The sequence below is a fragment of the Rhodococcus sp. WY5 genome (assembly GCF_018588185.1).
In the GTDB taxonomy this organism is placed as follows: domain Bacteria; phylum Actinomycetota; class Actinomycetes; order Mycobacteriales; family Mycobacteriaceae; genus Rhodococcus_F; species Rhodococcus_F qingshengii.
In genome coordinates this window covers 57,672-114,598 of record NZ_JAAMPR010000004.1, presented here as the reverse complement: position 1 = coordinate 114,598, position 56,927 = coordinate 57,672, and the positions used below count along the sequence as shown (strand labels likewise).

Annotated in this window: 55 protein-coding genes and 4 pseudogenes (2 of these 59 cut by a window edge); 29 read left to right on the top strand and 30 right to left on the bottom strand. The window is 61.1% G+C overall.

The features are described 5' to 3' along the window. Positions 1-451, top strand: partial view of a GtrA family protein gene (locus G4D79_RS32315; RefSeq protein ID WP_214514835.1) — the 3' portion only. The gene continues 101 nt to the left of window position 1, outside the view; 451 of the gene's 552 nt are visible here — the last part of the coding sequence; its start codon lies beyond the left edge, outside the window; it ends in the stop codon at positions 449-451. Between the two features lie 156 nt (positions 452-607). On the opposite strand, the gene G4D79_RS32310 is transcribed toward G4D79_RS32315, so the two are convergent. After that, entirely contained in the window at positions 608-1,891 is a 1,284-nt protein-coding gene (locus G4D79_RS32310) for an IS256 family transposase (RefSeq protein WP_075832375.1), read from the bottom strand. A 202-nt stretch (positions 1,892-2,093) separates the two neighbouring features. Further along, the gene (locus G4D79_RS32305) at positions 2,094-2,726 is read right to left on the bottom strand and encodes a TetR family transcriptional regulator C-terminal domain-containing protein (RefSeq protein WP_308252625.1); all 633 of its coding nucleotides are present in this window, start codon (positions 2,724-2,726) and stop codon (positions 2,094-2,096) included. A 200-nt stretch (positions 2,727-2,926) separates the two neighbouring features. Here G4D79_RS32305 and G4D79_RS32300 point away from each other — a divergent pair, with 200 nt between their 5' ends. Together G4D79_RS32300 and ligD are read left to right on the top strand one after the other, a co-directional pair. Continuing rightward, on the top strand, positions 2,927-4,348 hold the full coding sequence (locus G4D79_RS32300) for an MFS transporter (protein ID WP_214514833.1): 1,422 nt from the start codon (positions 2,927-2,929) through the stop codon (positions 4,346-4,348). 299 nt (positions 4,349-4,647) lie between these two features. Beyond that, a complete protein-coding gene (gene ligD, locus G4D79_RS32295; protein WP_214514888.1) occupies positions 4,648-5,553 on the top strand; it encodes a non-homologous end-joining DNA ligase in 906 nt (301 codons plus the stop codon). A 645-nt stretch (positions 5,554-6,198) separates the two neighbouring features. On the opposite strand, the gene G4D79_RS32290 is transcribed toward ligD, so the two are convergent. Further along, positions 6,199-6,426, bottom strand: coding sequence for a hypothetical protein (locus G4D79_RS32290; RefSeq protein WP_037131601.1), 228 nt, complete (start codon positions 6,424-6,426; stop codon positions 6,199-6,201). Between the two features lie 65 nt (positions 6,427-6,491). On the opposite strand from G4D79_RS32290, the gene G4D79_RS32285 reads away from it, so the two are divergent. The 3 genes from G4D79_RS32285 to G4D79_RS32275 all read left to right on the top strand — a co-directional run bounded on the left by G4D79_RS32285 (position 6,492) and on the right by G4D79_RS32275 (position 8,369). Continuing rightward, complete coding sequence (locus G4D79_RS32285; protein ID WP_003944653.1) at positions 6,492-7,214, top strand: SOS response-associated peptidase; 723 nt, start codon at positions 6,492-6,494, stop codon at positions 7,212-7,214. A gap of 94 nt (positions 7,215-7,308) precedes the next feature. After that, positions 7,309-8,112 carry a hypothetical protein gene (locus tag G4D79_RS32280; protein ID WP_003944658.1) on the top strand — a complete coding sequence of 268 codons (804 nt, stop codon included), beginning with the start codon at positions 7,309-7,311 and terminating at the stop codon, positions 8,110-8,112. Next, positions 8,109-8,369: a hypothetical protein gene (locus tag G4D79_RS32275; protein ID WP_003944643.1), complete on the top strand. Its 261-nt coding sequence runs from the start codon at positions 8,109-8,111 to the stop codon at positions 8,367-8,369. The genes G4D79_RS32280 and G4D79_RS32275 overlap by 4 nt, the downstream gene beginning before the upstream one ends. Positions 8,370-8,450: 81 nt before the next feature. Here G4D79_RS32275 and G4D79_RS32270 read toward each other — a convergent pair whose 3' ends face one another. From G4D79_RS32270 to G4D79_RS32260, 3 genes are read right to left on the bottom strand one after another with little or no spacing between them, the layout of a single operon-like run. Continuing rightward, positions 8,451-9,491 (bottom strand): NAD(P)/FAD-dependent oxidoreductase, encoded by a 1,041-nt coding sequence (locus G4D79_RS32270; RefSeq protein WP_003944645.1) that lies wholly within the window; start codon positions 9,489-9,491, stop codon positions 8,451-8,453. Between the two features lie 16 nt (positions 9,492-9,507). Then, entirely contained in the window at positions 9,508-10,743 is a 1,236-nt protein-coding gene (locus tag G4D79_RS32265; RefSeq protein ID WP_011331649.1) for an MFS transporter, read from the bottom strand. 10 nt (positions 10,744-10,753) lie between these two features. Then, positions 10,754-12,106 carry an NAD(P)-binding domain-containing protein gene (locus G4D79_RS32260; protein ID WP_003944612.1) on the bottom strand — a complete coding sequence of 451 codons (1,353 nt, stop codon included), beginning with the start codon at positions 12,104-12,106 and terminating at the stop codon, positions 10,754-10,756. 99 nt (positions 12,107-12,205) lie between these two features. Between G4D79_RS32260 and G4D79_RS32255 the strand changes: the two genes are divergently transcribed. Further along, positions 12,206-13,087 (top strand): metalloregulator ArsR/SmtB family transcription factor, encoded by an 882-nt coding sequence (locus tag G4D79_RS32255; RefSeq protein ID WP_037131630.1) that lies wholly within the window; start codon positions 12,206-12,208, stop codon positions 13,085-13,087. A gap of 443 nt (positions 13,088-13,530) precedes the next feature. On the opposite strand, the gene G4D79_RS32250 is transcribed toward G4D79_RS32255, so the two are convergent. The 6 genes from G4D79_RS32250 to G4D79_RS32225 all read right to left on the bottom strand — a co-directional run bounded on the left by G4D79_RS32250 (position 13,531) and on the right by G4D79_RS32225 (position 18,762). After that, complete coding sequence (locus G4D79_RS32250) at positions 13,531-14,247, bottom strand: TIGR02206 family membrane protein (protein ID WP_003944610.1); 717 nt, start codon at positions 14,245-14,247, stop codon at positions 13,531-13,533. Positions 14,248-14,336: 89 nt separating this feature from the next. Then, complete coding sequence (locus G4D79_RS32245; protein WP_011331647.1) at positions 14,337-14,756, bottom strand: ubiquinol-cytochrome c reductase iron-sulfur subunit; 420 nt, start codon at positions 14,754-14,756, stop codon at positions 14,337-14,339. Further along, a complete protein-coding gene (locus G4D79_RS32240; protein ID WP_011331646.1) occupies positions 14,753-16,015 on the bottom strand; it encodes a ZIP family metal transporter in 1,263 nt (420 codons plus the stop codon). Before G4D79_RS32240 ends, G4D79_RS32245 begins: the two co-directional genes overlap by 4 nt. Continuing rightward, a complete protein-coding gene (locus tag G4D79_RS32235) occupies positions 16,012-17,073 on the bottom strand; it encodes a multicopper oxidase domain-containing protein (protein WP_011331645.1) in 1,062 nt (353 codons plus the stop codon). Before G4D79_RS32235 ends, G4D79_RS32240 begins: the two co-directional genes overlap by 4 nt. A gap of 244 nt (positions 17,074-17,317) precedes the next feature. Next, on the bottom strand, positions 17,318-17,845 hold the full coding sequence (gene lspA / locus G4D79_RS32230; RefSeq protein ID WP_011331644.1) for a signal peptidase II: 528 nt from the start codon (positions 17,843-17,845) through the stop codon (positions 17,318-17,320). Beyond that, positions 17,842-18,762: a cation diffusion facilitator family transporter gene (locus G4D79_RS32225; RefSeq protein WP_003944635.1), complete on the bottom strand. Its 921-nt coding sequence runs from the start codon at positions 18,760-18,762 to the stop codon at positions 17,842-17,844. Before G4D79_RS32225 ends, lspA begins: the two co-directional genes overlap by 4 nt. 179 nt (positions 18,763-18,941) lie before the next feature. Here G4D79_RS32225 and G4D79_RS32220 point away from each other — a divergent pair, with 179 nt between their 5' ends. The 6 genes from G4D79_RS32220 (at position 18,942) to G4D79_RS32195 (ending at position 25,674) form a co-directional block, all read left to right on the top strand. Next, positions 18,942-20,873 carry a bifunctional copper resistance protein CopD/cytochrome c oxidase assembly protein gene (locus G4D79_RS32220; protein ID WP_047270589.1) on the top strand — a complete coding sequence of 644 codons (1,932 nt, stop codon included), beginning with the start codon at positions 18,942-18,944 and terminating at the stop codon, positions 20,871-20,873. A 139-nt stretch (positions 20,874-21,012) separates the two neighbouring features. Continuing rightward, positions 21,013-21,891: a M23 family metallopeptidase gene (locus G4D79_RS32215; protein ID WP_230691701.1), complete on the top strand. Its 879-nt coding sequence runs from the start codon at positions 21,013-21,015 to the stop codon at positions 21,889-21,891. A gap of 32 nt (positions 21,892-21,923) precedes the next feature. Beyond that, positions 21,924-22,283: a BlaI/MecI/CopY family transcriptional regulator gene (locus tag G4D79_RS32210; protein WP_003944627.1), complete on the top strand. Its 360-nt coding sequence runs from the start codon at positions 21,924-21,926 to the stop codon at positions 22,281-22,283. Continuing rightward, complete coding sequence (locus G4D79_RS32205; protein ID WP_047270591.1) at positions 22,284-23,234, top strand: M56 family metallopeptidase; 951 nt, start codon at positions 22,284-22,286, stop codon at positions 23,232-23,234. A 117-nt stretch (positions 23,235-23,351) separates the two neighbouring features. Continuing rightward, on the top strand, positions 23,352-25,109 hold the full coding sequence (gene ctaD, locus G4D79_RS32200) for a cytochrome c oxidase subunit I (RefSeq protein WP_047270592.1): 1,758 nt from the start codon (positions 23,352-23,354) through the stop codon (positions 25,107-25,109). A 28-nt stretch (positions 25,110-25,137) separates the two neighbouring features. After that, complete coding sequence (locus G4D79_RS32195) at positions 25,138-25,674, top strand: hypothetical protein (RefSeq protein ID WP_223304456.1); 537 nt, start codon at positions 25,138-25,140, stop codon at positions 25,672-25,674. A gap of 131 nt (positions 25,675-25,805) precedes the next feature. On the opposite strand, the gene G4D79_RS32190 is transcribed toward G4D79_RS32195, so the two are convergent. The 3 genes from G4D79_RS32190 to G4D79_RS32180 form a co-directional block, all read right to left on the bottom strand. Further along, positions 25,806-25,997: an antitoxin gene (locus G4D79_RS32190; protein WP_047270593.1), complete on the bottom strand. Its 192-nt coding sequence runs from the start codon at positions 25,995-25,997 to the stop codon at positions 25,806-25,808. A gap of 148 nt (positions 25,998-26,145) precedes the next feature. Next, complete coding sequence (locus tag G4D79_RS32185) at positions 26,146-26,796, bottom strand: vitamin K epoxide reductase family protein (protein WP_052959927.1); 651 nt, start codon at positions 26,794-26,796, stop codon at positions 26,146-26,148. Continuing rightward, positions 26,793-27,449: a DsbA family protein gene (locus tag G4D79_RS32180; protein WP_047270652.1), complete on the bottom strand. Its 657-nt coding sequence runs from the start codon at positions 27,447-27,449 to the stop codon at positions 26,793-26,795. Before G4D79_RS32180 ends, G4D79_RS32185 begins: the two co-directional genes overlap by 4 nt. A 183-nt stretch (positions 27,450-27,632) precedes the next feature. Between G4D79_RS32180 and G4D79_RS32175 the strand changes: the two genes are divergently transcribed. Both G4D79_RS32175 and G4D79_RS32170 read left to right on the top strand, forming a co-directional pair. Next, entirely contained in the window at positions 27,633-28,175 is a 543-nt protein-coding gene (locus G4D79_RS32175; protein WP_223304457.1) for a copper resistance CopC family protein, read from the top strand. Positions 28,176-28,217: 42 nt separating this feature from the next. Continuing rightward, positions 28,218-29,153: a cytochrome c oxidase assembly protein gene (locus tag G4D79_RS32170; RefSeq protein ID WP_054827426.1), complete on the top strand. Its 936-nt coding sequence runs from the start codon at positions 28,218-28,220 to the stop codon at positions 29,151-29,153. Positions 29,154-29,212: 59 nt separating this feature from the next. Here G4D79_RS32170 and G4D79_RS32165 read toward each other — a convergent pair whose 3' ends face one another. The 7 genes from G4D79_RS32165 to G4D79_RS32135 are packed head-to-tail and all read right to left on the bottom strand — an operon-like array spanning position 29,213 to position 36,124. After that, positions 29,213-29,956, bottom strand: a complete 744-nt coding sequence (locus G4D79_RS32165) for a DUF305 domain-containing protein (RefSeq protein ID WP_047270597.1) — start codon at positions 29,954-29,956, stop codon at positions 29,213-29,215. Further along, the gene (locus tag G4D79_RS32160) at positions 29,949-30,749 is read right to left on the bottom strand and encodes a DUF3105 domain-containing protein (protein ID WP_047270598.1); all 801 of its coding nucleotides are present in this window, start codon (positions 30,747-30,749) and stop codon (positions 29,949-29,951) included. The genes G4D79_RS32165 and G4D79_RS32160 overlap by 8 nt, the downstream gene beginning before the upstream one ends. Before the next feature lie 60 nt (positions 30,750-30,809). Next, the gene (gene lnt, locus G4D79_RS32155; protein WP_054827437.1) at positions 30,810-32,411 is read right to left on the bottom strand and encodes an apolipoprotein N-acyltransferase; all 1,602 of its coding nucleotides are present in this window, start codon (positions 32,409-32,411) and stop codon (positions 30,810-30,812) included. Beyond that, positions 32,408-34,039 (bottom strand): cytochrome c biogenesis protein ResB, encoded by a 1,632-nt coding sequence (locus tag G4D79_RS32150; RefSeq protein WP_214514832.1) that lies wholly within the window; start codon positions 34,037-34,039, stop codon positions 32,408-32,410. The genes lnt and G4D79_RS32150 overlap by 4 nt, the downstream gene beginning before the upstream one ends. Continuing rightward, positions 34,036-34,845 carry a cytochrome c biogenesis CcdA family protein gene (locus G4D79_RS32145; RefSeq protein WP_058228108.1) on the bottom strand — a complete coding sequence of 270 codons (810 nt, stop codon included), beginning with the start codon at positions 34,843-34,845 and terminating at the stop codon, positions 34,036-34,038. Before G4D79_RS32145 ends, G4D79_RS32150 begins: the two co-directional genes overlap by 4 nt. Then, a complete protein-coding gene (locus G4D79_RS32140; protein WP_214514831.1) occupies positions 34,842-35,456 on the bottom strand; it encodes a TlpA disulfide reductase family protein in 615 nt (204 codons plus the stop codon). The genes G4D79_RS32145 and G4D79_RS32140 overlap by 4 nt, the downstream gene beginning before the upstream one ends. Positions 35,457-35,482: 26 nt before the next feature. Continuing rightward, the gene (locus tag G4D79_RS32135) at positions 35,483-36,124 is read right to left on the bottom strand and encodes a TlpA disulfide reductase family protein (protein ID WP_047270605.1); all 642 of its coding nucleotides are present in this window, start codon (positions 36,122-36,124) and stop codon (positions 35,483-35,485) included. Positions 36,125-36,354: 230 nt separating this feature from the next. Here G4D79_RS32135 and G4D79_RS32130 point away from each other — a divergent pair, with 230 nt between their 5' ends. After that, a complete protein-coding gene (locus tag G4D79_RS32130) occupies positions 36,355-36,618 on the top strand; it encodes a DUF4229 domain-containing protein (RefSeq protein ID WP_080961187.1) in 264 nt (87 codons plus the stop codon). A 136-nt stretch (positions 36,619-36,754) separates the two neighbouring features. Here the strand turns inward: G4D79_RS32130 and G4D79_RS32125 are convergent, their stop codons facing one another. From G4D79_RS32125 to G4D79_RS35355, 3 genes are all read right to left on the bottom strand, one after another. Next, complete coding sequence (locus G4D79_RS32125) at positions 36,755-37,063, bottom strand: hypothetical protein (protein ID WP_047270607.1); 309 nt, start codon at positions 37,061-37,063, stop codon at positions 36,755-36,757. Then, a complete protein-coding gene (locus G4D79_RS35360; RefSeq protein ID WP_256670292.1) occupies positions 37,060-37,278 on the bottom strand; it encodes a MerR family DNA-binding protein in 219 nt (72 codons plus the stop codon). The genes G4D79_RS32125 and G4D79_RS35360 overlap by 4 nt, the downstream gene beginning before the upstream one ends. 61 nt (positions 37,279-37,339) lie before the next feature. Beyond that, complete coding sequence (locus G4D79_RS35355; protein ID WP_223304459.1) at positions 37,340-37,471, bottom strand: MerR family DNA-binding transcriptional regulator; 132 nt, start codon at positions 37,469-37,471, stop codon at positions 37,340-37,342. 201 nt (positions 37,472-37,672) lie between these two features. On the opposite strand from G4D79_RS35355, the pseudogene G4D79_RS32115 reads away from it, so the two are divergent. After that, positions 37,673-37,936 (top strand): annotated as a pseudogene (locus G4D79_RS32115) (cytochrome b); the annotation flags it as partial. 63 nt (positions 37,937-37,999) lie between these two features. On the opposite strand, the gene G4D79_RS32110 reads toward G4D79_RS32115, so the two are convergent. Further along, the gene (locus G4D79_RS32110) at positions 38,000-39,622 is read right to left on the bottom strand and encodes an Nramp family divalent metal transporter (RefSeq protein ID WP_047270656.1); all 1,623 of its coding nucleotides are present in this window, start codon (positions 39,620-39,622) and stop codon (positions 38,000-38,002) included. A gap of 43 nt (positions 39,623-39,665) precedes the next feature. Further along, positions 39,666-41,009 (bottom strand): magnesium transporter MgtE N-terminal domain-containing protein, encoded by a 1,344-nt coding sequence (locus G4D79_RS32105; protein WP_047270613.1) that lies wholly within the window; start codon positions 41,007-41,009, stop codon positions 39,666-39,668. 931 nt (positions 41,010-41,940) lie between these two features. Between G4D79_RS32105 and ccsB the strand changes: the two genes are divergently transcribed. The 5 genes from ccsB (at position 41,941) to phoU (ending at position 46,375) form a co-directional block, all read left to right on the top strand. Next, positions 41,941-42,927 (top strand): c-type cytochrome biogenesis protein CcsB, encoded by a 987-nt coding sequence (ccsB, locus tag G4D79_RS32100; RefSeq protein ID WP_047270614.1) that lies wholly within the window; start codon positions 41,941-41,943, stop codon positions 42,925-42,927. Between the two features lie 270 nt (positions 42,928-43,197). Beyond that, a complete protein-coding gene (locus G4D79_RS35495; RefSeq protein WP_052959928.1) occupies positions 43,198-43,467 on the top strand; it encodes a WhiB family transcriptional regulator in 270 nt (89 codons plus the stop codon). After that, positions 43,464-43,793, top strand: a complete 330-nt coding sequence (locus tag G4D79_RS32090; protein WP_054827429.1) for a hypothetical protein — start codon at positions 43,464-43,466, stop codon at positions 43,791-43,793. Before G4D79_RS35495 ends, G4D79_RS32090 begins: the two co-directional genes overlap by 4 nt. Before the next feature lie 1,506 nt (positions 43,794-45,299). Next, positions 45,300-45,476: an ANTAR domain-containing protein gene (locus tag G4D79_RS34855; protein ID WP_232354283.1), complete on the top strand. Its 177-nt coding sequence runs from the start codon at positions 45,300-45,302 to the stop codon at positions 45,474-45,476. 233 nt (positions 45,477-45,709) lie between these two features. Further along, positions 45,710-46,375 (top strand): phosphate signaling complex protein PhoU, encoded by a 666-nt coding sequence (phoU, locus tag G4D79_RS32080; protein ID WP_047270619.1) that lies wholly within the window; start codon positions 45,710-45,712, stop codon positions 46,373-46,375. A gap of 272 nt (positions 46,376-46,647) precedes the next feature. On the opposite strand, the gene G4D79_RS32075 is transcribed toward phoU, so the two are convergent. Continuing rightward, complete coding sequence (locus G4D79_RS32075) at positions 46,648-46,815, bottom strand: hypothetical protein (protein WP_155419211.1); 168 nt, start codon at positions 46,813-46,815, stop codon at positions 46,648-46,650. 195 nt (positions 46,816-47,010) lie between these two features. After that, positions 47,011-49,026 carry a heavy metal translocating P-type ATPase gene (locus G4D79_RS32070; RefSeq protein WP_047270622.1) on the bottom strand — a complete coding sequence of 672 codons (2,016 nt, stop codon included), beginning with the start codon at positions 49,024-49,026 and terminating at the stop codon, positions 47,011-47,013. Between the two features lie 101 nt (positions 49,027-49,127). Here G4D79_RS32070 and G4D79_RS32065 point away from each other — a divergent pair, with 101 nt between their 5' ends. From G4D79_RS32065 to ccsA, 7 genes and pseudogenes are all read left to right on the top strand, one after another. Continuing rightward, on the top strand, positions 49,128-49,490 hold the full coding sequence (locus tag G4D79_RS32065; protein WP_047270658.1) for a helix-turn-helix transcriptional regulator: 363 nt from the start codon (positions 49,128-49,130) through the stop codon (positions 49,488-49,490). 250 nt (positions 49,491-49,740) lie between these two features. Next, complete coding sequence (locus G4D79_RS32060; protein WP_052959930.1) at positions 49,741-50,592, top strand: hypothetical protein; 852 nt, start codon at positions 49,741-49,743, stop codon at positions 50,590-50,592. A 255-nt stretch (positions 50,593-50,847) separates the two neighbouring features. Further along, the gene (locus tag G4D79_RS32055) at positions 50,848-52,470 is read left to right on the top strand and encodes an NlpC/P60 family protein (protein WP_081377629.1); all 1,623 of its coding nucleotides are present in this window, start codon (positions 50,848-50,850) and stop codon (positions 52,468-52,470) included. Positions 52,471-52,602: 132 nt separating this feature from the next. Continuing rightward, positions 52,603-53,291 (top strand): annotated as a pseudogene (locus tag G4D79_RS32050) (cbb3-type cytochrome c oxidase subunit I); the annotation flags it as partial. Positions 53,292-53,496: 205 nt separating this feature from the next. Further along, positions 53,497-54,673 (top strand): annotated as a pseudogene (locus tag G4D79_RS32045) (IS3 family transposase). Positions 54,674-54,987: 314 nt separating this feature from the next. Beyond that, positions 54,988-55,464, top strand: coding sequence for a hypothetical protein (locus G4D79_RS32040; protein ID WP_047270626.1), 477 nt, complete (start codon positions 54,988-54,990; stop codon positions 55,462-55,464). 115 nt (positions 55,465-55,579) lie between these two features. Then, positions 55,580-55,756 (top strand): annotated as a pseudogene (gene ccsA, locus G4D79_RS32035) (cytochrome c biogenesis protein CcsA); the annotation flags it as partial. A gap of 755 nt (positions 55,757-56,511) precedes the next feature. Here the strand turns inward: ccsA and G4D79_RS32030 are convergent. Continuing rightward, positions 56,512-56,927: the 3' portion of a DUF305 domain-containing protein gene (locus tag G4D79_RS32030; RefSeq protein WP_047270628.1), read on the bottom strand. Its footprint extends 271 nt past the window's final position; 416 of the gene's 687 nt are visible here — the last part of the coding sequence; the start codon falls outside the window, past its right edge — the gene reads right to left on this strand; the stop codon is at positions 56,512-56,514.

Here is a 56,927-nt window from a genome sequence, read left to right as displayed (position 1 = left end):
CCTGATCGCAACAGCGGCCACCATGGCCACGACGACACTGTTTTCGATCCTGAAATGGACGGCGCTCACAGACAATCCGGTCACGGCGCACATGCTCGCCGCACTGATCTCCGCCGTGTGCGCATACATCCTGTGCCTGGCATGGTCGTTCGCCGACATTGATCACGCGAGCGGAGGACGCTGGGCAGCAACCTTTTTCGCCCTCATGGCAGTCTCCATCATTCTCGGTGCCATTCCCCTCTGGATTGCCCGATACCACCTGGAATTGAGGGAACCCCACGTGCATGCCCTCACTGAAACCGCGAGCGATTTCGTCGCGAGCACCGTGGTAGGTGCCTTTCTCTCGACGTGGTTCCTCTGGCACGCGTGGCAGCGAGTTCGCTCGACTTCGGTCGCGGACTTCGACGCCGCTGCCGTCCCGGCGACGGAGAGCCTCGACCCACCGGCCTGATCAACCTTTCGCCACCTCACCGGAAACCACTCCAGGTGTGAACTCATGAAAGTGACGGCATGACCATCACACCCGATGCATCGACCCACCTCCACGCACTCAGCGAATGGATCAACGGGGTCTGTCCAGAAAACGGTGTAATTGATTGGTTTCTAACTACTTTCGTCCGGCAGACAGCCGTCCGTCGAACGTTATCTCGAAGGCATTCAGTGCTGCCTTCCATCGGTTGGACCAGCGCCTGCGGGCGGTGCCTTTGGGATCGAGGCTCATGATGGCCAGATACACGCATTTCAAGGCCGCGGCCTCGGTCGGAAAGTGTCCACGGGCCTTGACAGCCCTGCGGATTCGAGCGTTGACACTCTCGATGGCGTTGGTCGTGTAAATGACCTGCCGGATGGCGTTGTCGAATTGTAGGAACGGCACGAACTCAGCCCAGGCGTTAGTCCAGAGCCTGATGATCGCGGGATAGCGTTTCTCCCATTTGTCACTGAACTCTGCGAATCGGTCGAGCGCGGCCTGCTCCGACGGAGCCGTGTAGACGGGTTTGAGGTCCTTGGCGATCTCGGACCAGTCCTTGCGGGAGGCATAGGCGTAGGTGTTACGGAGAAGATGGACCACACAAGTCTGCACGATGGTCTGTGGCCACACTTGCTCGATCGAGTCGGGTAGATGCTTGAGACCATCGCACACGACGATCAGAACATCCTGCACACCACGGTTTTTCAGCTCGGACAACACCCGAAGCCAGTACTTCGCTCCCTCCCCGTCGCCGTGCTCACCGACCCACAATCCGAGGATGTCGCGGGTGCCGTCGACAGTCACCCCCATCGCGACGTAGATCGGCCGGTTAGCGACGTTGCCCTCGCGGATCTTGACGTGGATGCAGTCGATGAACAACACCGGGTACACAGGATCCAACGGCCGGTTCTGCCACTCGGCCATGCCTTCCATCACCCGCTCGGTGATCGTCGAGATCGTCTGCTTGGACACATCAGCTCCGTACACCTCGGCCAGGTGTGCAGCGATCTCACCGGTCGTCAAACCCTTGGCCGACAATGAGATCACCATGTCCTCCACGCCTGAGAGCCGACGCTGCCGCTTGGCCACGATCTTCGGCTCGAAGGAGGAATCCCGGTCACGGGGCACCTCGAGTTCGACCGGGCCGGCCTCGGTCAACACGTTCTTGGCTCGTCTGCCGTTGCGGGAGTTGCCGCTGCCCCTCCCTGCCGGGTCGCTCTTGCCGTATCCGAGGTGGTCGTCCATCTCGCCTTCGAGCGCGGACTCCACGACTAGCTTGGTCAGCTTCGACAGCAATCCACCATCTCCGGTCAACTGCAGCCCTTCGGCTCGCGCCTGCTCGACCAGCTCTTTGAGCCGCGCATCGCTGATACCCGGCTGAGCCGAGTTCGTCTCTGTCTCACGTTCAATCACGTCAGTCATAGTGGCGTATCTCCTTTCAGAGTTACACCGTTGTTCTTACAGTCCCGATCAACGATCACCCCACCGCCACGTTCGTGGTTTTGTTCGTCCTTGCCGTACTGCTGGTAGTCCTCGCAGTATGGGCAATCTTTCGCTGAATCACCTCAGCTGGCCCCGCAGCCCAGGGGTTCGTCGAGCATGGATGCCGGCACTGCAGTTGTAATCAGGTGGCAGGCTCGGTGATCGTTGCTGGTGGAACCGCGAAGAGGCGATCGAGGTGGTAGGTGATTACTTCGGTGGCTCGTTCTATGGAGCGCTGACCGACCAGAATGCTCGTGCCCAGCCCGTTGACCAGTGTCACCAGGCGTGCAGCCTCAATTGCCGGGTCACAGTCGGTCGCAAGGTCGTCGGCATCCGCAGCGCGTTGCAGTGCTTCGGTGAGCTGTCGTTCGATCCGGTCGATGCCGCTGATGGAGGGATGTCGTGCAACCTGTGTGTTGGTCATCGCCAGGACGGCGTAGGACATCCACAGGAGATGAAACATGCTGCTGGGTTCGTCGGTCGGCAACGCTTCGACCGCGAATGTGTCGATGATCGATCGTGGTGTCGGAGGACTCGGAAGATCGGCCAGTCGTTGTGCCCATCGCTCCTGGCTACTTTGTTCTAGATGTTGGAGAGCGCCGACCAGCAGCTCCTCTTTGCTGGTGAAGTAGTACTGCACCAACCGCAGCGACACCCCGGCTTCGGCGGCGACGGATCTCATTGTTACCGCATGCAGACCGTCTCGATTGGCGACACGAACAAGCGCCTCGGCAATTTCTGCACGGCGCCGGGTGGGGTCGGGTCTGCGTGGCACCGTGAAATCTCCCTGCATGTGTCGAACCGATCCTGGTACAGCCGTAGATGATACGTCCGTACCGCTTGTCTTGTGCTCGGAAACTGTGGCTCCGCGAGGGCTCCCTGTGCCGGAGGTAGAGTCGAAACTCGACATCTGGCAAAGCTCACCTTGGTACGTTTGTATAAGATACAGATGTACCAAGTTTTGGGGAGTGGCCTATGCCTCGAAGTCCGATGAACACCCCGCTCGTCGAGGAAAACCGACATCGCTCCGCGAGCATCGCACTCGCAGTGGTGTGTGCCGCGCAGTTCATGGTTGTTCTTGATATCTCGGTAGTGAATGTTGCTCTGCCGTCCATCCGCGAGAGTCTTGGATTCGACGCTGGCGGACTGGCATGGGTAGTGAATGCTTACGCATTGACCTTTGCGGGCTTCCTGCTGCTCGGTGGCCGTCTGGCGGATCTTCTCGGACGCCGACGGGTCTTTGTGATCGGACTGGCAGTGTTTTCCGGAGCAAGCCTCGCCGGAGGTCTCGTAGACTCGGCGTCTCTTCTCGTCGTGGCCAGGGCGGTTCAAGGCTTGGGCGCTGCGATCCTCGCTCCAGCGACGCTGACTATTTTGACCGCCACTTTCCCCGAAGGCCCTCGTCGCACTCGTGCACTGGCCACTTGGACGGCGGTGGGCATCGCAGGCGGTACAGCAGGAAATGTGGTGGGAGGTGTCCTCACCGAATATCTGACATGGCGGTCGACGCTGCTGATCAATGTGCCGATCGGGATGGCTGCAGTGCTGCTGACTGTTCGCTGTATTGCCGCCGATCGTCCCTCTGGGCCGCGTCCACAACTGGATTTCGCTGGAGCAGTCTTGGCGACAGGAGGTCTCGGATCCTTGGCTTACGGTGTCGCCCAGGCCGCAGATGATGGTTGGTCGGCAAACTCGACCATCTCTGGCATTGCGATCGGCGTATCGCTCCTGATCGCCTTCGTCGTCGTCGAAAAATGGGTGACATCGTCACCTCTGATACCGCTGCATATCTTTCGGAACAGGGCAGTCTCCATCGGCAATGTGATCATGCTGCTGGCTGGAGCATGCCTGAACCCGATGTGGTACTTCCTGACGCTGTCCATGCAGAACGTTCTCGGCTACAGCCCCGTCCAAACGGGTCTGGCCTTTCTGCCTCATACCATTGTCGCGATAGCTATCGGGGTGGGGCTGACTCCCTGGATGATGGGCAGAATTGACGGACGCGTTCTCATCGCAGCCGGATCGCTTGTGGCTGCTGCAGGATTCTGGGTACAAGCCCAACTCGATACCGACAGCGGTTACGTGCAGGGAATCCTTCTGCCCGCCATCATCTTCAGCGTCGGGAGTGGAGTACTGAACACTCCCATCACTGCTGCTGTCACCTCAGGGATCCCCGCCGCAGACGCGGGTGCTGCCTCAGGGCTGATGAATACCACCAAACAGGTCGGTGGCGCTCTCGGGCTTTCCGTCCTGGTCACTTATGCAGCTACGAGCAGTCTCGACAAGGACGACCTTCTGGCCGCGTACAACGGTGCGTTCTACGCCATTGCGGCAATCATGATCGTGACGGCACTCTGTGCGCTGGCCTTACCGGCGCACAGGGACCACACAGAATGAAACCTCTACCCCGCCAAAGATATACAGCTGAGGTCGAGAACTGATCGCGTGCTGTCTGGTTTTGTGAGATATGACGTGCTGGCCTTGGGAGGCACCGTCACCAGTCTCGGCAAATTTGTTATCTGCCTCTCCTCCTGGCATCCGCCCAAGTCGCTGAGCGACCAGGGCCGAACTCTCACCGCTACGACTGCGGTGAAACCCCGCGAAAACTCCGCCCATTGGGCGCCCTCGACAGATGAGCCGAGCAGATATAGAAAAAATTCCCCAGTTCGACCAGGCGTCGCCACGCACTAGTTCAGATAAGGGCCTTCGAATCGAAATGGGATGGCCAAAGAGCAATAGCAACAACAGGTTCCGTGCATCCGATGCTCTGGTCGCGCAACGGTAAAAACATCAGCGCATCATTTCCCGAGATCGTCGATGCACTCCGCTCGGTGCTCGAACACCGAGAAACCGTCCTCGACGGGGAAATCGTCGCCCTCGGACTGGACGGTGTGCCGTCCTTCTCCCTGTTGCAACGCCGGATGCACGTGCTCAGACCCACCGCACAGCTCCGCAACGAGGCCGTGACCTCGTATTACGTGTTCGACGTCCTCGACATCGACGGCACATCAACCAGCGATCTGCCCTATCTCGAGCGCCGCGAGGCGCTCGCCAATCTCAGTCTCGAACACCCGCGCATCAAAGTCCCACCGCACTGGCTCAACGTCGACGGACCGACCATGCTCGAGGTGGCGCGCAAACACCATCTGGAAGGTATCGTGGCCAAGAACATTTCCTCGATCTATCAGTCCGGCAAGCGATCTCGCGACTGGATCAAAACGCCTCTGAGGGCTAATTGTGAGGCCGTAGTGTGCGGCTTCCTCCCCGGCTCGGGAGGTGCGGCAGGAGGAGTCGGATCGTTGATCCTCGGCGCTCACGACGATTCAGGGGTCCTCAGATATATCGGAAACGTTGGTACGGGTCTGACCGATCGACAGCGGCGCGAACTACGAGACAAGCTCGTCGAACTCCATCAGTCGATCAGCCCGTTCACTATCGAGCCGCCGCGAGCGGTCACCCGCAATGCATCCTGGTCGAGGCCGATCCTTGTCTGCGACGTGGAATACCGCGAGTACACCGGTGGCAGCCTTCGGCACCCATCCTTTCGAGGGCTGCGCAACGACAAGACCGCCGATGAGGTCAACGTACCGGGTCGTCACTGAGTCACTGCAACAGTGCAAATCAGAAAGATTCGCTGATGGACAATTTGGTGGTTGTATTGGAGCCCGTTTCCGCAGCCTAAGTAAACGACGGGATCATCTACGAGCCAGGATGTACCAAACCAGAATGGCCAGGAGGGATGCCAGCGAGCAATACGCGAGGAAGCCTCCCATATCAATCCAGGTGCGTTCACCGAAGGGTCCTGGGCTTTATCAGCGAAACCTGGACTTCACGACTGCTGCGTCGGGCGAGGTGGATCCACCACACAGCAACATTGCCCACGCTCCATCCCAGCAGTAGCCACCGAAGCGCCCTGTTGGCTTTGTCGACTGAAGTTCGGTCCTCACTGCGTTGGCGCATGATTTAGTCTCCATCGTCGGCCGGAATACAGCACCTTTCGAATACTGCACATCCGCCAGTCGACCTCCCCGGCCGCCACTGATCGCCACCGGATATGACGAAGCCGCCGGCCCCGAAAAGGGTGTCCAGCGGCTTCACAGGGTCGGTGCCCGTCTTGCGCCTCTCGGCAAGTGGCCGCTCGAAGCGGCATTTCTGGGGTGGTACCCGGGGCAAAGAACCGAACACCGACAGCCTCTACAACGAGACGATGCGCGAACTTATTCCGCGCTGCTGACCAGCAAAGAAGGTCATTTTCGGGTGATGATCGAGCGCAGTACGAAACGGAAGACAACCGCGGTGCCGGCTCCGACCACAACGCCGGCCACCACTTCGGCAAGGAGAACCCCGACCGTGACACCGAGGACTGTGGCGGACGCGACCGCCAACGCGACATCGGCAGGTGCCGGCCGGGGACCGTTGATCGCACAACCCCTTTCCCTGCTTGTGATGTATTTGCTGAGATCATCACACGCCATGCGAGCGTGGAAGTAGGACCCACGCTGTTCAATGGGATAGGAACCGACTACGAGGAGGTCAGGCCATGTGCGGGCGCTACGCCAACCGAAGCTCAGGTAAGGAATTGCAGTCGTTTTTCGACACGATGCAGACTGTCGGCGACGAACTGCCCCCGTCGTACAACGTCGCACCCACTCAGCCCGTCCGCGTGATCCTCGAACGAACCCCACGCGAGGAACCCGGCGCCGAGCCCCAGCGCCAGCTCAGGACGGTCAAATGGGGCTTGCTCCCTGCTTGGTCAAAAGACCGGAAGATGGCGTCCAAGCTGATCAACGCCCGCAGTGAAAGCGTCACGGAGAAGCCCTCATTCAGAAGTAGTGCTTCCAAAAGGCGTGCCATCATCCCGGCCACGGGATACTACGAGTGGATGAAAAGTGAAGCAGGGTCGAAGGTTCCCTATTTTCTTCACGGCGAGGACGACATTCTCGCGATGGCCGGGCTCTACGAGTTGTGGCCCGATCCTGAACTGCCCGAAGATGATCCGAACAAGTGGGTATGGACCTGCACAGTCTTGACTCGGCCAGCCTCAGATTCCTTGGGACACATACACGACAGGTCCCCGCTGATTCTGCCTGAATCGTTCTGGGAACACTGGCTCGATCCGAATCTCACCGACAAAGGTGAAGTCCAGGCCATGATCAACTCCGTTCCGGAGTCGCACCTCGAACCGTACGAAGTCTCGACCGCGGTGAACTCTCCGAGGAATAACGATCCGAGTTTGCTGGAGCCGATCGCTGGACCGGCGTAAAACCCAACCGCTCCCGACTCTGTTTTTATCGAACCTGTGTTCGAGTATCCTGGTGGGCGGGAAGTGCGTGCGGATCCAGGAAAGCGGGGCGACGATGAACCAAAAGCCCCACTCGTCAGCAACAACAGTGCTGACCAAGGCGGAAAAGCTCGAACAGCTACGCCGCAAGATGGCCTCGATCCCTGCCCGCGCGGACGGCACCGAACCAGCTACTCCGTCGGTGATGCTCAAACCCGTAGGCGAGCGTGAGCCAACTCCGATCGTGGCCACCGCGCAATCGACTCTCCGGATGCTTCCCGTTCCGGAGCCGATCGGTGATCTGCTCCCACGCGGGGGGTTGGCACGAGGGACCGTCGTCAGTGTCGACGGCGCAGCCTCGGTCCTGATCGGCCTACTCGCCACCGTCACCGCTGCCGGTGGGCACGTGGCGGTGATCGGAATGCCCGGTCTCGGACTTCTCGCCTTCCACGAGCAAGGGGGCGACTTGGCGAAGGTCGCGCTCGTGCCGCAGCCCAAGGATGCTGGAATCGACTGCGCCGCAATTCTGTTGGAGGGTTTCGACGTGGTTGTCCTGGGCCTCTCTGGTGGCGCTGTAACGCCCTCTCGCGGAAGGGCTGTGGCCGCGCGTGCGAGGAGTAAGGGATCGCTGTTGATTGTCACTGAAGGGCAATGGGACGGTCCGGATCTGCGGATCTCGTCGCGGGTGGCCGGATACACAGGACTCACGGCGGGGAGAGGGCGTGTGACAGGGGTTCGGCTCGACGTCGCGGCCGTCGGCAAAGGATTTCAACAACGCACCGGCAGCCTGGAGATCCGGGACGAGAGCGGACAGCTCCGCTGGGCGACCGTCGACGACACCGCCCTCGCATCGACACCGCCATTGAGGGCTGCACAGTGATCAACACTGACCACTGGACCGAACGCTGGCCCGATCACCCCGTGATCAGGACATTCGACGAGCCGAGGGCAGTGAAAGTCGACATCGGCCGCGCGCTCCCGCTCGGGCGTGGGGGAGCATCACGCGCCGATCACGTGAGCATGCGGGTGAAAACGTCCGCGCTGTACATGTCCGGATACCTGGACGGAATTTTGAGGTACTGGGCGGGAAAATGCACGATGGCCAATGGTTGGCTTGTAGACAGACTTTGCGGTTGACCATTGACCACATCTGCAAATGTGGGTGGGTGAAGCTTTGAGGAGACGAGACTTTCGGTAGACGATGCCATCACGTCGGTTTCAGACTCCGAGAGTCCGGACGACATGGTGTGCATCGCGGCCCACCCCACGTAGGGACGCGGACGAGAGGCTTCGTTGCCATTCCAGTCCCACGTACCCGAGCCCGGGGTGGGTGGTGGACAGACCTTTCTTGTGGCGGGGACGGCCGGTGTCGGTGAGTGCCCCTAGTTCTGTGAGGTAGTCCAGGTTGGGGGTGTATCCGGTGGCGAGGATGACCGCGTCGACGGTTGTTGTGGTGCCGCCGGGCCAGAAGGCTTGGTTTCCTTCGAGTTTGGTGAACATGGCGCGGCGTTGCGGTGCGTCGGCGGTGAGCGCGGCGCGGTAGCGGCCGGTGTCGAACACCGGCGACGTCGGTGGCCGCGAGAGGAGATGCCCGATCGGGAGGGTGTCGATTCCGGTGTACTTGAACCAGAAATGCATGTCGCGACGTAGAGGGCGTTGCGGCGCGAATGTCACGGGTTTTCGGCTGGCCAGGATCACATCGGCTGTTTCGGCGAGCTCGGCAGCGATCTGTACTGCCGAGTTCCCGGCTCCGACGACGATGACGTTCTGCCCCGTGTAGGTGGTGGGTTCGCGGTAGTCGGCGGCGTGCACAACAGTCCCGGTGAAGGCATCGAGCCCCTTCAGTGCGGGAATGTGGGGAGTGCCGAATCCTCCTGTGGCGGCAATGATTCGAGGGGCAGTGAAGATGGATCCGCTGTCGGTCCGGACGGTGAACTGGCCCTCGCTGGTGGTGACCGTGTCGGCTCGCTCGTTGACGTGGAAATCCACATCGAGAGTCTTCGCGTAACGCCGGAGATAGTCGACGACTTCGTCGCGGCCGGGATAGCGGTCACCGTCGCCGCCGAACGGTAAACCGGGGAGGGAGCTGTACTTTGCTGGTGAAAACAAAGTGAGGCTGTCGTAGTACTGCGGCCAGGATCCGACAGGTTCGCTACCAGCTTCGACGATTGCGGTGTCGAGCCGCTGGCGGCGCAGATGATGCGCTGCGGCCAAGCCGGACTGACCGCCCCCGACGACGATCGCGTCGTAGTGCGTCATGAGAGTTCTCTTTCGGTCAGGAAGTGATCGGAATCGTTGTGATGGTGCGGAGGGCGGGGATGGTTGCTGCGCTGATCACCGCGCCGACCAGGGCGATCGCTCCAAGGACGAGGTAGGCGTGGGCGTAAGTACCGGTCCAGGTGGAAAGCACGGCGCCGGCCCACGGCGCCAAGGCCATGACGATGACGATCGGCGCGGACATCAGCCCGTTGAGGCGCCCGTAGTGTTCACCGCCCCAGCGGTCGGTGATGGCGGTGGCCTGTATCAACGTGAAGATGCCGCGGACCAGTCCGGCGCCGACGGCGATGCCGATCAACGCCGCCGCCGAGCTCGCCAGACCTAACCACGCGGTGCTCAGGGCGGCAACGACGATGACCGATACCGTGCGTACGCGGACACTGGTTTTCGCTGCGAGCGGTAGGTAGAAGATGCGGCCGATGACCTGACCGGCGCCGCCCAATCCGAGAGTGAGTGCGGCGAGGCTGGGACTGAAACCGCGTTCGATCAGCAGCGGTACGAGGTTGAAGACGCCGGCGGATGCGGCGAAGGCAGCTGCAGCGAGGGCGACGAGCAGAGCAAGAAATGGGATGCTGCGGGAGGTGCGGTGATAGTCGCCGGGCTGCGCATGGGGTAGCCGGTCGGGGTTGGGCCATCCGCCACGCAAACCCCAGATATGTCCGGGGATGGTGATCACAGCCAGTATGACCGCGAGGATCAGGTAGGTTGTGCGCCAATCGAATCGATCGGCCAGAGCGACAGACAGCGGCGCGAAGACGGTACTGGCCAGACCCGCGGCGAGGGTGAGAATCATCAGTGCTTTGACGTAGTTGTCGCCGTACCAGCGAGTCAGTGCGGCGAATGCCGGTGGATACAGCACCGCGCCCATCGCGATTCCGGCGAACACCCAACCCGCGAAAAACAGTGGGAGGGTGTGAGCTGTCGCGATGACCACCAGTGCGGGTACAGCGAGTACAGATCCTGTGGTCATGACCCAGCGGGGCCCGTGGCGATCGAGGATCCGTCCCACCGGTATGCCGACGGCGGCGGCGGCGAGTTGGCTGACCGAGAACGCCGCCACGATCACAGCGCTCGACCATCCGGTATCGCGGGAAATGGCTACCGACAGAACGGGAAACGCGTAGTACAGAATCCCCCAGCTGGTGATTTCGGTCAGACACAGCGCCACCAGGACCCGCCGCAGCCCCGACGGATCGAGGCTGACGGGGCGAGGCGGATCTTCGATGGTCGTCATCGGCTGTGCCCTATCCGCAGGAGTTGGAACTGCCGGAGGGACTGGACAGCGAGATCAGCTCCGGAGCAGGTGCGGCGCAGCAGCCACCCTCGGATTCCGCGGTATCGGGTTCGTCGAAAACACCAGCGCCGCCGCAGACTCCGGTTTCCGGGAGGATCAACTCCACCCGGGCGGCGGCCTCGTGATCGCCGGCGAGTTCGGCGGCGATGCTGCGTACCTGCTCGTACCCGGTCATCGCCAGGAACGTCGGCGCGCGGCCGTAGCTCTTCATCCCCGCCAGGTACATACCCGGTTCGGGATGGCGAAGTTCTTTCGCGCCGTGCGGATAGACCGTGCCGCAGGAGTGGACGTTCGGGTCGATCAGAGGCGCCAACTGTGTCGGGGCCTGCAGCACGGGGTCGAGGCCGAGTCGGATTTCCGACAGCCACGACAAGTCGGGGCGGAATCCGGTCAAGGTGACGACGTTGTCGACGTTCTCGATCCGGGTGCCGGCATCGGAGACCAGTGCGAGCTGACCATTGTCGGCGGATTCGACGGCGGCGGTGCGGAAACCGGTGACCACGGTGAGAAGTCCGTCGTCGACAGCCTTCTTCGCGCGGAGTCCGAGTGCGCCGCGAGCGGGCAGCTCGTCCGACTCACCGCCGCCGAACGCGGAACCGATAGCCCCGCGGCGAACAGCCCACGTGATGCGCGTACCGGGGGCTTGCTTTTCGAGTCCGGCTAGCGCGACGATGGCAGTCAGTGCGGAATGGCCGCTGCCTGCGATGACGGTGTGTTTCCCGGCGAACTGGGCACGGATCGCCTCGTCGTCGAGGTCGGGCACACGGTAGGTGATCGCGGCAGCGGCAGCCCTCTCGCCGAGGGCGGGCAGTCCTTCCCCGCCGAGCGGGTTCGGGGTGCCCCAGGTGCCGGAAGCATCGACGACGGCCTGGGCGAAGACGCGGTCCTCGCTGCCGTCGGCGCGGCGCAGGTGGATGGAGAGAGGTTCGGTATCGCGGCCGGCGTCGACGACCAGGTCGCGGCCACGTCGGGCGACGCCGATCACCTCGGTGTCGAACTGCACCGCATCACCGAGGGCGGCGGCGAGGGGTTCGAGGTAGAGCTGACGCCACTGCTGTCCGGTCGGGTACGCATCTACGTCGGGAGCGCTCCACCCGTTCTGCTCGAGCAGACACTGCGCGGCGGGATCGACGAGTTCGGACCAGCGGGAGAAGAGCCGGACGTGATTCCATTCGGCGATCGCCGTACCGGCGACGGCGCCTCGCTCAAGCACCAGCGGCGTGAGTCCTCGTTCGCGCAGTTGCGCGGCGGCGGCGAGGCCGATCGGTCCAGCTCCGATCACGACAACGGGTAGTTCGGTCATCACAAATTCCTTTCATCGACAATGATCGATCTTTAATTCGAACTGTATCGATATCAGTCGATGAATGCAACCATCGACGAAGGTCGATATAGTGTGTGCATGACATCGCTGCAGACCCCGACGGTGCGCGTCGGCGATTCGGACCCAGGTGCGGTCGACTCGAATGTGCTCGAGCAAGCTGACGCCGACACCTACGCGCAGTGGTTCGCGTGCCTGGCCGAACCGATGCGGGTGCGGCTGCTGCACCGCGTCGCGAGCGCTGCTGGCGGCATCACGATCGGGGCTCTCGCCGAGGCGTTGGGGATCGGGCAGCCCACGGTCTCCCACCATGTACGTAAGCTCGCCGATGTGGGATTCGTCAGCCTGCGCAAAGAGGGGACCAGCACCGTTGTCGCGATGAATCCGACGTGCTGCGTCGCGTTGCCGCAGGCCGCCGACATCGTGATGGGAGTTCTCGCGCCGCGGCCGTGCTGCCCGAGCGATCTTCCTGACGATGTCGCCGTCCGGGTCATGTCCGATGACGACTGGGACGCCGTTCTGCGGATCTACGGCGAAGGGATCGCCACGCGCAACGCCACTTTCACCACCGAAGTCCCCAGCCGGGAGTATCTCGATGCGCAGTGGCTGCCGAATCATCGCTGGGTCGCCACCATCGACGATGTCGTCGTCGGCTGGGCTGCCCTGAGTTCGACCTCCGGGCGGGACTGCTACCGCGGAGTCGCCGAAAATTCCGTCTATGTCGCCGACGGGATGCGCGGGCGAGGTGTCGGAAAAGCGTTGCTACGCAAGCAAGTCATGGCAGCGGACGCGGATGGGCTCTGGACCCTGCAGACGTCGATCTTCCCTGAAAATCGCGCCTCCGTCTCCCTGCATCACTCGGCAGGGTTCCGCACCATCGGGATCCGCGAGAAGATCGCCCAACTCGACGGGATCTGGCGCGACACAGTCCTGCTCGAACGCCGAACGGCAGCGGATTCCTGATTTTCTGAACCGCCAATCGAAGCATTTTTCGGCAATCGATCCGCCATATGTGATCAGCAACTCGAAGCAACCCCTTAGCTCGAGTGCAGAGTGAATCTGCTGAGACGTGATTCCCGCTGTAACTGGCAAATTATTCGTGGGCTGGTGTCACGTCCTCCTGCAGTGAGTTCTTGAGGGCTCGGGATCAGCGGCTTCACAGCAGAGCGGTCACCGTCGGGGATGTACGTGCAGACGAACTGGAGCGGGTGAAACTGAAAGTCTTCGCGAGTCGCCGATCGGAGTGTGCAACGCCGCCTGCATCTACATGCCGGTTGAGTATCACATCTGCTGCTCTCGCTTGCCTGTCACTCGGCTGCCCGGTAGCTCGATTGGGCAGGACTGTGCAGATTGTTGCTGAAAAGCGGTCGGTCCATGCCAGGGGTGCGGAGGTCGAGCGAGGACGGCTAGACCACGGGTTGCGCGGCGTCCTTGTCGAGAATTCCGTCTCTCTCCCACGGCCACGTCATCAGAGCCCAGATGATGAATACGATTGTCATCCCAGAAAACAGATACACCGGCCACGGACCCATCAGGTCCAGCAGCGATGCGGTGGAAGGTTTGGCGTTGAGAAAGCCGTAATTGGTATCGGCGATGCGATTGAAGATGAAAGTGACTATCGCCCATGTCAGCGTGACCAGTACCGCGAAGCGGTAGCTGCGCCATGTAGGTCGCATTCTCCGGCCCCACGTGAGATAGATCGCGGCCCAGACGACAAACAGGTGAATCGCCCAGAAGGCAAGAAACTCGTAACCGGGGAAGTCGGGCCCGGCCAGAGCCGGTGAAATCAACGCCTGCGTACTCAATACAAGCCCCCAGTAGTAGGTGAGGGCGAACGGCCAATGTCGGTGCGACCACAATGCGTAGATCGCGGACACTGTCGCGAGATCGGTGAGTTGTAAGGGTACGGATCCTCCTAGCGTGGGTGAGGACAGCGAGTAGAGCACCGCCGAGCCGTATATCACCGCCAGTATTCCGCCGAGGGCGCGGCTGAGGTGGCGAGCTTGCGCTTCGGTCTGTCTACGTCCCGCCCAGATCAGAAACACCGAACCCGCGACAAACAGAGCGATGGCTGCCCAATGCGATGGGCCGTACGCCGAGAACTCGGGTTGTGCAGAATACACATCTCTCACTTCCTCAGCGCCGCCGAACGCACTGTTCCATAACAACCTTCGCAGATAGCTGTCCCAGTTCGGAAGTGCCGTTCTCCGGCTTAGTTGACGATGATCGTGTCCGCGGTGCGAGAAAGGGCGTAGCTGTGCAGTGGCTTCTGAGCAGGTCGTTGCACGACCGAGCCATCGACGATGGAGTATCGGCTGCCATGACATGGGCAGTTGATCGTTCCATCGCTGACCTCGGAGACTACGCATCCCTGGTGGGTACATACCGCAGAGAAGGCTTGGAACACGCCTTCCTGCGGCTGGGTGATCACGACTTGCTCGTCCGCCAGAATGACTCCGCCGCCGACAGGAACCGCTGATATCGGAACCTCGGCACTGCCCAGGGTTACGCCGGGTGCATTGCTGTTGTTCTGGGTGCTACATCCGGCAACGGCGAGACAAGTTGTCGCGCAGGCTGTGAGGAGGACCGTTCTGCGCCCGACCTTGATGTCGGATGGATCGATCGTGCTCATGCGGGGACCACCAAACCAGTGAGAAACATCAGGAGTATTCCGACACCGACGCCGACGAGAACCATCGGATCCAGATCCGAGCGGCCTTGTGTGCGCAAGGACGGTGCAATTTGGATGACGACCTGGATGATTGCGCCGACCCCGACTCCGAGCAGCAACGCAGATACTTCACGGTTGTCGACGCCCGCCCCGATAACAGCACCGAGAATTGCCGGCGCACCCGCGATCAATCCCAACCCCAACAAGGTCAACAGGGGGGTACGTCGCCGAGCCAACGGTGCGATGATCGCGAGTCCCTCTGTTGTGTTGTGCAGGGTGAATCCGATAACGAGGAACGCGCCGAGCGCAAGCTCACCTACCGCATACGCGGATCCGATCGCGAGGCCTTCTCCGAGATTGTGCAATCCGATGCCGATGGAAATCATCAGTGCCAGTCTGAGTTCGGATGCACCTGTCGTACCGGCTGGGCGTCTTCCGCGTAGGTAGCGGTCGATGCACGTGAGCGTCAGGAAGGCGATCGCCGCGCCGAGAACGACGAGAGTGCCGCCGCCGAAGGCTCCGCTCGAGGCTGCTGCCAGCTTGAACCCCTCGCTCGTGCCGTCGAAGATCAAAAAGGCGAGCAGACCGACCGTGACGGCCAGCACGAATCTGACTGCCCTGACGCCGGCGCCCCGCATCACAGGTAGCAAGAGCATCCCGAGCAGGACCGGGATGACTCCGACGTATGTGCCCAATAGAGCCATCAAGCCGAAGAACGCCACTCCCGGGACGGGAGTTGCTACGGCAGCGGGAATTTCGTGTTCGATGACCAACCCTGTGGAGGTGAGCATCGAGACGAGGTACGGCTGTCCGGTGATCCACGGGTAGTCGAGGGTGATCGTCTGGGACTCGAGTCTGCCGATGGGATCTGCAGCGCCTACCAAATCGACGAATGTGTCGTTCACGGCAACTTGCGCGACGGTCACCGCGTCGGGGCCGGTGTTGCGTAGCGTCAACGTGATTCGGCCTGGTTCGAGGGCCGTTCGTTCGACGGAGATGTTCTCGATCGGTGGGCCGGTGCGTTCGGGGAGGCTTTGTCCGGCGAGCATTGCCAGCGCAGTCAGGGCGATGACGATGATCGCGAGTACTGCGGCGCCTCGGAGCCAAAGGCCGGTGCGAGATGCGCCTGTTTGATCGGACTCTGTATGCGCGGAACCCGCAGTGTCAAAGGAATTCTCATGAGTGCTCGTAGGAGAGGGAGGATCTGGGGTGCCGGTCATTCGGTCACCTCGAAGAATCCCATCCAGCCCAGATCGGCGAATTCGGTCTTGTGGGCGTGGAACATGTACTTGCCCAGGTAGGGAAAGCGCAGTTCGCATATTCCGCGCTGACCTTGGGCCTGGATGATCGTGTCCGTGAATTCGCTGGACTCGAGCCGAGTCCCGGTCGGGTAGTAGTCGAAGAAGTTCCCGTGCACGTGGAAGCTGTTGATCGGATCGTATTCGAGGACGTTGACCAGGTAGATGCGAACCAGCTCGCCTCGTTTCACCTGTACCGGTTCGTGCATGTGATGGAACGGGATGCCGTTGACCGCGTAGAGCTGGTTTCCTTGCCCGTCGAATGTGGTGTTGTAGCCGTGCATCACCATCACCATTTCGTCAGCCGCCGGGCGCCCCTGAGCTGGATCGACGATGAATGTGCCGTACATGCCGCGGGCAATGTGCTCTGCAAGTGGATTGACGTGGCAGTGATAGAGATGCAATCCGAAAGGGGTTGCATCGAATTCGTAAGTGAATGATTCGCCCGGCTCGATGATGCCCCGACCTACCCCGGGAATTCCGTCCATGTCAGCGGGATGGATTCCGTGAAAGTGCATCGTGTGAGGGTGCGCGGAACCGTTGACGAACCGCACCCGGAGCCGGTCTCCCTCACTGCATCTCAAGGCGGGACCTGGAATGCGGGAGTTGAAGGTCCACGCGGGAAAATAGACTCCGGGTGCTACCTCGATCTCCTCGTCGGCTGCGAAGATCTCCCACTCGCGTAGCGTTCGACCGTCAGGCAATTCGGAAGTCGTCCCGTAGTCGAAGTCACGCAGCATTGCCGTGGGATGAAACCCGTTGGCAGTGTGGTTCACCTGCTGACCGGCCCGAAAGGTCGCACCGCTCGTGCCGCCGTGACGGACTCCGCCGTCTCCGTCAGGTGCGGCGGTACCCGGGTTGGTGTTTCCGGGATGCTCGGTAGGCGATGCGCCCGCAACTCTTCCTGCGTTCATCATGAGTCCGGCTGATCCGGCGAGCGCCCCACCGATCAACAATTGTCGCCGCGACGGTGCGCTCATGGCCACCCGACCGAAGCATCGACATTCCTGGCAGTCAAAAGAGTCACACCTCAAAGTTTGTCATGCCGAACTTTATTTTCATAGCCCCCAAACTATCCGAACGCATTCGACCGAAAACAGGCGGACCGCGGAAATTTTCGACGAGTGGGGCGTCGTGGTTTCGCCACCTCGAACCGCAGAAGTTCGCAGAGATGGACTGCTTCCCTGTCGACAGCGCTCCGGCTCCCTCCTCGCTCGAATCAGGTCACACGGATTGCGGACGCTGAATCTCACGTTCGGACCCGCGCGCGGATTCGAACAGCAGCGACACGGCGACCAGGATGAATCCACAGGTGAGGTAGGTATCGGCAAGATTGAAGGTGGGCCACCAGCCGGTGTGGAAGTAGTCGGTGACCTTCCCGTCGAGGGCTCGGTCGACCACGTTGGAGGCAGCTCCGGCGACAATCAGAGCGAAACCGATCACGGCCACCCCGCGACTTTGCGGGACACTCCGCCAGGCGTATACGGCGATTCCCATGGTGGCGAGGCCGGTAAAGGCGATGATGACGGCACTCGGCAGCTGATTGCCCAGGCTGAAGGCGACACCACTGTTGTAAGCCAGCCTCAAACTGACGACGCCCAGATCCATCTCGTTGGCCCCGGACAGGTGCTTCCGCGCAACGGGCTCAATCGTCAGGGCGACGACGACCGAAACGAGCACCGTCGTAGCGAAGAGAATTCGTTTCTTGCGATGGGGGGATTTGTCGTTCGTGGTCACCTCGTTGGTACTCACCACGGAAGCTCCTGGCAACGCCCGTCACCCGCGGCGGGTTCTACCTGCAGGGTCGCGTGAACGAGATTGAACTGGGTGGCCAACAGATCCTGGGCAGCAGCGAGAACCTTGGTCGGATCGGACTCCTCGTCGATCGTCAGATGCGCCGACGCAACTTCCATGCCCGATGTGAGCGTCCAGATGTGAAGGTCGTGGGCGTCCTTGACCCCGGGGATCCCCTGCAAGGCTTGCGTCACCTCGGTGATGCTCACGCCGGCGGGGGCGTGCTGGAGCAGGATCCGCAGGGCATGGCGGCCGAGATTGTAGGCACGCGGTAGGACGAACAAGCCGATCGCAACACCGATCACCGGATCCGCGTACCGCCATCCGAAGATCAGTGTGACCAATCCGCTGATCAGGACTCCAACGGACCCGAGCATGTCAGCCATGACCTCGAGATAGGCGCCCCGGACGTTGATGCTTTCCTTCGCCCCGCTGCGAAGGAGCAAGAATGCCGCGATGTTCATCACGAGGCCGACGACAGCGACAATGCTCACCGGGAGTCCAGGGACCTCAGGCGGATCGGAAAGTCGACCGAGAGCTTCGTAGAGAACCCATCCGGCGACACCGAACAGGAGTAGGGCATTGAACAAGGCAGCGAACACCTCCGCCCGGTACATACCGAACGTGCGATCCGGGCGCGATCGCGCTCTTTGCGCAAGCAAGATAGCGGTCAATGCCATGAGGATGCCGAACACATCGGTGAAGACGTGTGCGGAGTCGGAGAGCAGGGCGAGCGATGACGTGGACAACCCCACGATGACTTGCGTGACGAACGTGACCAGACCGAGCCCGACGGCTATCCATAATTTGCGGACATGTTTACCCGATGCACTCGCAGCTTGTTCCGCAACGCCGTGCCCATGGCCGTGACCCATCTCGATATGCCCTTCTCGCCTATGACTGGAGCGTCGTATTCTCATATGCGCATATTTGCCAACGAGAGAGTTTCAGTAAACCCTGGCTGAAGCACCCATGCAACTATCCGTCATAGTATTTTGGTCCGGAGCGCCGATCGCGCGGGCGAGATCCACAATGCTGAGAGGTCCACCCGCAAATGATCGAAACCGAACCGTCCGGCGCCGATACCCTCGTCGTCGGACGACCCATACGGAAAGTATTGGGATGGGGTGTCATAGCTGCAATCACTGCGGCGGCATTGGCGCGCGCATCAACTTCCGAGGCGCTGCGATTGCTCGGACTTCCAGATCCGGGGCCCTTGACGATTTACGGACTCCCGGCGGTGATGGCGTTCGGCGAGGTTGCCGCCGTGATGACCGTAGGCAGTCTACTTTTGGCTGCCGTTCTCGTTCCGCCTCAAGCCTCAGGTGTACTCGATGTCGACGGATATCTGGCGCTACGAACCGCAAGCGTCGCCGCCGCTATCTGGGCGGTATGCGCGGCGCTGCTCGTTCCACTCACCCTCTCGGACAGTTCAGGCCAACCTCTCTCCGTCGTGTTCGCCGATCCAGGGCTGTTCGCTCGCGCGATTTCGGACATCGATGTCACAACTGCATGGGCATGGACCGCAGGGCTCGCACTCGTGCTCGCGATTGCGTGTCGTCTGACCCTGCGATATTCGTGGACACCGTTACTTCTCGCATTCGCTTTGTTCAGCCTGCTCCCCAGGGCATTGTCGGGTCACTCCTCTTCGGGTGGATCCCACGACATCGCCACGAACAGTTTGGTTCTGCATATCCTCGCGGCGTCGATTTGGATGGGAGGAATAGCGGCTCTCGTGTTGCATGCCCGCAGAAAGGGGAGCTATCTCGACTTCGCCGCGCGCCGCTTCTCGGCCGTGGCACTCATGGCGTTCGTCGTCATAGCGATCAGCGGTGTGGTCAACGCTGCCGTGCGGGTGCCGCTCACCGCGGTGTGGAGTAGCACCTACGGTGTCTTGATTCTTGCCAAAGTCGCCGCCTTGGTCCTCACCGGACTGGCAGGTTGGCGCCAACGGAAAATCGCGATCGCCGAACTGACGAAGGATCCTAGCGACGGTCGCACCTTCATTCGTCTGGCAGTGGTGGAGTCGGTGGTTCTCGCAGTAACCGTCGGTATCGCCGTCGCCCTGGGCCGCACGCCGCCCCCGGCGCCCACGGAGCGACAGGATCCGAGCAGAGTCGAGGAGGTGCTCGGGTATGCGCTCGATGGCGTACCGACTGCGGGCCGCTTGCTCGTCGACTGGCGATTCGATCTCATTTTCGGAACTCTCGCCGTGGTGTTGGCTGCGTGCTACGTCGTCGGCGTTTTTCGCCTCCGACAGCAGGGCGTGCAGTGGTCGACGTTCCGATCGGTCAGCTGGGCTCTGGGGTGCCTGGTGTTGCTTGTCGCAACATCATCGGGAGTGGGTAGGTATGCACCTGCAGTGATGAGTATGCATATGGCGGCAACGTCCGCCGTGGCGGTCCTTGCTCCACTCTGTCTGGTCCTGGGCGCCCCGTTCACGCTGTTCAGGCTCTCCGTTCGGCGATCGTCCGGAGATGCGCCGGGGCTGAGGGAATGGGCGCAAAGCGTGTACAGAGGCTCCTGGTTCCGATTCATGTCCCAGCCCTATGTGATTGCTGTGATTTTCGCCGGAGCCCTGCCTCTCCTTTACCTGGGAGGGATGTACAGCGCTGTCGCCGGCTCGCACGTCCCCCACCTGGTGATCAACGGAATCCTGCTGATCTGCGGTTTCATGTTCTTCTGGGTCATGGTCGGCGTCGATCCCTTGCCGAGACGAGCGAGCGCCGCGATCAGGACGGCCCTGCTCCTTGCGGCGTTCTTGGCCTACGGGGGCCTCGCAGCAGCACTGATCACCACTGACGCGGTGATTGCCGATCAGTACTTCACATCGTTGCAGCGCGGCTGGCTCGACGACCTCGCACGAGATCAACGGTTCGGTGCCGGACTGATACTCGCGATCGGAGCAATACCCCTGGCAATCGCGACAGGGCTTCTCCTCAACGCGTGCTGCTCGCCGAGATGTCATCGCGCGGCAGATGAGTAGGAGAAGGTGCATTTGCAGCGGGGCGTCTCGTCGAGATTCTGAATTTTGTCAACGCTCGCCCAAAAACTATGCGAAATAGTAGTACGCTGTCTGGGACCGTCACCATTCTGTGACCTTCCGCGACGCAAGGAATGCGATCTTGGCCCGACACCGCAAGCCCGACACCGACGATCTCGACTGCCCACTTCGGGAAAGTAGCTTTTTCGACACGCCACGCAGCGATCGCGACCTGCCAGTCGACACGATGTACATCTCCACCGCATCTGCAGTCGACCGTGAATCCGTCGCTGCAAGCGTTCAGGCGCGACGCGGCGGCGCTCATCGCCGACAGTCCCGCAATCGTCCTGGTGGACGGGCTTTGGTTCTCTCTGTCGCCACCGGCGCTTTGCTTGCCGCCGGCACATCCGCCTCACATGCATCGACAGGGAGCGTCAGTGTTCCCGTCGAGCTCGACCAGCAACCGTTGGCACCTCTCGAGCAGGCGCTGGCATCGGCTCCGGAAATTCTCCAGGTTCCCAAACTGGCCGAGCTGGGGAGGCTGGCCGAACAGTTGGCTCGAGGCACCGAACGCGACACCGATCGCGCTTCGAGAGAGGCAGCTGCACGCCAACCGCTGACGATGGCTCCTGTCAGCGGAACATTGACGTCGAACTACGGACCGCGTTGGGGGTCGACTCATTACGGGTTGGACATTGCCAATGAGATCGGTACACCTATCGTGTCCGTCACCGACGGCACGGTACTCGAGTCCGGACCTGCGTCCGGTTTCGGACTGTGGGTCCGTATCCTGCAGGATGACGGGACAATCGGGGTCTTCGGACACATCAACGAGACTCTGGTAACCGCGGGTCAAAAGGTGCGTGCCGGAGAATTGATTGCGACGGTAGGAAACAGGGGACAATCAACAGGGCCACATCTGCATTACGAGGTGTGGCAGGCAGACGGCCAGAAGGTCGATCCCATGGCATGGTTGGACGCGCGTGGGGTACAGATCCAGCCTCCGGCCGTCAGTGACTGACGCAATCGACGATTTCCGAAGGGGGAAGGAAGATGAAGAGACTCGGCGGGCTCGAATCCGAAGTGATGGATCTCCTGTGGGATGCAGAAGAGCCGCAGTCTGTGCGGGATCTGGTCGACCGCTTCGAGGGCGGCGCCCCGAAGGCATACACCACGATCTTGACCGTCGTGACGCACCTTCACGAAAAAGGGTGGGTGCAGAGGGAAAAACGAAGCCGCGCATACATCTATTCGCCATCGCGTAGCCGCGATGAAGCGACCTCACTGGCCATGCGCGAATTACTCGACAACAGCAATGACTCTGTTTCAGCGCTTCTGCACTTCGCGCAAAACGTCTCCGATGACGAATACGAGGCACTGCGGCGAGCACTGGATCACGGCAAGGTTCGGTAGATGACTCTCGCCGCAGTCCTCCTTCTCGGGGCCGTGCTCATCGGAGCGTTCATGCCCAAGGTTTTGCGGCGTTTCGAATCGACCACTCTGGCTCCTGCAGCGATTCTCGCGGCATGGATCGGCAGCATCGTGGGTCTGGGATTCCTTGCCGTATCGGCAGTAGTGATCCTTCTGTGGCCGAGCCATGCACCAGCGGAAGGGCTCTCCGAGGCCCTTGTGCGATGCTTCACTGCCTTCCAACACGCGATGGCCCCCTGGATCGGGGAAGCGCTCGCTGTCGGCGGAGTTGCGGTTACCGCGCTCATCGCCGTTCGCAGCTTGTTCTTGGCTCATCGGCAACATAAGGGCCGAGCCAAGGTCCGCGACTACCACCGTGATGTCGTATCGATCATCGCCCGCGCAGATCCGGCATCGGATGACGTTCTCTGGCTTGATCATCCGATGCCGATGGCCTACAGCGTCGCTGGACGGCCGGGATTCGTCGTAGCGACCAAAGGTCTCTCCGATTGCTTGACTGCATCCGAGCGTGAAGCGGTGATCGCCCACGAGCGGGCACACTTGCGAGGTCACCATCACCGAATCATCAATGTGTGTGAAGTCTTCGCGAAGGCGCTGCCGGTGATCCCGCTGTTCAAAGCGGCTCCCGCTGCGGTGCGGCGGCTGGTCGAGCTCGCTGCCGATGATCGGGCCGCACAGGCCACCAGCCCCGATGCCGTCAGGTCGGCGTTGCGCGTGGTGGCGACGTCGCCGCTACCTCAGCCGGTGTGGACTCTCGGGCTCGGTGACGACGAGATCTCGGTGCGCTTGGTCAGGCTGCAGACGGATTCCCGGATTCGCGGCACCAAACTGGTCTGCATCTCTGCTGCGATGCTCCCGATGATCGTTCCCGTCATCGCCGCGTTGACCACCATGGTCGTCTTCTCTGCGTCCGCTCATGCCCTCGTGACCTGACGGCAGTCGGAAAGGGTGGCCGAGGCGCCACCCGGACCCAAAAACTATGCAACGTAGTATTTGGGTTATGCTTCTGTCGCACACTCTATTTGCGTCTCGACAGGAAGCGGGCTGACTATGACCGCAATTGCATCACCCCCGATCCCCGCCCGGCCGTACCCCGCGCGACGGGCGCCGAAGGGATCGGTGCTGCGGAACCTTGTGACGACGACCGATCACAAGACGCTCGGCTTGATGTATTTGGTGACTTCGTTCGCGTTCTTCCTCATCGGCGGGCTCATGGCGCTGATCATGCGCAGCGAACTGGCGATTCCGGGCATGCAATTCCTGTCGAACGAGCAGTACAACCAACTCTTCACCATGCACGGCACGATCATGCTGCTGCTGTACGCGACGCCGGTGGTGTTCGGATTCGCCAATTTCGTTCTCCCCCTGCAGATCGGTGCGCCGGATGTCGCCTTCCCGCGACTGAACGCGTTCAGCTACTGGCTCTACCTTTTCGGTGCTCTCATCGCTACGGGCGGGTTCGTCACTCCCGGAGGTGCCGCAGATTTCGGCTGGACGGCCTACACGCCTCTGAGTTCGGCAGTCAGCTCACCTGGGGTCGGTGCGGATCTGTGGATTGTGGGGCTTCTCGTCTCCGGTCTCGGCACGATTCTCGGCGCGGTCAACATGATCACCACCATTGTCTGCTTACGCGCTCCCGGTATGACGATGTTCCGCATGCCGATCTTCACGTGGAACATCTTCATCACCTCTGTCTTGATTCTGTTGGCCTTCCCGCTGTTGACCGCCGCACTCTTCGCACTGCTTTACGACCGTCGCCTCGGTGGCAACATCTTCGACCCCGCGAATGGCGGAGTCCTGCTGTGGCAGCACCTGTTCTGGTTCTTCGGCCACCCCGAGGTCTACATCATCGCGCTGCCCTTCTTCGGTATCGTCTCGGAGATATTTCCGGTCTTCAGCCGCAAACCGATCTTCGGCTACAGCGGCCTGGTCTACGCGACGCTCGGTATCGCGGCGCTGTCGATCGCAGTGTGGGCGCATCACATGTACGCGACGGGCGCGGTTCTCCTGCCGTACTTCTCGTTCATGACGTTCCTGATCGCCGTGCCGACGGGTGTGAAGATCTTCAACTGGATCGGCACGATGTGGAAGGGACACCTGACGTTCGAGTCACCGATGCTGTTCTCTCTCGGATTCTTGATCACCTTCCTCTTCGGTGGTCTGTCCGGTGTGCTGCTGGCGAGCCCTCCGCTGGATTTTCAGGTCACGGATACTTACTTCGTGGTCGCCCACTTCCACTACGTGGTTTTCGGTACGGTCGTGTTCGCGACGTACGCCGGTATCTACTTCTGGTTCCCGAAGATGACCGGTCGCATGATGGACGAGCGCCTTGGCAAGTGGCACTTTTGGACCACGTTCGTCGGCTTTCACATGACGTTCCTCGTTCAGCACTGGCTCGGTGCCGAGGGTATGCCGCGTCGTTACGCCGACTACCTACCCGCGGACGGGTTCACCACACTCAATACAGTCTCGACCATCGGTTCCTTCATTCTCGGAGCCTCCACTCTCCCGTTCATCTGGAACGTCTTCAAGAGCTACCGATTCGGCGAAGTGGTCACTGTCGACGATCCGTGGGGCTACGGAAACTCGCTGGAGTGGGCAACGACCTGCCCGCCGCCGCGTCACAACTTCACCGAGTTGCCGCGCATCCGCAGCGAGCGTCCGGCCTTCGAGTTGCATTACCCGCACATGGTTGCTCGGATGCGAGCAGAAGCACACGTCGGGGCCGGTCACCGGCCGGAGACGAGTTCATCAGAATCGGAGAAGGTACTTACCGCATCCACGTCCGATGATGACGAGAAGAATTAGCTCGGCGGCCATACCGATGGGAAAGTCAATGTCAACACGAACAATGCCGGTGGTCATCGTCCCGGCAACAGATACCGCTGCCGCCCTACTCACGGACTGGTTGATTCGAGACGTACTGCCGACCGCTCTCGACGGCGGCGTGGCGAACCATGCTGGTGCCCGGTTGCGGACTTTGCCACCGGTATCTCGTCGCCACATCCGGCACCCCCGCAAACTTCGGGTTCACACCCGTCGAGTCAGCGAAGTAATCGCCGCAATCGAGAATCATCTCCAGACCGGAGCGGATTTCGTTGACGCAGAGCGGACCTTCATGCGTTCCACCACTGTCCTTCCAGACCCCGTGCTGAACGCCGCGGCCAGTATCAGTGGCGCAGTGATGGATATCGGGAGTTCCGCGGCGGCATTGGCGAATCGTGCCCTCCTTCTCGTTCCGACGACAATCGAGTCGTCGGAAGCGGCGCTCTCGACGCAATCGAGGGTAACCGAATCCTATTACGCCCTCCTTGCGCGGCTGTGGCACAGAGATTTTCACGCGAGTATCGTGATTCCGCAGACCGAACCCTGAGCGCTCCTCGCTTCGGTGTGCTGTCACGAGGGGGGCACACCGAAGCGAGATTATTCGCGCTCTCGACGCCGATTCTCAGTCGTACGGCGTGGAGACCAACGAGCAATCAGGCGGCAAGGCAAAGAGAGTCGCTACTTCTTCGGAGGAATCGCTCTCTTTGCCGCAAGCGCAGCCCTCCGGATCTGGCTGGTCAGTTTTCCACCGGTCTTGGCTTCGGCAGACGCGGCGGTTTTGTCGATCGCGTTTTCGATCTTGTCTGCGTTCTTCGAGGCAGCCTCCTTGCCCTTGTCGACTAGCGCTTTCGCTGCACCCATGAATTTCATATTCGTCTCCTTCTCCTGGCCTCATCGCCCTCTACTCGGGAGGGTTGCGGATCTAAAAACTAAGATCCATAGTAGTTGAGTTGAAGGTTGACTGATCGTGCAACAGTTGGCCGAGTGCGACGGCGTTGGCAGATTTTCGTGGGACTCGTCAGACCAGTGTCGACCAGTAGTCCCAGAATGCGCTGAGAATCATGCTCGCGACGGACACGATCCAGATAGTAAGCACGAGAGTGTGTTTCTCGGTGCCGACGGTCACGATTCGCGAGGAGGTCGACGCGCTACGAGCACCTAGATGCAAAATGGCATACCAGAGGGCTGTCATCGTCACCACCCACACGACCATGCAGTATGGGCACAGTGCCTGGATTCTGTACAGGCTTTGGAAAATCAGCCAGTGAACCAGCACCGCTCCGGTGAGCAAGCCGATGACGATACAGCGCCAATACCACTGAGGTAGTGCCTTTGCGGCGGTGAGGGTCACGATTCCCGTGGTCAGTAGGACGGTGAACCCGACTATACCGAGGATCGAATTCGGGAAACCGAAGATCGAGGCTTGTGGAGAACTCATCACCGATCCACAACTGAGGACGGGGTTGATGCTGCAGGACGGGCGATATGAGGGATCCGCGAGAAGCTGAAACTTCTCGATAGTCAGTATCAGAGACGCCGCCAAGCCGAGAGCGCCTGCTGCAGTGAGAATCCATCCGACGACATAGGGGGAGCACACTTTCGGGGCCGAGTCGACAGTCGGAGGTATACCAGTGTCGACGTGGGCACCGCGTGCTCCCGTTGATGTCATTGGGCCAGCGCTGCGTCGATGCGAGCGGTGAGATCGTCATATGTCGGCATGGACGGCAACTGGACGCCGTTGAGGAACAGCGTCGGTGTGCCCTGCACGCCCAGGTCGATACCTTCGTTGAAGTCCCCTTCGACACGCTCTGCGACTGCGGGATCATTCATATCTGCTTCGAAGGTCGCCATGTCGAGTCCCAGATCCTGGGCGAACGTACGGAAGAGGGCTACTTGAGATTCGGACGACTCGCCCCACTGGGTCTGCGTGTCGTACATTCGCTGGTACATCTCCACGAACTTCCCTTGCCTGGACGACGCTTCGACGACTCGCGCCGCGAGTCGACTGTTCGTGTGACTGGGAATGGGGAAGTACCGTACACCGAACGTGATGCGGTCAGCGTACTCAGCACGTATCCGCTCCATCGTCGGATACATCGCCAGGCATGCCTCGCACTCGAAGTCGAGGAATTCGACCAGAACGACATCGTTGTCCGGCGCAGAGGAAAGTAGATGCGTGTCGTCGCGAAGAACCGATGCGTCCGAAGCGCTGGCGCTGTTTGTCTCCCTCCCGCTGCGGTTGCCGAGCAACAGCGCGCCGAGGACGACAGCGAAGACAGCTATCAGGGCTATCGAGAATTTCGCGTTGGTGGTCAACTTCATGGATCCGCCTACCTGGTCGGTGTTCGTCGATGCGTGCAACCTTCCGGCCACCACACAGCCCTGAATACTATGCAACATAGTAGTCGGAGGTATTGTCTCAGCGAAGTGCGGTGTGCATCGATCGCCGGACTCCGCACCTCGATGGTGTGAGCCGAGTAGGAGGAACAGATTTTGAGGCGTGCAATGGTTGTGCTGCTGGTGGCTGCGGGGTGTGCGCTCATAAGCGCAGGCACCGCGCAAGCACACAGTGCACTGGTCGGATCGACTCCATCCGCCGACGCAGTTCTCGACACTGCGCCGAGTTCGGTGGAATTGGTTTTCAATCAGGAGATTCAGACGAGTTTCGCGAACGTGACCGTCAGTGCGGCCGACGGGACGCAGGTCGGAGCCGGGGAGCCGTCGGTGCAGGGAGAGCGCGTTTCTCTCGTGACGACCGGTCAGATGTCGTCTGGCACTTACACCGTTGGTTACCGGGTGATCTCTGAGGACGGACACCCGATCACGGGGTCGTACTCCTTCACCTTGAACGCGGCGAAGAACAATGCGGCGCCGCTTCCCGGAGGTGCAACACCTCCGGCAACTGTTGCGCCGTCGGCGGCGACCGCCGATGCCGACTCCGACGACGGATCCCCACTGTTGTTGCCGATTCTCGGTGGCGCAGTGGCAATCCTGTTCGTGATCGGGATGGTCATCGTTCTCCGCGGAGACAAGCGCTCGAAGCGCTGAGATGTTACAACACAGTACGAGCGGGGAGGGACCACGTAGGTGATGGACTGGATACGTTTACCCGAGGCCGTGCCTTCGTTCGGAGCAATGGTGGGGTGGGCGCCGCAGCCGCTCCCGGTCCTACCACTGATCGGAGTCCTACTGGCAGCGTGGTATGGCTGGGGTGTCTACCGGGTGACGTCTTCCGGTCGGGTGTGGCCGTGGACGAGGACGGCCAGCTTCCTCTTCGGCTGTATATTGCTGATCCTGGTCACGGGGCTCGCCGTCGAGGGCTACGGGTACGAACTCTTCAGTATCTGGATGTTCCAGCATTTGACCTTGTCGATGGCGATTCCACCACTGCTCGTTCTCGGCAGCCCAGGTCTTCTCCTGCTGCGCTCCACCCCTCACACAGGGTGGGGAATTCCGATCCTCAAGCTGGCATTGACGGCACTCAGAAGCCGGACGGCGAAGATTCTGCTACACCCCGGCGTCACGATTCCACTGTTCCTGTTCAGCTACTACGGCATCTACCTCTCGCCGGTATTCGACCTGGTGGCGTCGTCCTGGGTCGGTCACACAGGCCTGGAGCTCTTCTTCCTGGCCACTGGAGTGTTGTTCATCGTTCCGGTGCTCTCATCTGGGCCGTTGCCCGTCAAGCAAAGCAACCTGGGTCGATGTTTCGACCTCTTCGTCGAAATGCCTCTCCATGTTTTCATCGGCGTGATCCTGATGATGGCAACCTCGCCACTCCTGAGTACCTTCACCAATCCGCCGGCGTCCTGGAACGTCGATCTGATGGCCGATCAACAAATGGCGGGGGCTTTGGCATGGTCGTACGGAGAACCCGTCGCGTTGATCATCATGGTGGTTTTCGCGATGAGGTGGAATCGCGACGAGACCCGCACCAACGCCGCCGTCGACAAAAAGGCCGCCAGGGACGGTGACGTCGACCTCGAGGCCTACAACGAATTCCTCAAAACCCTTCCCCGTCGATGACTGCTCTCGGCATCTCGATGATCGGGTTCGGCGGATGCGACGGTGTGTGAGATGAGTGGTCAGTTCATCGGGATCGGTTGGGCACCTCTCACTGCGAGCAGTTCTCGCAATGCGGTCGATTCGGCCTGCTGTGTAGCGGCGATCTGTCGAGCAAGATTTGTCACGACGGGGAGATCGGCATTGTCAGCGGCGTATTGGGCCATCGGAATTCCCCCTTGATGGTGGCGCAACAGTAATTGCAAATAGCGAATCTCAAATGCCGGTCCGGTCAGGGTGCGTAGTTCCGCGAGTTCGGCGGGAGAAGCCATTCCCGGCATCGCGACTGATTCAGTTACGCCGGAATCACTTTGTCCGGTGCTCATGCCGGGCATCGAGTGATTCATCGCCGAGGAAGTTGAGGGCATCCACTCCATATACTCGCCCGTGCTCCGGGCGGGTCGATCCCAGATGGACAGCCACCCCTGCATCATTCCTATCTGACTTTGCTGAGTAGTGACGACGTCGTACGCGAGCGTACGGATAGCGGGGTCGGCAGTGTTCACCAATGCGAGGGACGACATCTCGACCGCTTGCCCGTGGTGAACCGACATGTCCTGCGCGAAGCCGACCTCCACTGCGCCGACGGCTGGGACCCCCTGCGAGGTGTTCTCGATCCGCCCCTTTGCCCACAGGCCGATGATGATTCCGATCAACAGAGCGATGACAATACCGACCACCAACACTGCGGCCGGCGTGGCATGGCGTTTGCCCGATGAATCGGATACCGACTCGGATTGAATCGATACCGCCTCGTGTTCAACCATTTTCGCGACTCCTCGTGATCGCCGGCGCAGGTGGGGTCGTTGCTGCGGGAAGACCAGTGGCTGACTGCTCCGACGCTGCGGGAATCGCGTCAGGGCCTGGCGGAGATGCGTCGAAGGGGAAAGGAGCGTTCGGGTCGAATCCTCCCGGGACCGTTGCACAGCTGGCACCGGCCTCTGGATGGGTGTTCGGGTTCTGTTTGAGGGCGGTGATGAATTTTGCGATACGGGGGTCGTCGACGCTGTCGACTTTGAGTTGGTGCCCCCACGACTGAATCGAAACGGGGGAATCGATGCCAGGGAACGGTGACATCAGGGAATACGGCTTACCGTTGACTTGGGAGGTAAGGGCGTCGACGTCGGACGGATTCAACGAGTCGGGGTTGTAGGCAATCCAGACCGCACCGTGCTCGAGTGAATGCACCGCATTCTCAGTGCGTATCGGCTCCGGGTAGACGATGCCTGTGCATGTCGCCCAGTACTGATCGTGCGCTCCTCCCAAGGGGGGAGTTTGATCGTATGCAACGCGCTGAGGCGCTTGAATATGATTGCCGGCCGCGTATTCGATTTCGGTTACCCCTTCGATGGACAGCGAGGGGTCCGGGTTGTCCGCGCTCGGAGCGTATTTTTGTGCTTCGGTCCTCTCGATGGCCTTGGGCACCATGTTGTAGGCGATGACCGAGACCAGGCCGGCGATAATCAGGACTGCGATCGATATCGACCACGGAAAACTTCGGCCACCGGGCACCCCACCGCCGCGGGGGCGGGGTGTGTTCTTCTTGCGGTTCTTCGACATTGGTGGACTCGTTCCCTTGCGCGCTGGCACCGACACTGAATTACTATCAATCATAGTAATTCATGGTTTCGTTCTTCTGCCGAGACAGAAGCGGTACGCGCCCCCGAAGAGAGATGCGGCAGCGAGAGAAAGGACGATCACCGCCAGGGCGATCTCGGGAACCGCGCCCAGACGTGTTGCCGGTGTGAGATCGGAACGCAGGGCGATCTCGTCGGTCAATGCCTGTGCTGTGAAGATCTCGCTCTGTTGGCGTACCTCTCCCGTCGGCGTGATGATCGCACTGACACCGCTGGTCGCGGCGATCAACACAGTGCGACCGTGCTCGACTGCCCGCACCCGCGACATGGCCAATTGCTGAAAGGTCATCTCCGTCCGGCCGAAGGTCGCATTGTTGGTGGGAACCGCGATGACGGTGGCTCCCGCCTGGACCGACTCGGTCACCAGATCGTCGAAGGCCACCTCGTAACACGTGGCAACAGCTACCTGAACTCCGTTGAGGTCGACGACACCGTTCCCATTCCCGGCAACGAAATTGCCCGCAGAATCGGCGTACGACGACACTGCACGAATGATCGGTCGGAGCGGCAGGTACTCCCCGAACGGCACGAGTTGTCGTTTGATGTGTTGCTGGCCAGGGCCATCCGTGGGATCCCACACCATGACACTGTTGATCGATGTGCTCGCTTCACCTACGAGAACCGTACCGACCAGGATTGGTGCCCCGATCGAACGGGCTGCTCGGTCCAGTCGCTCTGCCGCATCCCGATTCACCAAAGGATCTATATCCGAAGCATTTTCGGGCCAGATGACAAGCCGTGGCCGGGCTGCGCGACCCGCCGCGACATCGGCAGCGAGCTGCTCGGTGCGGGCAACATGATTATCGAGCACCGCTCGGCGTTGGGCGTTGAAATCGAGGCCGAGTCGCGGCACGTTGCCCTGAACGACGGCAGCAGTGACGACCTCGTCAGGGGCGGCACCGGGAGAACTTGTCACCAATGCACTCACAAAGATGAGGACGACGGCAACGCCACCCTTCGCCAATGCTTGCCATCGAACACGGGAGGGTCCGGCCAGTGACCAGGCGATGAGAGTTCCGGTCAGTGCAGTCACGAAGGAAAGACCTGGCGCCCCTGCGATCGAAGCCAACGGCAGCAGCGGACTGTCCGCCTGCCCGAAGGCCAAACGCCCCCACGGGAAACCGCCGAACGGAATTCGGCTACGAAGTGCTTCGGCGGTGACCCATGCACCCGCAATCCACACCGGGGAAAGGGGAGCGCGACCGACGGCCACTGCCAGTACGCCGAACACGCCGAACGCGAGCGCTTCAATCGCCGCCAACGCCAACCAAGGCGTTGCACCGACATACGCTCCGACCCACGGCAGCAAGGGAACGAAGAATCCCAGTCCCGCGGCATAGCCGAATCCGAAACCCGCACGGAGACTGCGACCCTGGAGAACGGCGGTCAGCAGGGCGATGGCGACAGGGGCCAGAAACCACAGCGTGCGCGGCGGAAAACTGAGAAATAGCAGCCACCCAGCGCCCACCGAAAGCGCGAGACGCAAAGCGTTCCCACCGTAAAGCCGTTTGGGGCGACCACTCTTCAGGCATGCATCGAGTTCACCGTCGGCAGTGAGTGCACGTTCGGACGAAGGGACCCTCACAGGCCCGCTCCCGTAGAAGGAGAACTGTGCTGGTCCGTCCACAATTTCTCACAGAGATCGTCGAATTCGCCGCCCCACCCTGCATGATCGGTCCTCGCGAGGCCTCCGAGTTCGAGATCGACCTGCTCCGGTGCTGCCCCCGGGCGTAAACGGATCCACACGCGCCGCCTCCTGATCACGAGCGAGGTCAGAAGTCCGAGCATCATCGTGATCGCAAAGACGAGAACCCACTGTTGCGCAGGGTCGTACGACACCTGTAGATTGGCGAATTCCTTGGCCCCGTCGAACCGAACCTGTGTTCCGTCAGAGAGAGTCCGCGTCTCTCCCGGTCGAAGGTTCACACGATCTTGTTTGACCAGCCTTCCTTGGTTGATCATTTCCTTGTTCAACGAGAAGATCGATTGCGGAATGCCGGTATCCAGACCCGTATCGCCCTTGTAGATGTCGATCGCGACCGCAGGATCACGTGCGTCGGGAAACGACGAAGTCAGGAGCGTCCCACTGAAGGCCGCGGTCGGCGCGAAGAGTCCCTCGATGGCAATCTGATTCTTCCGGCGCTCGTTCGGATCGGGGAACGAACCGCCGGGTGGATCGAAACGCAACGCCCCACTGCTGAGAAACGTCACCGCGTCGTCCGGTTGAAACTGCATTGTCTCGGTACGGGACTGGCCATCGGGGAAAGTGACGGTGAACTGCGGCGCGTACCCGTGGCCGGTCAGATAGACGCGGGCGCCATCGGTACGCAACGGTTCGTTGACTCGAAGACGGTAGTCCTTCCACGTATTGGTCGCGATGTCCTGCCCGCTCTGGTATGAGATGTTGGAGGTGAACATTTCGGCCTGACCAGTATCGAGATAGTCCGCGGAAAAATCGTTGACCTTGATGCAGAACGGTGCGAGACCAGTTCCGTCAGTTGCACTTCCAGCGCGAAATGAGTCGTACACAGCGGGTGAGGTGTTGCAGAATCCAGGACCACCGTCGGCAATGACGATGACCGAACCCTCGTACCCCACCAGCTTGCCGATGGCGACGGTGACGAGCAACCCGATCAACGAGAAGTGGAAAACCAGATTCCCGGCCTCGCGCAGATATCCCTTCTCCGCCGAAACCGATACTCCGGAATCATTTTCGGGATTGACTGCGATGCGCCAACCCTTGAGAGACCGGCGCACTCTCGTCAAGGCCTCGTCGTGAGAGATATCTACCTCGCCGCGGAAATGGTGCGGCAACCGGGACAGATTCCGAGGTGCCCGCACAGGCTGGCTCCTGAGTGCGCCGAGATGCGCCCGCAAGCGTGGAAACAGGCAGCCGATGAGAGAGAGAAACAGGAGAACGTAGATTGCGGTGAACCAGAAACTGGAAAAGACGTCGAACAACTCCAGCTTGTCGAACAGTGGGCCAAGGGTTGGTTGGGCCGCAATGTACTGGGACACTTTCTGCACGTTGAGATTTCGCTGAGGCAGCATTGCTCCGGGGAGTGCTGCCAGCGCCAAGAGGAACAGGAGCACGAGCGCGGTACTCATCGACGTCAACCGGCGCCAGTACTGGCGCAGCATTCGAATGCTTTCTCGGATAATCAGTCTCGGGAGGCGACGGATGCGAGCTCCCGTGGGGACACTCTCTGTCATATCGGCAACACGACCGAACTGACAAACTCGTTGCGCAACCAGCCGATGAACACGCCCCACACACCGGTGACCAGTGCCAGACCGACAGCGACGAGCATTATTCCGCCGACGATCTGAATCGTTCGTGAATGGCGTTTGAGCCATCCGACGCCTCGGAGCGCTTTCACCGACCCGAACGCCAGCACGATAAACGGTAATCCAAGTCCTAGACAGTAGGCGACGATCAGCAGCACCCCGCGCGCTGCCGTCGTGCCTTGAGTTCCGGCCGCCACCGAAAGAACCCCTGCGAGAGTGGGGCCGAGACATGGTGTCCAGCCCAACGCGAACACGCCCCCCAACAAAGGTGCGCCGGCAAGGGAGGAGATTCGTCGCGGCGCGAATCGTGCGTCTTTCTGCAGGGCAGGAATAAGGCCGATGAAGGTCAACCCCATCACGATGGTGATCACCCCGCCCACCCGTTGGAGCAGGTCTTCGTTGATGCGCAGGGTGCTGATCACGCCGAATACCGATGCGGTGGCGAAAACGAACACCACCGTGAATCCCGCGACGAACATCGTTGCCGCGCCTGTCACCCGCCATCTGCCTGCTGCGGGTCTCGTGGTCGCGTCTTCAGGGGTCACCGCCGGAGAATCAGCTCCGGAAATGCCGGCTAGATACGACAGGTATCCGGGAACCAGTGGCACCACGCACGGTGAGGCGAAAGAGACCAGACCGGCCAAAACGCACGCCGCTACGGCGAGCAGCAACGGACCGCTCGAGGCGGCGGTCTGGAAGCTGGACCCGATGCCTTGGGCAAAGTCGTTCACCGTTCGGCCGCCACACGCTCGATGACAGGCTGTAGATCCTCAGTGAGAAGTGCACGAAGGAACACTGCGGCGACGCGATGCTGACGATCCAACACCAACGTGGAGGGAATCACGCTCGTCGGATAGTTTCCGCCGAGCGCTATCAAGGTCCTCATCGACGGGTCGTAGATCGAGGGGTAGCTCACGTTGTTGTCGACGACGAAGTCCTGAGCTTTGTCACGTTGAGGATCTCGAACATTGATCCCGAGAAACTGAACGCCGAGGTCTTTGGTTGCTTCGTAGGCGCGTTCGAGATCGTCGGCCTCGGAGCGGCATGGGGCGCACCATTGTCCCCACAGATTGATCACGACGATCTGATCTGCGTAGTCAGTCAGTGAGATATCGTTACCGTCGGCCATGAGGTCAGGCCCGGCCAATGCGCCGATTCTATTTCGCGACTCGGGTGGGTCGTACAAGATATCGGTTTGCCCCCCAGGCGAGACGAAATCGAAGTTCGCACCCGAAGCGACCGCGTCGGTACCGCTCGCGCACCCACTTGCGGCGACGACCACCGCGGTGAGGATAGCAATGAGTGAGAGGGGATGGGCATGCGCTCGGGGGGTGCGGTGCATCCGTTGTCGCGTGGGTGTGGGGACTGTCATTTCATCAACTCACTTACGGCGGAGCGTATTTGGTCCGTGTTTTCGAAAACCATGGGGGCTGTGACCTGGTCGACGGACCCGTCACGTTGGACGAGGAAGCTCAGCGGCAGAACTGGCGGCGCCGACAGTGCAATTCCGACGTCGTCGATGGCGGCGAACGAGGGATAGCGCACGCCGGCGTCCGTGAGAAGTGCTAGTGCTGCTGACATGTCGTCCTGGACATTGACGCCGACCACACGGATGGCGCCGGGGCTGCCTGCGTAATCGTTCAGAACCGGGATCTCCGATCGACACGGCCCACACCACGAAGCCCAGAGATTGATCAAGGTGGGTTCCCCGGACAGCGCTGCGCCGAGGTCGACTTCAGTGCTCTCGCCAAGACACGTCGCTTTGATTCCCCGGAGTTTTCCGTTCACGGGCGGTGCCGCCGGGGCCGCAGGGCAGGAAACCTTCGCTGCTGCGGTCGCAGATGTGAAGCTCGGGTCGAGAGCTTCGCCGTCGTCTTGGGATGCGGCCGGGGGCATTTGCGGTCGGGTTGGGGAGTGGGATTCGGTTGGTTCGGATCGAGGCCAGATTGCCACGACAAGGAGGGCGATCACGGCCAAGAAGAACATGAGCCATCGCGACCGTGCCTGCATACACTTCCTCCAAGTATGGTGCGGCGAATCGGGGAACAACACTGAACTACTATTGTGCATAGTAGCTATATTGGTTCTTCCACCGGCCCTCGCTCAGCAGCGGCAGGGGCCCGAGTCCAACTATTGAATCGAGCACTGTGAAACGTCAATCCGCCCCGGAGGGTCGTCCCAGCTCGTCGGCCCGCCCCGAAATTCCAGCACTGGATTCACATCAAGGGCCGCCGACGCGAATGACACGAATCGCACGGTCGAAGCTTGTGCGATTGATGGTGTACTACACCGCAGCTCGACTCGCCCTGATCGCTGGGCTCGCAGTGATCGTCATGGGAATCAACGCCGTATTCGACCTCGAAATCCCCGGCGCTTTGTCACTGTTCGGGGCCTTGCTGCTCGGATTCGCCATCTCTGCGATCGCATTCCGATCGTTGCGACGCCGGATCAACGACGAGGTGATGGTCGTAGATGAGAGGCGTCGCGCGTCGCGCACCGCGTGAAGAAGTTTCCCGCGGCCACGCCGGCATAGATGAAGCCTCCTTCATCCCCCGGTGTCACCCGGGAAGGGGCTAGGTCGCGGCGATCGCTGCTGCCGAAGCCGAATTCGGAGCAGCAGTCAACGACTGTCCACGTTGGTCAATCCATTCCGAATGCTCTCCTCAGCGCCGACACAGTAGGAGCGCCGTCGACAGCGCCCGCGGCATCGCGATAGAGCCTGCAGGACACGCTCGGGATCTGATTTGACTCGGCTAAGGGATCGTGGCCGTCGACGAGCAACGTCGGAGACCCGGCCATACCCGCGAGTGCTGCTGATTGGGAATCCTCGATGACCAGGTGGCGCAGTTCCCATTCGATCGATACACCCGCGAGAGCTTGCTCGATTCGTTGTTCGAGGAGCGGCACGTTGGGGCAGTCCAGGACTTGCAAAATTTCGAGTTGAATCATGGTGTTCCTTCGTCGGTGTGCAATGTCTGGAGCATGGGGCAGTGCCGGTCAGCTCGCGGTAGTGCACAGGTGGAAGCGAATTCGGTCAATGAGGCCCGCATGCATTGCAGATCTCGGATCTTTTCGTCGAGCTCGGCGATCTTCTTCTGGGCGAGTCTCCGCGCTGCGTCGCAATCGTCCGGTCCGCCACCGTAGAGGTGGAGAAGTTCGTTGATCTCCTCGAGGCTGAAGCCGTGTTCCTGGGTGCGTTTGACGAACCGGATAATCTCGACCGCCTCATCCCGGATATGAGCGGTATCCCGAGGCGGATCGTGGAGGCTGCTGCAGGAGTCCGCGCCGTTCGTAGTACCGCAACGTCTGCACATTCACCCGTGAGGGTGGCCAGTTCACTGCTACGCATGTTGCCATTGTGAACCCTGTACCCGGCTACGGAGTCAAGTTGTTCTGCCCGGCGGCAGGACATCGTCGACGGTGACCACGCCGACGACTGGGATTGTCGCGAGTTTATAGTCGGCCATCAGTACCACGACCACGACGAGGAAGCGCAGCATCCGAACCCGCGAGCCCTGCGATCGGTGCTGAATCTCCGACTACCACCGCACGCAGGCAAACCTGCTGCAGCGTCCGCGGGACGTTCCGGTCCGCACCGCGATCGGCGCGATGGTCATCGCGTTCTACCTGGTCTGACGATCCCCTGCGTCAACGACATCATTGCGTACAAGTTCAACATCTCGCTGAACGCGATGATGTGGATCGGCCGAATCGGCATGGTGCTGCTGCCCCCCGATCGCGTTCTTCGTCACCTACCGGTTCTGCCTGGGTCTGCGGCGCAGCGACCGTGAGGTTCTCGAGCACGGCATCGAGACCGGCATCCCGCGTGGTGGTGACTCCCGAGCTGCTGGTACTCGCACTCTCATTTGGCTGCGGCTCGGCATCCTATCGGCTGCCGAGTTGAATAGCCTTGACCACGAGAAGTATCGCGCCGATGACGAGGTAGCCCCGCAAGGCCAGCATGCCCAGTTTCGTTCCGGAGGACCACACGACCGGTTCGAGCAGCGTCAGCGGCGGCATCCGCCACTGCATCTTTGCCTCTCGCCCGACGTCAGGGGGCAGAGCGGTGACTACGCCGCGGCGCCGGTCGAGCCACCGCACGCCAACTGTTGCGACGATGCCAGCGACGACCAACGCTATCCCTAGGTATATTGAGGCGGTCACCACGTTGAGGTCGGGAAAAACGGTGGTGGCCATGAGGATTCCCGAGAGCATCAGCAGGACCGCGACGATCAGCCCGGCGACGAGGTTGAGCCAGCGCGGATTAATCCAGGGTCCGAGTACTTGCCGGTCGTTGCACAGCAGCAACAGGAACACGCTCGCGCTGGGCAGGAGCAGTCCGGCAAGAGCCTGCACGGCGGTAGTGATCAGTCCAAGCGGTGCGCCGGGGATCAGCACGATCCCCGCGGCAAGGAGGACCATGGCACCGTATGAGAGGTAGAAGGGTTTGGCCTCCTTGAACCCTCGGTGTAGCGAGTGGCTGATCCCGAACACGTCACCGAAGGCGTAGCTGGTCGACAGAGTGACCGCAGCGGCACCGATGATCGAGGCGTCGAGAAGCACGATCGCGAAGATCGGGCCGAGGACGGAACCATTCGCGCTGAGTAGGCGCGCGATGTCGCCGGCGTCCACGAATTCTCCGACACTGCCAGTTGAGCGGGCGGCGTAGTCGGCGGTCATCATCAATGCCGCTGCGCCGGCGACGACGACCAGCGCCCCGAGGACGGTGTCGGCTCGTTCGTAGCTGATGAACCGCGGGGTGATCCGTTTGTCGATGATGTTGGACTGTTGGAAGAACAGTTGCCACGGCGCGACAGTGGTGCCGACGATTGCGATAATCAACAACACCGCGTCCGAGGTGATCCCGCCTCGGACGCCCGGAATCGCGAAGTCTCGGGCAGCGCGACCCCAGTCTGGGTGTGAGAGCAGCAGCATCGGGATCTGTACCGCCGTGACGGCGATGAAGACGAACATCGCACGTTCCCAGCGGCGGAAGCTGCCGGTGGCCATGATCGCGATCAACGCGACCGCAGCGGTCGGCACGACGATGTACCGTGAGACGCCGAAGTAGCTGGCGGCCAGTGAAACTCCGATGAACTCGGCGACGATGGTCAGGAAGTTCAATACGAACAGATCGCCGACCGAGAACCAGCCCCACCCGCGGCCGAAGCGCTCGTTTATCAGCCGGGCATGCCCCACCCCGGTCACCGCCCCGAGTCGGACAACCATCTCCTGGTTGACGATCAGCACTGGAATCAACAATAGCAACACCCAAAGCAGCGAGTACCCGTAGTTCTGGCCGGCCTGCGCGTAGGTGGCAACACCGCCGGCGTCGTTGTCACCGACCATGACGATGAGGCCAGGCCCGACGATCGCCAACATGGTCAGCATCCGAGCCTTGAAAGTGCGGCGAGATTCCTTGTCGGACAAACTGATTCTTCCGAGCGCCCCCTCGATGTCGCCGAGGTGCGCGGAATCGAGGACTGCGGACGGTCGCGGTTCAGGCATACCGACAGGCGTATGTGCCGGGGTGGCGTCGGTGATCTCGGGTTCAGCCACGGTCATCACCGCCTGGATCTGTGGAGGTGGTGTTGGTCGTAGGGTGGTCGGTGGCGCGCTCGACGATGGGCCTCGGTGCAGGTTCTCGCCGTCGCCAGTCGTCGGGGATGGAGGCCTCGAGGACATCGTCGACGGTGACCACGCCGACGACGTGGTCGGCATCGTCGACGACTGGGATCGTCGCGAGGTTATAGTCGGCCATCAGCACCGCCACCTCGGTTAGGTCCGCCACGGGGGTCACGCGCACAGGGTCGGTGTCCATGATGTCGACGATCGGGGTCACCGACTCCGATTGCAGCAGCCGGATGACCGACGCCACCCCGATCAGCCGGCCGGCGTCGGTGAGCACGTGCACCTTCAGCAGAGCCTCGGGCTGCATGGACCGTGCTGCTGAGATTGCCGACAGGGCCTGCGCCGCAGTGGCGGTGGCGGCGCAGGAGATGACGTCGACGCTCATCAGGCCGCCGGCGCTGGACGAATTGAACCCCATTAGTGTGATCACCTTCGTGCGTTGGCCGGCCGGCATCAGATCGAGCACTCGTCGACGGCGGGACTGTCGTAACTCTGCGACTGCGTCGGCGGCGTCGTCTGCGCGCATGAGACCAAGCACACCGGCCACCTCGACGTCGCTCATGTCGGCGAGCAGCTTGTTGGCCTTGCCCGGGTCGAGCTCTTCGAAAACGTCCGCCTCAAGCTCGGGGTCGGTGTGGACGCGGTCAAGGATTTCCCCACCCTCGCGCTTGTCTGCGCCCTCGAGCAGATCTGCAATCTGCGCCGGTTTAAGGGTGCCGACTCGCCCGCCGACCCGCCGCACTACCATGCTGTGTTTGTGGCCGATCAAGGGTTCGAACGCTTTCCAATCCCGACTGGCGTGTCCTCCATGGGATTTGATTAAGCCGAAGAACCGGGCCGGGCGGCGAGTGTCGAGCCGTGCGAGTACCCACCCGTGACCGGGGTTCTCGAGTTCGATGTCGTAGGCGTGCACCAGCTCCGCGGCCGGGACGTCGATCAGCCGATGGCCAAGGACGTCGGAACGCAGCAGTACCTCGCCCTCGCGGCGCTCGAACCCGCGCAGGTCCACCTTGTTCTGCGCCAGCATCACCCGGTCCCCGTCGAGGTGCTCGATCCGTTCGACAGAAACGTACACTCGCCGACCACCGACATTGACTACCAGCCCGGATACCGTCGGGTAGGTGTCCACGCCGAGCAATCGCACGATCAGATCGTCTAGGGCGCCGACGATGTCCCCATTCCGTGCGATCACTGGTCGCTTCAGTAGCTGTGAGAGATGGATCACCGGATGCGTGGGGGCTCCGTCGGTCGCTGACTCGGTCATCGGCACTCCTCGCGTCGGTGGGTGGTGGGACGAGCCACGCAGGATGCGCACACTCGCGCGACGGCTATTGATGTCCGATTGAAAGGTCGGTGGACGGACAAGCGTGGCCTAAGTTCGGCGCGGCTCGGTCAGTTGCGACTCAGTTCGCCGGTGACGACGCATCTGCATGGTTGAAACTCGCGACCAAAACTTCAAGCACGCCACCTTCTCGCTTCGCGGACAAGCCTTCCCGCTCCGGTATTGTTACATGCGCACCTATGCATGTAAAGTCCGGTTTGGGAGCCGTTTGGGGCGACTCTCAAGCTCGGCGACTTCTGGCGTAGCGGTTCGGGTTGTGAGGTTGTCGGAGCAGAGGCTCAATGCGGATGCACGGTCGACCCCGCCTTTGGTGAGCGTATTCATACATCCGCCCATCTATCGCGCACGTGGTCCAGTGCACCTAGAAGCGTTGCCGTGAGCGCGAAGTCGCGTCCCCGGAGGGTCGGTCAGCAGATCAATGCGTCAACGTGTTCGCTCGGTGACATGGCAATGTTCGTTGCGTCAGCGAGCCCTTGCGCCCTGAGGGGTTTGGCATATCACTCAGCGCCGCGGAACGCGGTATCCGACGGCAGCCTCATTTTCCGGGTGACTCCCCGTTGAGCCACACAACATTGACTACTATCGGGCATAGTAGTCAATATGTGCCCTCGCCGACCTCTACGGGCATGCTGATCTGAACGGACGACTGATCGAAACCGCAGTGCGCCGAGGTCGGGCAATGACGCGTACGGCGGGTCCGGCGCATCCCAGACGGAATTGTAGGTTGTGCGATTCTGCCAAGTCTGCGGCACGGATTAATGGACCACGAATGACGTACGAGTAGTAGAAACTCGCTGGACGGGTGCGGCCGCATCTGATCTGAGAACCCGGATGGCTCAGGAGAGGACCCACCGTGCCCATCAACCAAACCATTGCCAGGCTGAGTGACCTGTCGTTCCAGTCGGCCTTCGCCGTGTATCTGTTAGCCCTCGTGTTGCTGATCTGGCACTACGCCGCGACACGCACCGACCACGTCCACCGGTTCGAGTTGGGGAGCAGGAAGCTTGTGGCGGCAGGGGGAGTCTCGGCGCCGTCGCCGGAAGTGCCCGGACGGATCGTTTCGGCTCCGCCGAAGCCAGTGCCCGAGCGTCTCGGCAACATGGGTGCCGCGGTTCTCGTCGTGGGCTTGGGACTGCACCTTGTGTCGATCGTGTTGCGTGGCTTCGCAACCGGACGTTTCCCGTTGGGCAACATGTACGAGTTCGTCACCATGGCCACCGCGGCCGCAACGGCGACTGGCATCGTGTTTCTGCGTGGGCAGACATACCGCGCGATGTGGGTTTTTCTTCTGGCGCCGGTCCTAATCCTGATGTTCGTTGCGGCAACCCTGCTCTACGCCGACGCAGCGCCTGTCGTTCCGGCTCTGCAGTCCTACTGGCTTCCGATCCATGTCACAATCGTCAGCATCGGCAGCGGCGTCTTCCTGGTTTCCGGCGTGGCCAGCCTCGCGTTCCTACTACGGATCCGACAGCCCGCCGGCGCGGAGCGCCGCGGGCCTGTAGGTTCGATGGCTCGTCGTTTGCCCGACGCCCAGACACTCGACCGGTTGGCCTACAGAACCGTCATCGTCGGCTTCCCTCTCTTTGGTATCGGAGTCATCCTCGGCGCGATCTGGGCGGAGGCAGCCTGGGGTCGGTTCTGGGGGTGGGATCCCAAAGAGACGATGTCGTTTATCGCCTGGGTGATTTACGCCGCCTACCTCCACGCCCGAGCGACCGCAGGTTGGCGCGAGACCAAAGCCGCTTGGATAAACATCGCAGGATTCGTCTCGATGCTGTTCAATCTGTTCATCATCAACATGGTCGTGTCCGGATTGCACTCCTACGCCGGTCTGAGCTGAGCGATTCGTGATCGAATTGAAGCTCGACGGGCACGTCCACGGTGGCGTTCGAAGCGAAGACAACGTATGAGTGCCCAAAGAATGATCTTCGTAGGCTACGTCGCGGGGCGCGACTGGTGCGTTCGAGGCGGCGGGGGGTTCCTTCGTGTCTTGCCTTCCTGCTGCTTGTTTGAATGCAGTCACGGGTTTGGTTATAGGTTATTCGAGTGAGGGCGTGACGGAAGGCGAGGTTCGAGTGCCGGTGGAGGGTGGTCTTACTGCTGGAAGCCGGTGGGATTCGCCGACTCGGCGGATTTGTCAGAACTGCCCCTGCTCGGTAGTTGTCGCGAGTATGCCCTGGGTGCTGGTGAGCCGTACGGAACCTGGGGTGGCATGACCGAAGCCGATCGAAAGCTGGGATCATCCTTTGACCCCGTCGGAGACAGGTGTGTAATTGTCCCGTGGGTCAACCGCAAATCCACGTTGCGAAGTCCGCTCGGCCGGGGAATGGTCTTCGAGATTCTCTTGCGGCGCCGCTGTATCAAGGAGGCGATTCGATGACGAATGACGAGGCGCCTCTGTCGGTTTACCGAATGACGGGCGATGACCTGGTCGCGGAGTACCAATACTTGTACGACAGGTTTGATCGCCACACCCCGAATCAAAAGGCGCGGTTCTACTATGTGAACGGGGAAATGAAAGCTCGTGGGCTCGAACATGGCATGCCAACTCCCGCTGCGCGCGATCACGACGATGCCTGGGATGGAGAGATCCGAGATTCGCGTGTTACGCGAATAACTGCACTGCATGGCTTCCCGGTCGATTTTACGGTGTCGAATCGGTGCGCAATACACACTCATCAAGGGCCTGGGATCAACGAGCACTGAGGCGGTCGCTGAAACCACTCACGCCCGCGGACTCAGGCGTTTGACGGATCACGGTGATGCTCCCTCTTCGGGTGTGGTGTCATCAGGTTCTCCTGACTGTATTGCGTAGAGGTTCGGCTTGCACTGGACTGCTTTTCGGCGGCTAGCGCACAGATAATCGAAGTTACAGATTGGAAAACTTGCGCTGCAGGCGTAGCACCGACCGTCTTGACTTTGCGACACGGCGAAAAATGCTGTGGTGGCATGGAGTTCGCTTTCGGACTGATCTCGTGAGGTCCTCCGTGCCGTTCGTGGTTCTCTGGCCGAGATCGACGAGTGAGAGCGAGCTTTCGGTGCAACTGCGAGATTGGGCCGTGCATCATTGCAGGACCATATGTGCTCTACCCAACCGATGGGGCGCTGACGCCGGGAGGGCAGTCTCGACGACCATACAAGGCAGAGGACCGATGAGACCGGTAGATGCCGGCGCCCGCTCCCGGACGTGTACGACTAGGCCGTACGCTTCGCGGGCGGTCGAGGTGAGGTTTGTCCTGTTTGCCGTGGTGCTTTGCCCCACTCTCCTCATTTCGGAAAATGCTGCCATGCACTCGCGAGTGAAACGCGACGCGATCGCACGGGTACGTGCTGAGCACACGTCGACACCATCAATCCATGTCTGCCACCATGGGGGTCGCGTAGACGAGTGTGTGTTCTAGGCGTTGCCCCCGGCCAGGCGTTGCGGCAAGATCGAAGGTTCCTAGGCGCTGTCCGGGGTGAAATTCTTCTGTACCCATGTTTTCGGCGGCCGAGCGAGGGTATGTGTTTTCGCCAGTTGGGGGGACACAGTTCCACCGTGGTTCACCAGGTCAGGGTGAGACGTCCGACCTGATGGGCCGTGCGGCCCGGTGTCAGGGTCGACGGGCGCGCAGTCAGAGGCGGCCCACCGAATTTTCGGCCTGCGCGACATCGCGTTCGGTGGGCCGAGTGCAACGCCACGTCGGGATGGTGCTGCATTGATCGACTGTAGCGAAAGCATTGTCTGCGTTCGACTCCTGACGTTTCCGCTCGGACAGATCCGCCCTGTGAAGATGCAGTCCGCGAAGGTGGGTGTGGTGGCGTAGCGGAGAGTATTGGGGGAGGGGTGATGTCGGAGGTGCTGGGCGTATTCGGGTGATGCGCCGGGTCCGCTTTCTTGCTGTTGAAGTTCGGTGTTGATGCGGCGGGCTTCCGCGAGTTGGTCTTCGAGGAAGATAATGCCTCACGCCTCGTAGAGGGCGGTGCCGGCGGCGACCAGTTTGGGCCGTTCAGTAGTAGACATCGCATCGTCGACACAAATGGTGTGACGAGATCGGTGAATCGTGGTGGGCGACAGCATCCTCGGCGGCAACGACGAAGTAATCGGTAGTGCCGGTCTTTACATAGACGTCACCGAAACGCTCGACCGCATGGGTCAGGGAGTCGGTCGACGAGTTGGTCGATGAGATCAGTAGCTCCCGTGGAGCGATCGAGCAGGCCAAAGTGATGCTGATGATCGTGTACGGAATTTCCGCGGAGCGGGCCTTCGACATTCTCATCTGGCGCTTGGAGCAGAAGAACGTCAAACTCCGCCAGGTGTCCGAGCAGTTGAGCGCCCGTGTTCGCGCAGACTTCGCTCTACTCGGTGGGTTGCGTTCGCAATTCGATCAGCTGCTGCTCGGTTTGTGACCGATGACAGACTGAATCGCGTTGTGGTCGGCACCTGCGGCTGACTGCTTAACCACAGGCACCTCGCCGACAGCACCCATTACGGCTGTCGGCTTCAATCCATTTCTACCCGTCACCGGCGGGCACAGAAACGGTATTGCCCGGACGGAGGCCGAGAAGAGGCGCAATGGACCCGATGCCCCGGATCGAACTGAAGACGAAACAACCGCTGGGTACACATCTAGGGTGATGAGATGCGCACACATTTCGCCGACAGCCTCGACGACCTCTCGTGTGGCCTGGCGTCGATGTGCGGGCTCACCGTGACAGCGATGTCGGAGGCAACGGCAGCCCTCCTCGATGCCGACCTTCGCACCGCCGAGCGAGTACTCGACGCGAACACCGACCTCGAGCGGGCCGCCTCCGACTGGGAACACAAGTCATTCTCACTTCTCGCCTTACAAGCCCCTGTGGCACATGACCTCCGATTTACCGTTGGCGGTTTGCACATCGCCGCAAGTCTGCAACGTATGGGCGCACTGGCCGTCCACATCGCCAAGATCGCGCGCCTGCGCCACCCGACGTCGGCCGTACCGCCCGAAGCGCGGGCAGTCGTAGCGGACATGGGAAGGACAGCAGTGGCTCGGGCGACCGAAACCCAGGTAATACTGCGGCACGTCGATTCTGCTCACGCGCAAGAGCTTGTGGCCGCCGACACGGTCATGGACGAACTGCACCGGCGCCTGTTCACCGTCACCCAAGCCCAACAATGGCCGCACGGAGTGCAAGCTGCTGTCGACATCACCCTGCTCGGACGGTTCTACGAACGATTCTGCGACCACACTGTGGAAATCGGACGACGCATCATCTTCCTCGAAACCGGTCGACTCCCCGCCCGACCCGACGCGCTCCTTCCGTAGGTTGAAGCTTGCCGGGATGTCAGGAGGGGAGATGACGCATTCCGGCCCCGATGTGGAAGCCGGCTGTCTGGTCAGTCGGAAGACGTGGACAGTGTGATGAGATCCGATTTGGTGTTGCGTTGGGAGTTCGATTCTCGCGCCCGACCTTGGCTGCACGACGTCGCCTCTCCCGAGGAAGGATCTTGACCCCACGTCCGTGGTCCCGCTCGTGGTTGCGAGATGAGATGCAGCACGAGTGTATCGGCGGTGAGCATGGTCGATGCCGTGCCGGGCTACTGTGCGGCGTTCTCCGAATTGAGTCGACTGATCTCCGCGCGCATGCGTCGCATCGGTCGGTCAACTCGGCTCTTTCTCTCGTTGCCCGCGGTCATCAGTCCAATTATGGCGGCCATTCCTGCTGGAATTCCGAGAACTACGACGAGGAACGGCGCCAAGCTCATGGAGTTCTCCTATGCTCGGATCGAGCGGTCTGGGACAGTGTCGATCAACAACCTACTATCGTCAATAGTAGATTGCTCATGGCGGGTGGTCCATTGACGGCGTCCCGCGGCAAAACTCGCGGGTTCCCTTCGCCACTACGTAGCGCGCAGGCAATCGAAGGCGGACGACCTTTGCTTGGGAGATGTACCTCTTCTCTAGATGGATCGAGCCCGGCGCCACCCGAGGTTGCCTGTCTCGTAGCGCCACGCGCGTTGGGAAAGTAGTCGCATTCCGTTGAGTCCGACGATGACGGTGGAGCCTTCGTGTCCGGCGACGCCGAGGGGTAACGGTAAGTGCCCGAACAGGTCCCACAGGACGAGGGTGGTGATGAAGGTGGCGGCGATCGCGAGGTTGGCGATCACGATGCGCCGGGCACGGCGTGAGAGGGCGATCACGCGCGCGATGGTGGCGAGTTCGTCACGGACGATGACGGCGTCGGCGGTGTCGAGTGCGAGGTCGGATCCGGCGCGGCCCATGGCGATGCCGGTGTGCGCGGCGGCGAGTGCGGGGGCGTCGTTGACACCGTCACCGACCAGTAGCACTTTCGCGCCGCTGCGTTCGAGGTCGGCGACGGCGGTGACCTTGTCCTCGGGGAGGAGTCCGGCTCGCATGTCGGTGATCCCGACCTGTGCGGCGAGCGCAGCGGCGGCGCGGGGATTGTCGCCGGTCAGTAGAACCGGAGTGTGTCCGGTGAGGGTGGTCAGTTCGTCGACGACGTCGCGGGCGCCGTCGCGGAGTTGATCGGCCAGTCCGAGTACTCCGATCGGTGCGGCGTCGACAATCACCACGATCGCGGTCTTTCCGCCGGCTTCCATTTCGGCGGCCGCAGACATCGCTTGCGCCGTGGCACGGTCCGCGATCGCGGCCGACGCCGCTGGAAGCAGGTGTGCGGGGCTGCCGACCTGAATCCGGCGACCGTTCAGGCGTGCTCGCACTCCCCGGCCGGGGGCGGAGTCGAACTCTTCGACAGGGGGCACCTGCAACCCGCGTTGGCGGGCAGCGGCGACGACCGCGTCAGCGAGCGGGTGCTCACTGGGATGCTCGGCCGCGGCGGCGAACGTGAGCAGCTCGTCGGCGGCGAGGTTCGCCCCGCTCATCGGCCGGATGTCCGTCAGGGCCGGGGACCCCTTGGTGAGGGTTCCGGTTTTGTCGAATGCGACGGTGGTGACCGAACCGAGCTGCTCCATCACGACGGCGGATTTGACCAACACGCCGTTGCGGCCGGCGTTGGCCATCGCCGCCAGTAGCGGCGGCATCGTGGCCAGCACGACTGCGCACGGGGAGGCGACGATCATGAACGTCATCGCTCGCAGCAGCGACGGTTGCAGGGCGCCGCCGAGCGCGAACGGGATGAAGAACACTGCGAGGGTCGCGGCCACGACTCCGACCGAGTAGTACTGCTCGACCTTCTCGATGAACAGCTGCGACTTCGCTTTGGTGGCGGACGCTTCTTCGACCATCGCCACGATCCGCGCGACGACCGTCTCCGATGCCGCGTGATCGATCCGGATTCGCAGAGTGCCGGTCCCGTTGAGGGTTCCGGCGAACACCTCGTCATCGCGATGTTTTGCCACTGGTAGGGGTTCTCCTGTGATCGAGGCCTGATCGACATCGCTGCTTCCGGAGATGATCCGGCCGTCGCCGCCGATCCGCTCGCCCGGCCGGACGACGATCACATCACCTGCCGTCAACGACGCCGCATCCACCATGGTTTCGTGCCCGTCAGGGCCGATGACGGTGGCACGTTCGGGAGCAAGATCGAGCAGGCTGCGCACCGAGTCGGCGGTGCGCTGGGTCAGGAATGCTTCCAACGCGCCGGAGGTGGCGAAGATGACGATCAGCAGGCCGCCGTCGAGGACCTGGCCGATCGCCGCGGCGCCGATCGCGGCGACGATCATGAGCAGGTCGACGTCGAGGGTTTTCTCTCGAAGCGCCTGCAAGCCCGCCAGTGCGGGCTCCCACCCGCCGGTGACGTAGCAGCCCAGATACAGCGTCCACCACAGCCAGGTCGGGGCACCGCCGAACTGAGCGGCAAGCCCGAGGACGAACAGCCCGGTCGCGATGGCTGCCCACCGCACTTCCGGGAGTGCGAACGGCCGGGTGCGGACGGCGGTTGCGGCCCGGGGCGCCGCGGGCTCGGTGTGTGGATCGCTGCGTACAGGGGTGGTCATGGCACGGCTTCCGGCTGGGGGCAGGGGGGTAGGAACGAACGCCACGATACAGGAAAACATGAAGACCTCTTCATGTAATCATGATGGGTAAGATGCTTCACATGGGTCACGGAGTCGAAGGCACGTCCACACCGCCCGCGCAGCTCGATGCGGAGTCGGCCGCGACGGTGGCTGCCACGTTGCAGGCGTTGGCGACGCCGAGTCGACTGCGGATGTTGACTCGGCTGCGGCACGGGGCGTGTTCTGTGGGTGACCTGGTGGAGGCGGTGGGGATGGAGCAGTCCGCTGTCTCGCATCAACTGCGACTGCTGCGTGCGATGGGGTTGGTGACGGGGACGCGGCAGGGCCGCAACGTCGTGTACAGCCTGTACGACAATCATGTGGCGATGCTTCTCGACGAAGCGGTCTATCACATCGAACATCTCGGGCTCGGAATCGCCGACGACCCGATCCCTGCCCTGTAAAGAGCTCACCCCATATGTGGCCAATCGACGCCGGAGTCCCTCGGCGGCGCGTCCGACGACCAGGTGATCAGTGCGTGCGGCGACACACTCGCTGAAGCTCATGCTGCAGTGGTGTTACCAACCTCGATCTACTCGCTGGGGCGAGATGAATGTGTTGATCAATCGGCAATCTCCTGATCGGGCTACCCTTCATTTCGACCCCTGACATCTCCTCCCTTGGTCGGTGGAACAAAGAAAGCGATCCAACCCGATGGATATTCGCAGTCTGCCTCGGTACATGACGGTGGCGGCTGTGGTCGCCGCCGCCGTGACATCACTCACGGCCTGCACGAACAGCGGTACCGATAGTGCGGAGCCTTCCCTTCAGTCATCGTCGAGCAAGGCCGGCGAACCCTCGGCAGTGATGAATGGGCTCGAGTCCAGCACCTCCGATATGGCGCTGATTACTGATGATTCGATGATTCCCGCCGGTCAAGCCACGACGTGGAGATTCCGAATCGACGATTCAGGGGGTGGCGCGGTAACCGAGTACGAGGCAGAGCAAGGCCAGCTCATGCATCTGTATTTCATTCGGGATGACTCGACGAGATTCGCGCATCTGCATCCGATCATGGCTGGCGACGGCACGTGGAGCGCCCCGATCTCAGGCCTCGTACCCGGGAGATACCGCGTATACGCCCAGTTTAGGGCTCTTAGCGGGAAAACCTCTGAAACGCAGGTGCTTTCGCAGCTGGTCACAGTTCCTGGGGAGGGGACTCCGGAAAGGCTTCCACACGCCATGCCGTCGACCTCGGTCGACGGCTACACGCTCACGGTCGCGGGGAAACTCACACCCGGCCAGTCGGGAGAGCTCACGGTGGACATTGCCGGAGGCGACGAGCAGGGATCCGACGTGCAGCGCTACGAGGGCGCCTATGTCCATGTCACTGCAATCCATGCACAGACTCTCGCCTTTGCTGATCTGACGCCACTGGACAGCGATCAGCGAGGTCCGGAATTCGATGTACCTGCGAAACTCTCGAAATCCGGCGACTGGCGACTGTTCATCGAGTTCCAGACAGGAGGCCAGTTGCACACCGCGGCGATCACCATCGCTCTGTAACGAACCTTCAGCAGGCGCAATGACAATCGGGATGTGCCCGCCGGCGCCTCGTGCGTGCACCCGACATTCCTGAGCAAGGCGGGGTGGCGATTCCACGCAGCGGGTGCGAACGGTCCCGAGGTCAGGAGCATTGCCGTTCTGGTCCAATCCGGTACGACAGCACGGTTAGCCGATCTGTGGTGCGCGAGGGAAACATGTGACGCTTTTTGTCATATGGGGCAGTTGATGATGTTTATCTACTATTGTCCTTAGTACATGGGTGTCGAGCGCAGTTTGAGTCGTCGAGGACGAGGGGTGTTTGTGAGGCAACGGAATCGACTCACGCATGCTCGCACGAGAGTCGCTCACGCCGTCCTTGGTCTGGCTCTCGCCGGATCGATCGTCGCAACCACTCCCGGTATCGCGATGGCGGTTCCGCCGCCGCCACCGAATCCGAGCGATACCGAGTTGCAACAGGCAGACTCACGCGTGGATCAAACTCTGGGCCGTATCGGCGATCTGATCAACGACGTTGCGTCGGCGAATGCGCAACTCGCTGAGATCGCCGCCCAGGTTGCGATCAAGCGGGAGGACGTGAACAAGGCGTTGGTGGACCTTCAGTCATCCCGTGATGTCGCGGTGGCCGCCACTGCTGCTGGGGCAGCTGCACGCACCGACATGGGAGTGGCTGGGCAGGCAATCGAGGTGGCGCAACAGCAGTTCGACGATTTCGTTGCCGCCAGCTACAGACAAGGCAGCACCGCCGGCTCGCTGACCGTCTTCCTCGGAAGCGACAGCCCCGACGATCTCTTGGCCAAAGCTGACCTGGTGCGGATGATTACGAAGAAGCACAACGCGGTCATGGACGAGCTTCAGCGCGCACGAACGGCGCGATCGAACACGGAGTCTGTGGCACGGGCGGCCCAGGCGACCGCCGACGCTGCTGCAGCCAGAGCAGAAGACAACAAAGCCCTCGCAATGGAAGCAATCCAGCGCGTGACGGATGCGCAGAAGTCGGCAACAGAGCAACAGGCAGTGGTCATGAAGGAGCGCGATTCCGCGCAAATCGAGTTGGAGGCAGCGAGAAACAGCGCGACGGGATTGCAGAACCAGCGTCAGGTCTACGACCAGTGGGATACTCAGCGCAGAGCAGAGGAAGCAGCTACCGCTGCGGCGATCGCCGCAGCGCAGCAAGCAGCATCGGAAGCTGCGACCCGGGTTGCTGCGGATCAAATTGCACGTGATCGCGCCGCGGACATTGCCAGCAGACAGCGTCCGCATACCCAGATCAGCGATGATTCCTCGGAGACGAAGGTGCCGTCGGTGACGACTACGCCGTCACCGTCTGCTGCTTCTACAAGGGCTCCCACGTCGGTGACGGCTACGCCGTCACCGCCTGCTTCTCCAACCAAGGCTCCGTCGGTTACGACGGAGCCCGGAGGTGGCGTGAGTGACGACGGTCAGAATTCGGTCACCGGTGACGGTGCCATCGAAACTGTCATCGACCGGGCAATGTCGCAACTCGGTGTCCGCTATTCGTGGGGAGGCGGAGACGCAAACGGGCCGACCGTCGGAATTCGTGACGGCGGAGTCGCGGACACTTTCGGTGATTTCGAAAATGCAGGCTTCGACTGTTCCGGAATCATGATCTATGCGTTTGCTGGTGTGGGAATCTCACTTCCGCACTACTCCGGGTACCAGTACACCGCGGGAAGGCAGGTTCCAGCCTCTCAGATGAAGCGAGGGGATCTGATCTTCTACGGGCCCAACGCAAGTCAGCACGAGGCGCTCTACCTTGGCAACAATCAGATGCTTGAATCCCCGCAGTCCGGCGATGTGGTCAAGGTTTCCCCGGTGCGTTGGGACGGCATGGTGCCCAATGTGACCAGGCTTCTCTAGCTCTTCTCCGTCGGCGGTACGGTTGGCTTCAGAGGTCGGCGAAAATCGTTGCGTACGTCTGTCTCCATAAGAGTTTCGCCGGGCGTGCGCGCGGACATGTGGGGATCGTGGGGTTGGCGTTATCGGGATTGGTGGAAGGGGCAATTGACTTTCGAGTCGCCGATGCTGTTCTCGATCAGTTTCTTGATCACCTTCTTAGTCGATGGTCTTTCGGAGGTGCTTCTGGCCAGACCACCGTTCGATTTTCAGGTCACCGACAGTTACTTCGGCGTGGCACATTTTCACTACGTGGTCTTCGGTACGGTTGTGTTCACCACGTACGCGCGGATCTACTTCTGGTTCCCTAAGATGACTGGCCGAGTGATGGATGAGTGGCTGGGCAAATGGCATTTCTAAGCGGCGTTCGCGGATTCCACATGACCTTCCTCGTGCAGCACTGGCTCGGCGTCGAGGGGATGCCGCGCCGCTAAGCGGATTACCTACCTTTGGACGACTTTGCGGTACTGAACTCCATCTCGACCGTAGAGTCCTTCGTCTTGGGTGCATTCACCATTCACCTTGCCGTTCATCTGGAACGTCTTCAGGAGCTACAGATTTGGTGAAGTCGTCACGGTCGACGATCCGTGGGGCAATGGCAATTCTCTCGAGTGGGCGACCAGCTGTCCGCCGCCACGCCACAACTTCACCGAGCCCCTATCCGCTCCGAGTGTCCGGCGTTCGAGATGCACCACCCACACATGGTGGAACGGATTCGGGCTGAAGCTCACACCGGAAGGTTCCATCCCACAACGAGCACACTGGCGGGAAACGGATCCGAGTGAGCCGTGTCGTCCGCAAACTACGTGTACGCAATATATGTCGCACGTATGACGGGAAGAAGTGAGGACACGAAGTCGCCATGAGTTCGTTCCCAATTTCGGTGATGACTGTGCCGGCGACGGATGAGACTGGCATGACCCCCATCAAGTGACCCGCAAGCTATGAGAATCCTTCCGCCCTGATCAAGGGCATGAAAGGCTGCAACTCATGGCTGGACGCAAACGGCACACGCCCGAACAGATCATCCGAAAACTGCGCCACGGCGACGAACTTGCCGCCACAGGCGCCGACGACGAGGAAATCGCCCGACAACTCGACGTCTCGGTGCCGACGCTCTACAACTGGCGCAAGCAGTATGGCGGCATGAAAGCCGACGACGCCAAAGAGTTCAAAGAACTCAAGAACGAGAACGCCCTGCTCAAGAAGCTCCTCGCCGAAGCCGAACTCGAAAAGGCTGCACTCAAGGAGATTGCTCGGAAAATTCTGGGTCAGGCCGTTCCGTCAACGGGTTGATTCCATTATCACTGGAAAATTCTGAGCCTGACCGCCAAACGAAACGCTGTCGTCATGCTCCAGGAAACGATGGGGCTCTCACAGCGTTTCGCCTGCAAAATCGTCGGGCAACCGCGATCCACCCAACGAAAAGCGCTTGCGAGAGACACCCCGGACGATCCGGACGCCGATCTGCGGAAGTGGTTGCGAGACTGGGCCAAAGCGAATGCCCGCAAGGGGTTTCGTCGGGCGTGGGCGGACTTGCGTGCCATGGGCTGGGTGATTAACAAAGAAGAAGGTTCAGCGTCTCTGGCGCGAGGAAGGGTTGCGGGTGAAGGTCCGCAAAATCCGCAAACGAGCCGACGCTTCGACCACCCCGATTGCCGAGGCACATGCACCGAAGGTGGTGTGGGCGATCGACTTCCAGTTCGACTTCACCACCGACGAACGGAAGTTCAAGATCGCGTCAATGGTGGACGAGCATTCGCGCCAGTCGGTGCTCAACATGGTCGAGGGATCCATCCCGGCAGAGGATCTCGTCGCCGCCCTGGAGAAAGTGTTCGCGCTCTGGGGCGGCCCGCCACAGGTGTTGCGGTGCGACAACGGACCCGAATTCATCTCCGAGGCGTTGCGGACGTTCTGCGAGGACCGACTGGGAATCGGATATGTTCCCCCTGGTCAGCCGTGGAAGAACGGCTACATCGAATCCTTCAACAACCGAGTCCGTGACGAATGCCTGAACATGAACGAGTTCCACAGCCTCCTCGAAGCCCGGGTGGTCATCGAGGACGGGAAGGAGGACTACAACACCCGACATCGGCATTCATCGCTGGCTTACCGCACTCCGAATGAGTACAGCTGCCAGCTGTATTCACACGCATTGATTCTCTGATAGCGAGTGGCTCACCAAACGGGGTCCTACCAAGACGACAGCCGCACTGACCGATTCGTTGTTACGCGAACTCTTACCGCGCTCACGTTTGTCGGTGCGGGCCTCGGTTGCCCTGCCTCGACGCTGCGCAAACTCCCGCTGTCCCGCGCATCGTATTCGATCGCCGTGGAGACTTCGCTTTCACACACGTGCACCTCGGTGATACCCCTGTCGGGTGGGATGCAAGTCGTTGAAGGATTGCCGTTTCCGGTCGTCTCATACAGTGAACTACTATCTCTTTTAGTAGTTCACTGTATGAGGGAGGGACATCGGCGATGACGAATTGGTCGCTCTGGCGTTGGATTACTGCGTCGGCAGGTGCGGTGGCAGCAGCGCTCATCGTCGGCGTCCCCACCGGGATAGTGCCGACTTCGTTCTACCAGCGGATGACTCCGGTGCTGTGGTGGAACTATCCGGTGTGGATCGCGAACGCGATATTGAGTGGATTGATACTCGCGACGTATGTGCGAACGCAATCCAGTTCTGCAGCACCCTCGCGCGTGGGCATTGGCAGCAATGCGCTGGCTCTGTTGGCCGTCGGCTGTCCGGTGTGCAACAAATTGGTGATCATGACTGTCGGTGTGACGGGTGCGTTGAATCTGTGGGCACCGATACAACCGGTCCTGGGGCTGATTTCACTGGCTTTGATGGCGGGCGCGTTTCGGCAGCGGTTGAAAGGTGAGCGGGCGTGCGGAGTGCGTACTTGTGTGTCGAAGGACTCGATCGGTACTGCGGTCCCCGAACGCTCCTAGTGCGCGATTGGATGTTGTCAAGAAGGATGGGACCCCAAGGAAACGGTCTCCTGTTGACGACGGTTGAAAACTAGTCCAGAAACGACGGGTGGTCTAGTTTTCAACCGTCGTTCACATCTCCTTCATCGCTTGGGTGATCTACGCCGCCTCTCTGCACGCGCGTGCTACTTCTGGTTGGCGCGATACCCGTGCCGCCTGGATAATCATTGCCGGTTTCGTCGCAATGCTGTTCAATCTCTTCATCATCAAGATGGATGTCTCCGGCCTCCATTCGTACGCGGGACTCAACTGAGAGCGAGCGGGTGAGAGTGGCGCGGGGGCATATGGATCAGGGGAGCCCCGCGCCTGCATGCCGGGGGAGTGGCGCAGCCATTCTGATGTGAGTGTGTGAACGTGGTGATCAAACTTGTCAATCATGCGCACTTCCTGCCCTTGCAAGGCGGAAGCCGTTGTGGCGCCGCGTCAGGGAGTTTCTTTTCCCGACATCCTGCGCGACACTCGAGTTCATCGTGTATCAGTGTCAACCTGATGTGGTCGCACCTGCTCAATACCGGCTGGCTTTCGAGTCGGTACGCCTCCGCGATCAACTCGGAGTCGGTCATCCCCCGCCGAACGTCCTGCATCATGACCTCCATGTCGTCTGTTCTCGTTTGCGTACCCGGCCTGTCCCTCGTTAATCGATGGGCTCGGTTTGCGCCTGGACCTGATTGATGCAAATAGATCGGTTCGGTTCAGGCGTGGGTTTTTGTGCACCCGTTCCTACCTCGTGCTGGTGGGTATCCCACGGAGCCTGACCAGAATGTTGAGCCCGACGAATGTGACCGCGCACGCAGGACGGCGCGTGCGGATCTCGGGATATCTTCGGGTGTAATTACCAAACCCTCCAACAAATGAGGTTGCCTCGATAGTGTTCGGTGTCCTCCGGGGTATTGACCTGTCGCCTAGAAGGCTCGGTGCCTCTGCCGAGGTCAATTGTCAAGCAGAGACACCGAGCCGCGTGCGCTCACATCCGACTGAAATCTGAGCAATGAACGCCGGAAGTCGTGATCACAGCGTGGCGAGAATGCCTTCCATCGTGGTGATTTCCTGGTTTTGCGCGCTGATGATGGTCTGCGCCATGGAGATAGCTTCGGGATACTGTCCGGAATCAACTTCAGTTTGCGCCATTGCGACAGCTCCGCGGTGATGGTCGATCATCTGAGCGAGGAACAGTTTCGCGGCATCGGTTCCCTGTGCATTCTGCAGCGCGGTCATGTCATCGGCGGACATCATCCCCTCCATCATTCCCGGCGTCATCCCCATGCTCTCTGAGGGCATCGGCATGTTCATGCTGGTAGAGGGTGTCATGCCTTCCATGCTGTGGGAGGTGGTCGGCATATTCATGCCAGAGGAGGACGAACTCTGTCCCCAGCTGGTCAACCAGGCCTGCAGCTGCTCGATTTCTGGGGCTTGCGCTGCCTTGA

Bases quoted from the DNA above. Each gene is read 5' to 3' on its own strand.
- G4D79_RS32255 (WP_037131630.1), top strand. From the start codon at position 12,206: ATGACATCGCTGCAGACCCCGACGGTGCGCGTCGGCGATTCGGACCCA.
- G4D79_RS32190 (WP_047270593.1), bottom strand. From the start codon at position 25,997: ATGAAATTCATGGGTGCAGCGAAAGCGCTAGTCGACAAGGGCAAGGAG.
- G4D79_RS32070 (WP_047270622.1), bottom strand. From the start codon at position 49,026: ATGACCACCCCTGTACGCAGCGATCCACACACCGAGCCCGCGGCGCCC.
- G4D79_RS32225 (WP_003944635.1), bottom strand. From the start codon at position 18,762: ATGGGTCACGGCCATGGGCACGGCGTTGCGGAACAAGCTGCGAGTGCA.
- G4D79_RS32140 (WP_214514831.1), bottom strand. From the start codon at position 35,456: ATGCACCGCACCCCCCGAGCGCATGCCCATCCCCTCTCACTCATTGCT.
- G4D79_RS32195 (WP_223304456.1), top strand. From the start codon at position 25,138: ATGTCAACACGAACAATGCCGGTGGTCATCGTCCCGGCAACAGATACC.
- G4D79_RS32165 (WP_047270597.1), bottom strand. From the start codon at position 29,956: ATGGTTGAACACGAGGCGGTATCGATTCAATCCGAGTCGGTATCCGAT.
- G4D79_RS32300 (WP_214514833.1), top strand. From the start codon at position 2,927: ATGCCTCGAAGTCCGATGAACACCCCGCTCGTCGAGGAAAACCGACAT.
- G4D79_RS32280 (WP_003944658.1), top strand. From the start codon at position 7,309: ATGAACCAAAAGCCCCACTCGTCAGCAACAACAGTGCTGACCAAGGCG.
- G4D79_RS32175 (WP_223304457.1), top strand. From the start codon at position 27,633: ATGGTTGTGCTGCTGGTGGCTGCGGGGTGTGCGCTCATAAGCGCAGGC.
- G4D79_RS32160 (WP_047270598.1), bottom strand. From the start codon at position 30,749: ATGTCGAAGAACCGCAAGAAGAACACACCCCGCCCCCGCGGCGGTGGG.
- G4D79_RS32265 (WP_011331649.1), bottom strand. From the start codon at position 10,743: ATGACGACCATCGAAGATCCGCCTCGCCCCGTCAGCCTCGATCCGTCG.
- G4D79_RS32075 (WP_155419211.1), bottom strand. From the start codon at position 46,815: ATGAGCTTGGCGCCGTTCCTCGTCGTAGTTCTCGGAATTCCAGCAGGA.
- G4D79_RS32105 (WP_047270613.1), bottom strand. From the start codon at position 41,009: ATGACCGAGTCAGCGACCGACGGAGCCCCCACGCATCCGGTGATCCAT.
- G4D79_RS32060 (WP_052959930.1), top strand. From the start codon at position 49,741: ATGGATATTCGCAGTCTGCCTCGGTACATGACGGTGGCGGCTGTGGTC.
- G4D79_RS32270 (WP_003944645.1), bottom strand. From the start codon at position 9,491: ATGACGCACTACGACGCGATCGTCGTCGGGGGCGGTCAGTCCGGCTTG.
- G4D79_RS32310 (WP_075832375.1), bottom strand. From the start codon at position 1,891: ATGACTGACGTGATTGAACGTGAGACAGAGACGAACTCGGCTCAGCCG.
- phoU (WP_047270619.1), top strand. From the start codon at position 45,710: ATGCGCACACATTTCGCCGACAGCCTCGACGACCTCTCGTGTGGCCTG.
- G4D79_RS32235 (WP_011331645.1), bottom strand. From the start codon at position 17,073: ATGAGCGCACCGTCGCGGCGACAATTGTTGATCGGTGGGGCGCTCGCC.
- G4D79_RS32220 (WP_047270589.1), top strand. From the start codon at position 18,942: ATGATCGAAACCGAACCGTCCGGCGCCGATACCCTCGTCGTCGGACGA.
- G4D79_RS35355 (WP_223304459.1), bottom strand. From the start codon at position 37,471: ATGGCAACATGCGTAGCAGTGAACTGGCCACCCTCACGGGTGAATGTG.
- ctaD (WP_047270592.1), top strand. From the start codon at position 23,352: ATGACCGCAATTGCATCACCCCCGATCCCCGCCCGGCCGTACCCCGCG.
- G4D79_RS32285 (WP_003944653.1), top strand. From the start codon at position 6,492: ATGTGCGGGCGCTACGCCAACCGAAGCTCAGGTAAGGAATTGCAGTCG.
- G4D79_RS32180 (WP_047270652.1), bottom strand. From the start codon at position 27,449: ATGAAGTTGACCACCAACGCGAAATTCTCGATAGCCCTGATAGCTGTC.
- G4D79_RS32240 (WP_011331646.1), bottom strand. From the start codon at position 16,015: ATGACCGGCACCCCAGATCCTCCCTCTCCTACGAGCACTCATGAGAAT.
- G4D79_RS32260 (WP_003944612.1), bottom strand. From the start codon at position 12,106: ATGACCGAACTACCCGTTGTCGTGATCGGAGCTGGACCGATCGGCCTC.
- G4D79_RS32040 (WP_047270626.1), top strand. From the start codon at position 54,988: ATGACGAATTGGTCGCTCTGGCGTTGGATTACTGCGTCGGCAGGTGCG.
- G4D79_RS32125 (WP_047270607.1), bottom strand. From the start codon at position 37,063: ATGATTCAACTCGAAATTTTGCAAGTCCTGGACTGCCCCAACGTGCCG.
- G4D79_RS32245 (WP_011331647.1), bottom strand. From the start codon at position 14,756: ATGAGCACGATCGATCCATCCGACATCAAGGTCGGGCGCAGAACGGTC.
- G4D79_RS32110 (WP_047270656.1), bottom strand. From the start codon at position 39,622: ATGCCTGAACCGCGACCGTCCGCAGTCCTCGATTCCGCGCACCTCGGC.
- G4D79_RS32055 (WP_081377629.1), top strand. From the start codon at position 50,848: ATGGGTGTCGAGCGCAGTTTGAGTCGTCGAGGACGAGGGGTGTTTGTG.
- G4D79_RS32170 (WP_054827426.1), top strand. From the start codon at position 28,218: ATGGACTGGATACGTTTACCCGAGGCCGTGCCTTCGTTCGGAGCAATG.
- G4D79_RS32185 (WP_052959927.1), bottom strand. From the start codon at position 26,796: ATGACATCAACGGGAGCACGCGGTGCCCACGTCGACACTGGTATACCT.
- G4D79_RS32090 (WP_054827429.1), top strand. From the start codon at position 43,464: ATGACGAATGACGAGGCGCCTCTGTCGGTTTACCGAATGACGGGCGAT.
- G4D79_RS32205 (WP_047270591.1), top strand. From the start codon at position 22,284: ATGACTCTCGCCGCAGTCCTCCTTCTCGGGGCCGTGCTCATCGGAGCG.
- G4D79_RS32150 (WP_214514832.1), bottom strand. From the start codon at position 34,039: ATGACAGAGAGTGTCCCCACGGGAGCTCGCATCCGTCGCCTCCCGAGA.
- G4D79_RS32290 (WP_037131601.1), bottom strand. From the start codon at position 6,426: ATGGCGTGTGATGATCTCAGCAAATACATCACAAGCAGGGAAAGGGGT.
- G4D79_RS34855 (WP_232354283.1), top strand. From the start codon at position 45,300: ATGATCGTGTACGGAATTTCCGCGGAGCGGGCCTTCGACATTCTCATC.
- G4D79_RS32135 (WP_047270605.1), bottom strand. From the start codon at position 36,124: ATGCAGGCACGGTCGCGATGGCTCATGTTCTTCTTGGCCGTGATCGCC.
- G4D79_RS32065 (WP_047270658.1), top strand. From the start codon at position 49,128: ATGGGTCACGGAGTCGAAGGCACGTCCACACCGCCCGCGCAGCTCGAT.
- G4D79_RS32130 (WP_080961187.1), top strand. From the start codon at position 36,355: ATGACACGAATCGCACGGTCGAAGCTTGTGCGATTGATGGTGTACTAC.
- G4D79_RS32210 (WP_003944627.1), top strand. From the start codon at position 21,924: ATGAAGAGACTCGGCGGGCTCGAATCCGAAGTGATGGATCTCCTGTGG.